Genomic DNA, 56700 nt, shown 5'->3' with positions numbered 1-56700 from the left:
TACGGCAGCAACGCCATCGGCGGCGCGGTGAGCTACTTCACCCTCGACCCGGACGACATCATCAAGCCTGGCAAGGATGTGGGCGCGCGCCTGAAGACCGGCTACAGCTCGGCCGATGACAGCTGGCTGACCTCGGCAACGGTGGCAGGCCGCACGGGTGAGTTCGACGGCCTGCTGCACCTGAGCCAGCGCAACGGGCACGAGACCGAATCCTACGGTAGCCACGGCGGCACCGGCCTGTCGCGCACCGAGGCCAACCCGGAAGACGTGCGCACCACCAACGTGCTGGCCAAGCTGGGCTGGAATTACGCCGACGATGCTCGCCTCGGTCTGACCTACGAGCGTTACAAGGATGACCGCGACCAGAACATCCTCAGCGCCGTCGGTGGCCCGTTCACCAACGGCACCGGCATGGGCATGTACCGCAGCCGCAGCGGCAACGACACCGTGACCCGCGAGCGCTTCGGCATCAACCATGAGTTCGGCCTGGATTCGTTGGTCGCCGACCACGTGAAATGGAGCCTGAACTACCAGATCGCCAAGACCGACCAGAGCACCGAGGAGGTCTACTTCCCGTTCAGCCGCACCGTGCTGCGCACCCGCGACACCACCTACAAGGACCGCCAGTGGGTGTTCGACGCCCAGCTGGACAAGGCCTTCAGCGTCGGCGCCACCGACCACCTGCTGACCTACGGCACCACCCTCAAGCACGAGAAAGTCACCGGTTCGCGCAGCGGCACCGGCACCTGCCTGGCAGTCGGTGGCACCTGCCGCGCCATCGGCCAGGTCAGCACCAGCGATGCCCAGGCGCTGGTCAGCGACTTCCCGGACCCGACCGTGAACACCTACAGCCTGTTCGTGCAGGATGAAATCCGCTGGAACAACTGGACCTTCATGCCCGGCGCGCGCTACGACTACACGCGCATGGAGCCGAAGTTCACCGAGGAGTTCCTGCGTGGCATCCAGGGCTCAGGCACCGCCCCGAGCAGCCTCGACGACTCGGACAAGAAATGGCACCGCGTCTCGCCCAAGTTCGGCCTGACCTACGCCTTCAACGACAACTACACCTGGTATGGCCAGTACGCCGAAGGCTTCCGCACCCCGACAGCCAAGTCGATGTACGGGCGCTTCGAAAACCCGACCTTGGGCTACAGCGTGCAGGGCAACCCCGGGCTCGAGCCGGAAAAGAGCAAGAGCTACGAAACAGGCCTGCGTGGCAACTTCGACGCCGGCAACTTCGACGTGGCGGTGTTCTACAACAAGTACCGCGACTTCATCGACGAAGATGCCGTGCAGTCGGCCAACCTGGAAACCACGTTCCAGGCCAACAACATCAAGCACGCCACCATCAAGGGCGCCGAGCTCAAGGGCCGCCTGAACCTCGACCACTTCGGTGCGCCGCAGGGCCTGTATACCCAGGCCTCGATCGCCTATGCCCGTGGCCGCAACGATGACAACGGTCAACCGCTGAACAGCGTCAACCCGCTGACCGGCGTGTTCGGTCTGGGCTACGAGCAGTCCAGCTATGGCGGCCTGCTGAGCTGGACCCTGGTCAAGCGCAAGACCCGCGTCGACGACACCACCTTCTTCGCGCCGGACGGTCAGAGCTCGCAGTTCCGTACCCCGGGCTACGGCGTGCTCGACCTGAGCGGCTTCTACAAAGTGACCGACGACGTTACCGTCAACGCCGGGCTCTACAACCTGACCGACAAGAAATACTGGCAATGGGATTCGGTGCGTGGCTACGACGGCCAGGGTGAAGCGGGCGTGACCCAGCCGGCCAACCTCGACCGCCTGACCATGCCGGGGCGCAATTTCGCCGTCAATGTGGTGTGGGATATCTGACTGTAGGAGCGGCCTTGCGTCGCGAAAGGGCCGCAAAGCGGCCCCAGGATATTGCAGCACTACTCAAATATCTGGGGCTGCTGCGCAGCCCTTTCGCGACACAAGGCCGCTCCTACAGAGCCAGCATCGCGAAACACCACAAAATCCCAGTTTTTTTACTGTACCCGCCCCGCTGTTTCGTCTTGTCACTAGACGCCCTCATTTACCAAGGACACACCCATGACCGACCGCCCAGCCCTGCGCTCGCAACGCCTGAACCAGGCCACTCACGCTCCGCACAGCGAGCTCGACGCCCTGGTCAAGTCCCACGCGCCATTCGACAGCCGCGAAAGCTTCGCCCGCTTCGTCGTCGCCCAATACCTGTTCCAGGCCGAACTGCAGGCCCTGTACAACGACCCAAAACTGAACGCCATCGTCCCCGATCTGGCCGAGCGCTGCCGCGCCGAACAGGCCCGCCTGGACCTCGCCGACCTGAACACCGATATCCCGGCCGCCCTGCCCGGCGCCCTGCACAATCCGACCCTGGGTGAAGCCATGGGCTGGATCTTCGTCTCGGAAGGCTCCAAACTTGGTGCTGCGTTTCTGATCAAGCGTGCCGCGGCCCTGCAACTGTCCGACAGTTTCGGCGCCCGTCACCTCGGCGAGCCGGCCGGTGGCCGTGCCGAAGGCTGGAAGCAGTTCACCCGCATCCTCGATGGCCTGGCGTTGTCGCCTGAGGAAGATGCCGCCGCCGAGCGCGCCGCAGTGGCCGCCTTCGAGCGCTTTACCGAACTGCTCAAGCATGCCTACGCCGCCGATGCCGCACTGGCCTGAGATGCATCTGCCGGCCACATCCCCGGTGGCCGGACGTTCATGCAGTGAGACCATGACCCGACCCGCCCGCTCTAAACTGTCGCGCCTGCTGTACGGCATCCTGGCTTACGTAAGCCTGGGGATAGGCCTGGTCGCCATCGTCATCCCCGGCCTGCCGACCACCGAGTTCATCCTGCTGGCTGCCTGGGCGGCGACGCGCAGCTCGCCGCGCCTGTCCGCCTGGCTGGAGAACCACCGCCTGTTCGGGCCGATCCTGTACAACTGGCGCAATGGCAAGGTGATCCAGCGCCGTGCCAAGGTCAGTGCTACCGTCAGCATGCTGCTGTGCGCAGGCCTTATGCTGGTCTTCCTCGATCACCACTGGCCAGTGTTTCTGGCAATTGCCGGCATGACCCTGGGCAACCTGTGGATCTGGTCGCGACCGGAGCAGCCCTGCCCCGCTGCTTCACAGGCTCAACAGCCCTGAATACAGCAGGTAGGCAGCCAGTGCCGCCCCCGCCAGCACTGCCGCAAAAATCAGCTTTTCCCAGGCGGTGAACAGCGCCTGCCCTTGCTCGCGCTTGGCCCGGGCAAACAGGATGACCCCTGGGGCGTAGAGCAGCGCCGACAGCAGCAAGTACTTGAGGCCGCCCGCATACAACAGCCACACCGCGTAGAGCAACGCCAGCGCTGCCACCAGCAGGTCCTTGCGCCGCAGCCCTGCCTGCCCTTCGTAGCTTTCCCCGCGCCAGGCCAGCAGCACCGCGTACGCCGCCGACCACAGGTAGGGCACCAGAATCATCGATGACGCCAGGTAGATCAGGCTCGTGTAAGTCCCCGCTGAAACCAGCGTGATCAGCAGGAAGCCCTGGATCATGCAGTTGGTCAGCCACAGGGCATTGGCCGGCACGTGGTTGGCGTTTTCCTTGGCCAGGAAGCGCGGCATGGTCTTGTCGCGTGCGGTGGCGTAGAGGATCTCGGCACACAACAGTGCCCACGAGAGCAACGCCCCCAGCAACGACACGGCCAGGCCAAGGCTGATCAACAGGCCGCCCCAAGGGCCGACGATATGCTCCAGCACCGAGGCCAACGACGGATTCTGCAACCCGGCCAGCTCCGGCTGGGTCATTACGCCCAGCGAAAGCACGTTGACCAGCACCAGCAGCGCCAGCACGCCGAGAAAGCCGATCACCGTGGCCTTGCCGACGTCGGAACGGCGCTGAGCCCGCCCGGAATACACACTGGCACCTTCGATACCGATGAACACGAACACCGTGACCAGCATCATGTTGCGCACCTGGTCCAGCACATTGCCGAACTGTGGGTTGCTCATGCCCCAGATATCACGGGTAAAGATGTCCGCGCGGAAAGCAAAGGCGGCGATGACCACGAAGATCAGCAGCGGCACCACCTTGGCCACGGTGGTCACCTGGTTGATGAACGCCGCTTCCTTGATGCCTCGCAGCACCAGGAAATGCACTGCCCACAACAACAACGAGGCGCAGCCGATGGCAATCGGCGTATTGCCTTCGCCAAACACCGGAAAGTAGAAGCCCAGGGTGCTGAACAGCAGCACGAAGTAGCCGACGTTGCCCAGCCAGGCGCTGATCCAGTAACCCCAGGCCGAGGAGAACCCCATGTACTCGCCGAACCCGGCCTTGGCGTAAGCGTAGACCCCCGAATCCAGTTCGGGCTTGCGGTTGGCCAGGGTCTGGAACACGAACGCCAGTGCCAGCATCCCCACCGCAGTGATTGCCCAGCCGATCAGCACGGCTCCGACGTCGGCGCGTGCTGCCATGTTCTGCGGCAGCGAGAAGATGCCGCCGCCAATCATCGAGCCGACCACCAGTGCGATCAGTGCACCCAGACGCAGCTTTTGTCCCGGTTCGCTCATGGGGCTCCCTTTTTTCCGAGCTGTCATGCGTTTGCAACAGACATGGGCGCCATATAAAAGCGATTACTTATATGGCTAAAACCCTTACACCTATAGCACTCATAACCACAATGTCTATAAACCTGCGCCCTTAAAAACTAGCACCTGCCCAGCAACTAGCAAAGCATCTGATAAAACTCGATATTCCTGTGAAAAATTTGCGAAAGCGCTAAAAGCGGCTAGCTTCAACACTCGCAGGCTAAACAGAGCGTTTGCTCTAGTCGTACATGGAGGTGCCAGCTCGCAAGGCCTGCAGCATGGCTATCGGCACTTCCAGGAGCCGCGCGAAGGAAATTTCCTACCCTCGCGTAGCCAAGAACTGACACAAGTCAGGTCGTGGCCCCGGCGTCAGATTTATTCTGTCGTCAACTTTCTCCTGGCAGGAGTTGTTAAATGTCTGATTCATCCGGAAAACTAAAGCTCGGCGCGTTAGTTGCACTTGTAGTCGGCTCGATGATTGGCGGCGGCATCTTCTCGCTGCCGCAAAACATGGCCGCCAGTGCTGGCGTGGGTGCAGTCCTGATCGGCTGGGCAATCACCGCAGTCGGCATGCTGACCCTTGCGTTCGTGTTCCAGACCCTGGCCAACCGCAAGCCTGACCTGGATGGCGGTGTGTACGCCTATGCCAAGGCCGGCTTCGGCGATTACATGGGCTTCTCTTCAGCCTGGGGCTACTGGATCAGTGCCTGGCTGGGCAACGTCGGTTACTTCGTGCTGCTGTTCAGCACCCTGGGCTACTTCTTCCCGATCTTCGGCGAAGGCAACACCCCGGCGGCGATCATCGGCGCCTCGGTGCTGCTCTGGGCCGTTCACTTCCTGGTACTGCGTGGCATCAAGGAAGCGGCGTTCATCAACCTGGTCACCACCGTGGCCAAGGTCGTGCCCCTGGTGCTGTTCGCCCTGATCTGCCTGTTCGCCTTCAAACTCGACATCTTCACCGCCGATATCTGGGCCGTGGGCACACCCGACCTGGGCGGCGTGATGAACCAGGTTCGCAACATGATGCTGGTCACCGTGTGGGTGTTCATCGGCATCGAGGGCGCAAGCATCTTCTCTTCCCGGGCGGAAAAACGCTCCGACGTGGGCAAGGCTACGGTCATCGGCTTCATCACCGTGTTGCTGTTCCTGGTGCTGGTCAACGTGCTGTCGCTGGGCATCATGACCCAACCGGAACTGGCCAAGCTGCAGAACCCGTCGATGGCCGCAGTGCTTGAACACGTGGTCGGCCACTGGGGCGCGGTGCTGATCAGCGTCGGCCTGATCATCTCGCTGCTCGGGGCCCTGCTCTCGTGGGTACTGCTGTGCGCCGAGATCATGTTCGCCGCTGCCAAGGACCACACCATGCCGGAGTTCCTGCGCCGCGAGAACGCCAACCATGTGCCGGCCAACGCCCTGTGGCTGACCAACGCCATGGTGCAGATTTTCCTGGTCATCACCCTGTTCTCCAACAGTACCTACCTGTCGCTGATCTACCTCGCCACCTCGATGATCCTGGTGCCGTACCTGTGGTCGGCGGCCTATGCCTTCCTGCTGGCACTGCGCAGCGAAACCTATGAGCAGGCCCTTGCCGAGCGGCAGAAGGATCTGATCATCGGCGGCATCGCGCTGCTATACGCCATCTGGCTGCTGTATGCGGGCGGCGTGAAATACCTGCTGCTCTCGGCCCTGCTCTATGCCCCTGGCGCGATCCTGTTCGCCAAGGCCAAGCGCGAGGTGGGCCAACCCATCTTCACCAACGTGGAAAAACTGATCTTCGCAGCCGTGGTCATCGGTGCCCTGGTGGCAGCCTTCGGCCTGTATGACGGCTTCCTGACCCTTTGACCCACGTCTTCGTTCAATTGGAGGAATGAAACCATGTCCGCTGAAAAACAGAAGTACGGTGTCCACTCCGAAGCCGGCAAGCTGCGCAAGGTAATGGTTTGCGCCCCCGGGCTGGCGCACAAGCGGCTGACGCCAAGCAACTGTGACGAGCTGCTGTTCGATGACGTGATCTGGGTCGATCAGGCCAAGCGTGACCATTTCGACTTCGTCACCAAGATGCGTGAACGCGGCGTCGATGTGTTGGAGATGCACAACCTGCTGACCGATATCGTCCAGCAACCCGAAGCCCTGAAATGGATCCTCGACCGCAAGATCACCGATGACACCGTTGGCGTGGGCCTGAACAACGAGGTGCGCAGCTGGCTCGAAGGCCAGGAGCCCCGCCACCTGGCCGAATTCCTGATCGGCGGCGTGGCCGGCCAGGACCTGCCACAGAGCGCAGGTGCCGACGTGGTCAAGATGTACAACGACTACCTGGGCCATTCCAGTTTCATCCTGCCTCCGCTGCCCAACACCCAGTTCACCCGTGATACCACCTGCTGGATCTACGGCGGGGTGACGCTCAACCCGATGTACTGGCCGGCGCGACGCCAGGAAACCCTGCTGACCACCGCCATCTACAAGTTCCACAAGGAATTCACCAACGCCGATTTCCAGGTGTGGTACGGCGATCCGGACAAGGACCACGGTCAATCCACCCTCGAAGGGGGGGACGTGATGCCGATCGGCAACGGCATCGTGCTGATCGGCATGGGCGAGCGCACCTCGCGCCAGGCCATTGGCCAACTGGCACGCAACCTGTTCGCCAAGGGCGCGGTGAAGGAAGTCATCGTCGCCGGCCTGCCGAAGTCGCGTGCCGCCATGCACCTGGACACCGTGTTCAGCTTCTGCGACCGCGACCTGGTCACGGTCTTCCCGGAAGTGGTGAAAGAGATCGTGCCGTTCATCATCCGCCCGGACGAAAGCAAGCCCTACGGCATGGACGTGCGGCGCATCGACAAGTCGTTCATCGAGGTGGTCGGCGAGCAACTTGGCGTCAAGCTGCGCGTGGTCGAGACCGGCGGCAACAGCTTCGCCGCGGAGCGCGAACAGTGGGATGACGGCAACAACGTGGTGGCCATCGAACCTGGCGTGGTTATCGGCTACGACCGCAACACCTACACCAACACCTTGCTGCGCAAGGCCGGCATTGAGGTCATCACCATCAGCGCCGGCGAACTGGGCCGGGGCCGTGGCGGCGGCCACTGCATGACCTGCCCGATCGTGCGCGACCCGATCGACTACTAACGCCCATTACCCCCGGCCGCCCTCACGAAGCGGCGGCCGGTGCGCTCACCAAACTCAAGGAGAAAAGTCATGGCGTTCAACATTCACAACCGCAACCTGCTCAGCCTCGAACACCACACCACCCGCGAGCTGAAGTACCTGCTGGACCTGTCCCGCGACCTCAAGCGCGCCAAATACACCGGCACCGAGCAGCAGCACCTGAAGGGCAACAACATCGCCCTGATCTTCGAGAAGACCTCCACCCGTACCCGCTGCGCCTTCGAAGTCGCCGCCTACGACCAGGGCGCCAACGTTACCTACATCGACCCCACCTCCTCGCAGATCGGCCACAAGGAAAGCATGAAGGACACCGCCCGCGTACTCGGGCGCATGTACGACGCCATCGAATACCGCGGCTTCAAGCAGGAAATCGTCGAAGAACTGGCCAAGTACGCTGGTGTGCCGGTGTTCAATGGCCTGACCGATGAATACCACCCGACCCAGATGATCGCCGACGTGCTGACCATGCGTGAGCACAGCGACAAGCCACTGCACGACATCAGCTACGCCTACCTGGGCGATGCCCGCAACAACATGGGTAACTCGCTGCTGTTGATCGGCGCCAAGCTTGGCATGGACGTGCGCATCGCCGCGCCCAAGGCGCTGTGGCCACATGAAGACCTGGTCGAGCGTTGCCACAAGTACGCCGAAGAGAGCGGCGCGCGCATTACCCTGACCGAAGATCCCAAGGCTGCGGTCAAGGGCGTCGACTTCATCCACACCGACGTCTGGGTGTCGATGGGCGAGCCGATCGAAGCCTGGGGCGAGCGCATCAAGCAGCTCAAGCCCTACCAGGTGAACAAGGAGCTGATGAAAGCCAGCGGCAACCCACGGACCAAGTTCATGCACTGCCTGCCGGCCTTCCACAACTCCGAGACCAAGGTCGGCAAGCAGATTGCCGAACAGTATCCGGATCTGGCCAACGGCATCGAAGTGACCGATGACGTGTTCGAGTCGCCGGCGTGCATTGCCTTCGAGCAAGCGGAAAACCGCATGCACACCATCAAGGCGATCCTGGTTTCGACCCTGGCTGACCTGTAAGGGCTGACTCGCCAGGCCGGGCAACCCGGATCCCTGTAGGAGCGGGTTCACCCGCGAAGGCGCCAGCCCAGACAGCACCGCTGGTGCTGCTGACGCCTTCGCGGGTAGACCCGCTCCCACAGGGGGCGGTGTTCGCCCGCCGAGTAGCGCTCATTTCTTTAGATAAAGGACATTCCCCATGCGTATCGTTGTTGCACTGGGCGGCAACGCCCTCCTGCGCCGTGGCGAACCCATGACCGCTGACAACCAGCGCGCCAATATCCGCACGGCCACCGAACAGATCGCCAAGATCCATCCTGGCAACGAACTGGTCATCGCCCACGGCAACGGCCCGCAGGTCGGCCTGCTGGCCCTGCAAGGCCTGTCGTACAAGCCCGACGAGGCCTACCCGCTGGACGTGCTCGGCGCCGAGACCGAAGGCATGATCGGCTACATGATCGAACAGGAGCTGGGCAACCTGCTGGACTTCGAAGTGCCGTTCGCCACCCTCCTGACCCAAGTGGAAGTGGATGCCAACGACCCGGCCTTCAAGGACCCGAGCAAGTTCATCGGCCCGGTCTACAGCAAGGAAGAGGCCGAGCGCCTGGCCAAGGAAAAAGGCTGGGTGGTCAAGGCCGACGGCGACAAGTACCGCCGCGTGGTCGCCAGCCCGAAACCCAAGCGCATCTTCGAAATCCGTCCGATCAAGTGGCTGCTGGAAAAGAGCAGCATCGTGATCTGCGCCGGCGGTGGCGGCATCCCCACCATGTACGACGAGAACAAGAAGCTCAAAGGCATCGAGGCGGTGATCGACAAGGACCTGTGTTCGGCGCTGCTGGCCGAACAGCTGGAAGCCGACCTTCTGGTAATCGCCACCGACGTCGATGGCGCCTACATTGACTGGGGCAAGCCGACGCAGAAAGCCATCGCCCAGGCCCACCCCGACGAACTCGAACGCCTTGGCTTCGCGGCCGGCTCCATGGGGCCTAAAGTGCAGGCTGCCTGCGATTTTGCCCGCCACACTGGCAAAGTGGCGGTGATCAGCTCGCTGGAAAACATCGAGGGCATCGTCAAAGGCACCGCCGGCACCCGCGTGAGCACCGAAAAGCCAGGTATCAGCTACCGTTGATTGCAGTGGGCGGGCTTACGGGGCCCGCCATTCACCTTCCGGAGGAGTTTGCCATGGCCCAGTTCCACCCCGGTCATGTACATATCGAGCGCACTGCGCTGACCAAGAACGACCACAGTTACGATCTCAACATCGAGTACGAAGCGTTTTCAGACCCCAAGGAAGGCAGAGGCATCCAGTTCCGCATGCATGGCAGCATCGAGGGCAAGACCGTCGATGAAAAGTTCTTCCTGGCCAAGGACCAGGTGCTACCAAGCTTTCTCATGGTCGCCTCGCGCAAGGCCCAGTCCTATCTCGCGCCGCACCAGAAGTTCGAAACGCTGGGTTCGCCTCACAAGCTGTACGACGCCATGTTCGAAGACATTCGCCAGAAGCTGGACGTAAAATCGGGCGACCCGATCAAGCCTGAACACCTCGAATGAATGCATGATCCTGGGGCCGCAAAGCGGCCCCGACGATGTTAAGGCATACTATCGCCTTCCCCGGCCACAACTCCCGCCCACCATGCGCATCCACGTCAGCTTCATCGACCGCGTCGGTATCACCCAGGAAGTCCTCGCCCTGCTCGGTGCCCGCAACCTCAACCTGGATGCCGTGGAAATGGTCCCGCCGAACGTCTACATCGACGCCCCGACCCTCAGCCCGGCAGTCCTCGAAGAACTCCACGACGCCCTGTTCGAAGTCCGTGGCGTGCAATCGGTGGACGTGGTCGACATCCTCCCCGGCCAGCGCCGCCACCTGCAGCTCGACGCTCTGCTGGCCGCCATGAGCGACCCGGTGCTGGCGGTCGATAGCGCAGGCACGGTGCTGCTGGCCAACCCGGCGCTGATCGCCCTGTGCGGTCGCGAATCCGCCGGGCGTTCTGTGAGTGAGCTGTTCAACGACCCAGGTCTGCTGCAGGCGCTGCTGGACAACAACTTCCACCTGCCGATGCGCGAGATGCAGCTCAACGGCCAGAGCCTGTTGCTGGACGCCTCGCCGATCACCAACGCCGGAGGCCTGCTGACCCTCTACCCGCCCAACCGCATGGGCGAACGCCTGTCGGCCCTGCACCACGACCATGCCGAAGGCTTCGATGCGCTGCTGGGCGAATCCCCGGCGATCCGCACCCTCAAGGCCCGCGCCCTGCGCGTGGCGGCCCTCGATGCGCCGCTGCTGGTGCACGGCGAAACCGGTACCGGCAAGGAACTGGTGGCCCGCGCCTGCCATGCCATCAGCAGCCGTCAGGCAGCGCCATTCCTCGCACTGAACTGCGCCGCGCTGCCCGAAAGCCTGGCCGAGAGCGAACTGTTCGGCTACGCCCCAGGCGCCTTCACCGGTGCCCAGCGCGGCGGCAAGCCGGGGCTGATGGAGCTGGCCAACCAGGGCACGGTGTTTCTCGATGAGATTGGCGAAATGTCGCCCTACCTGCAGGCCAAGCTGCTGCGCTTCCTCAGTGACGGCAGCTTCCGCCGGGTGGGCGGCGACCGCGAGGTGAAGGTGGATGTACGCATCATCAGCGCCACCCACCGCGACCTCGAACGCATGGTCGCCGAAGGCACTTTCCGTGAAGACCTGTTCTACCGGCTGAATGTACTCAACCTGCAGGTACCGCCGCTGCGTGATCGTGGCCAGGACATCCTCATGCTGGCGCACTATTTCATGCAGCAGGCCTGCACGCAGATCCAGCGCCCACCTTGCCGTCTCACCCCGGCCACCCATTCGGCGCTGCTGGCAAACCCTTGGCCCGGTAACGTGCGGCAACTGCAAAACGTGATTTTCCGCGCGGCGGCGATCTGCGAGAGCAATCTGGTGGATATCGGAGACCTGGACATCGCCGGCACTTCGGTGGCGCGTGGGCAGGATGGCGACGTGGCCAGCCTGGAGCAGGCGGTGGGCGATTTCGAGCGTGAACTGCTGCAGCGCTTGTATGCCAGCTACCCGTCCACCCGGCAGCTGGCCGGGCGGCTCCAGACTTCGCATACCGCGATTGCACAACGGTTGCGCAAGTACGGCATTGCAAGCAAGAGCTGAAATTTGGCTGACCGTATCGATTTCACTACATCGTAGCGTTTTCGATACAAGCTCTTCTAAGGGCGCGTTTACAAGGGCTTGATAGGCCAGCCGTTTTTGACCCAGCCTCATCTGTATCGTTTTCATTCCACGACAATGAAAACAGGCTTCAGATAAAATTGTAAGCTGTTGATTTATAAGGTTTTTTGCTGAGTGGCAACATTTTTGCTATGGGAATCCTGACCAAGAGCGCGGACCCACCGCGCCCAACGCCCTGCTTCCCGAGGATTCCCCATGAGCGAGTTGCGTTTCACCGAAGATCACGAATGGCTGCGTGTCGAAGCCGACGGTAGCGTCACCGTGGGCATCACTGCCTACGCCCAGAACGCCCTTGGCGATGTGGTCTATGTGCAACTGCCCGAGCTGCAGCAGTACGAAAAAGGTGCCGAAGCCTCCACCGTCGAGTCGGTTAAAGCCGCCAGCGGCGTGTACATGCCCCTGGCTGGTGAAGTGGTCGCCGTCAACGAAGACCTCAACGACAGCCCCGAACTGGTCAACGAAGACCCGCTGGGCGAAGGCTGGTTCTTCCGCTTCATCCCCGCAAACATGAGCGAAGTAACAGCCCTGCTGGACCAGGACGCCTACGACCGCCTGATCAAAGCCAACGACGACGCCTGAGGAATCCGATCATGACTATCAACCTCGGCACCGCCAACGAATTCATCGCCCGTCACATCGGCCCTCGCGCCGCTGACGAGCAAGCCATGCTCGCCACCCTGGGCTTCGACTCGCTGGACGCCATGAGCGCCGCAGTCATCCCCGACAGCATCAAGGGCACCAGCGTGCTTGGCTCGGAAGACGGCCAGAGCGAGGCCGATGCCCTCGCAGCGCTGAAAGCCATCGCCGGCAAGAATGAACTGTTCAAGAGCTACATCGGCCAGGGCTACTACAACACCCACACCCCGGCCCCGATCTTGCGCAACCTGCTGGAAAACCCAGCCTGGTACACCGCCTACACCCCGTACCAACCAGAAATTTCCCAAGGCCGCCTGGAAGCGCTGCTGAACTTCCAGACCCTGATCAGCGACCTCACCGGCCTGCCGATCGCCAACGCATCCTTGCTCGACGAAGCCACCGCCGCTGCCGAAGCCATGACCTTCTGCAAGCGCCTGTCGAAAAACAAGGCCAGCCACGCCTTCTTCGCCTCCGTGCACTGCCACCCGCAGACCCTCGACGTGCTGCGCACCCGTGCCGAGCCACTGGGCATCGAGATCGTGGTCGGCGACGAGCGTGAACTGGGCGATGTCAGTGCCTTCTTCGGCGCCCTGCTGCAATACCCGGCCAGCAACGGCGAAGTGTTCGACTACCGCGCAGTGGTCGAGCGTTTCCACGCCGCCAACGCCCTGGTCGCGGTTGCCGCCGACCTGCTGGCCCTGACCCTGCTGACCCCGCCGGGCGAATTCGACGCCGACGTGGCCATCGGCAGCGCCCAGCGCTTCGGCGTGCCACTGGGCTTCGGTGGCCCGCACGCGGCCTACTTCGCCACGCGTGATGCCTTCAAGCGCGACATGCCCGGCCGCCTGGTCGGTGTGTCGATCGACCGCTTCGGCAAGACCGCTCTGCGCCTGGCCATGCAAACCCGTGAACAGCACATCCGCCGCGAGAAGGCCACCAGCAACATCTGCACCGCCCAGGTGCTGCTGGCCAACATCGCCAGCATGTTCGCCGTGTACCACGGCCCGGCCGGCCTCAAGCGCATTGCCGAACGCACTCACGCGCTGACTTCGATTCTGGCTGCCGGCCTGAAAACCCTGGGCCAGGAAGTGGTGGGCGAAACCGCCTTCGATACCCTGACCCTGGCCACCGGCAGCGCCACTGCCAGCCTGCACGACAAGGCCCGCGCCCAGCGCATCAACCTGCGCCAGATCGACGCCGCTCACCTTGGCCTGTCACTCGACGAAACCAGCACCCAGGCCGACGTCGAGGCCCTCTGGCAACTGTTCGGCGCTGACCAGGCCCAGCCTGACTTCGCCGCCCTGGCCGCCAGCACCGGTTCGCGCCTGCCGGTCGCCCTGCTGCGCCAGTCGGCGATCCTCGAGCACCCAGTGTTCAACCGCTACCACAGCGAAACCGAGCTGATGCGCTACCTGCGCCGCCTGGCCGACAAGGACCTGGCGCTGGACCGCAGCATGATCCCGCTGGGCTCGTGCACCATGAAGCTCAACGCCGCCAGCGAAATGATCCCGGTGACCTGGGCCGAATTCGGCAACCTGCACCCGTTCGCCCCGGCCGCGCAGAGCCAGGGCTACCTGCAGATGACCAACGAGCTGGAAGCCATGCTCTGCGCCGCCACCGGCTACGACGCCGTGTCGCTGCAGCCCAACGCCGGCTCCCAGGGTGAGTACGCAGGCCTCTTGGCCATCCGTGCGTACCATCGCAGCCGTGGCGAAGGCCACCGCGACATCTGCCTGATCCCGTCTTCGGCCCACGGCACCAACCCGGCAACCGCGCACATGGCCGGCATGCGCGTGGTGGTCACCGCCTGTGATGCCCGTGGCAACGTCGATGTCGAGGACCTGCGGGCCAAGGCCATCGAACACCGCGAGCGCCTGGCCGCGATCATGATCACCTACCCTTCGACCCATGGCGTGTTCGAGGAAGCGATCGGCGAAATCTGCGCGATCATTCACGACAACGGCGGCCAGGTTTACATCGACGGCGCCAACATGAATGCCATGGTCGGCCTCTGCGCGCCAGGCAAGTTCGGCGGCGACGTGTCGCACCTGAACCTGCACAAGACCTTCTGCATCCCGCACGGCGGTGGCGGTCCGGGCGTCGGCCCGATCGGCGTCAAGTCGCACCTGGCGCCATTCCTGCCAGGCCACGCTGCGCTTGAAAACACCGAAGGCGCAGTGTGCGCAGCGCCGTTCGGCAGCGCCAGCATCCTGCCAATCACCTGGATGTACATTCGCATGATGGGCGGTGCTGGCCTCAAGCGTGCTTCGCAAATGGCGATCCTCAACGCCAACTACATCGCCCGCCGCCTGGAAGAGCACTATCCTGTCCTGTACACCGGTGGCAACGGCCTGGTCGCCCACGAATGCATCCTCGACCTGCGCCCGCTCAAGGACACCAGCGGCATCAGCGTCGATGACGTGGCCAAGCGCCTGATCGACTTCGGTTTCCATGCACCGACCATGTCGTTCCCGGTGGCCGGCACACTGATGATCGAACCGACCGAAAGCGAGTCCAAGCAAGAACTGGATCGCTTCTGCGATGCGATGATCCAGATTCGCGAAGAGATTCGTGCGGTGGAAAACGGCAGCCTGGACAAGGACGACAACCCGCTGAAGAACGCCCCGCACACCGCGGCCGAGCTGGTTGGCGAATGGGCCCACGGCTACAGCCGCGAGCAGGCGGTGTACCCACTGCCGAGCCTGGTGGAAGGCAAGTACTGGCCGCCGGTCGGCCGGGTCGACAACGTGTTCGGTGACCGCAACCTGGTCTGCGCCTGCCCGTCGATCGAGAGCTATCAGGACGCCTGAGGCGGCCTTTAGGAAGCTGGGGCCGCTTTGCGGCCCAATCGCGACGCAAGGCCGCTCCCACAGGGACCGCGCCGCTCTTTGTGGGAGCGGCCTTGTGTCGCGAAAGGGCTGCGTAGCAGCCCCAAAGATCTTCAGGAGGAACCACCATGTCACTGAGCGTCTTCGACCTGTTCAAGATCGGCATCGGCCCCTCCAGCTCCCACACGGTCGGCCCGATGCGCGCCGCTGCACGCTTTGCCGAAGGGCTGCGCCGCGATGACCTGCTGGCCAGCACCGTTTGCGTCAAGGCCGAGCTGTATGGCTCGCTCGGCGCCACCGGTAAAGGCCACGGCAGCGACAAGGCGGTATTGCTCGGCCTGGAAGGCGAGCACCCAGATACCGTCGACACTGAATCCATCCCCGCCCGCCTGCAGGCCATCCGCACCAGCGGCCAGCTCAGCCTGCTGGGTGAGCAGACCATCGCCTTCGTTGAGAAGCAGCACCTGGCGATGATCCGCAAACCCTTGGCCTATCACCCTAACGGCATGATCTTTCGTGCTTTCGATGCCGCCGGCCTGCAAATCCGCAGCCGCGAATACTACTCGGTGGGCGGCGGCTTCGTGGTTGACGAAGACGCCGCCGGCCAGGACCGCATCGTCGAAGACAGCACCGTGCTGGCCTTGCCGTTCAAAACCGCCAAGGAGCTGCTCGGCCACTGCACCGCGCAGCACCTGTCGATCAGCCAGGTGATGCTGGCCAACGAGGCCGCCTGGCGCCCGGAAGCCGAGACCCGCGCCGGGCTGCTGCGCATCTGGCAAGTCATGCAGGACTGCGTCGAGGCCGGCTGCCGCCATGAGGGCATCTTGCCCGGCGGGCTCAAGGTCAAGCGCCGCGCTCCGGCGTTGTACCGCCAGCTCAGCCGTCACCCGGAGGCCAGCCTGCGCGATGCCCTGTCGGTACTCGACTGGGTCAATCTCTACGCGCTGGCCGTCAACGAGGAAAACGCCTACGGCGGGCGCGTGGTCACCGCACCGACCAATGGTGCAGCGGGTATCGTCCCTGCAGTTCTGCACTACTACATGCGCTTCGTCCCTGGCGCCAGCGAGGACGGCGTGGTGCGTTTTCTACTCACCGCTGCCGCGATCGGCATCCTCTACAAGGAAAACGCCTCGATTTCCGGCGCCGAGGTCGGCTGCCAGGGCGAGGTCGGCGTGGCCTGTTCGATGGCCGCAGGCGCCCTGTGCGAAGTGATGGGCGGTACCCCGCAACAAGTGGAAAACGCCGCTGAGATCGGCATGGAGCACAACCTGGGCCTGACCTGCGACCCGATCGGCGGCCTGGTTCAGGTGCCCTGCATCGAGCGCAATGCCATGGGCTCGGTTAAAGCCATCAATGCCGTGCGCATGGCCCTGCGCGGCGACGGGCAGCACTACGTGTCGCTCGACAAGGTGATCCGCACCATGCGCCAGACCGGCGCCGACATGAAAAGCAAATACAAGGAGACCGCCCGCGGCGGTCTGGCCGTCAACATCATCGAATGTTGACCCGACAATAAACCAAGGAGTCATCGATGTCCGAAACACTGCAAAAGACCCCGCTGCACGCCCTGCACCTGGAACTGGGTGCCCGCATGGTGCCATTCGCCGGCTTCGACATGCCGGTGCAGTACCCACTGGGCGTGCTCAAGGAGCACCTGCATACCCGCGAACAGGCCGGCCTGTTCGACGTCTCGCACATGGGCCAGATCATCCTGCGTGGCGCCGACGCGGCCAAGGCGCTGGAGTCGCTGGTACCGGTGGACATCATCGACCTGCCTGCAGGGATGCAGCGCTATGCCATGTTCACCAACGAGCAAGGCGGCATCCTCGACGATCTGATGGTCGCCAACCTCGGTGACGACACCCTGTTCCTGGTAGTGAATGCCGCTTGCAAGGATCAGGACCTGGCGCACCTGCAGAAACACATCGGCGCACGATGCGACGTGCAACCGCTGTTCGAGGATCGCGCTCTGCTTGCCCTGCAGGGCCCGGCTGCGGTCAAGGTGCTGGAACGCCTGGCGCCGGAAGTGGCGGGCATGACCTTCATGCAGTTCCGCCCGGTGAAACTGCTGGGCGAAGACTGCTTCGTCAGCCGTTCGGGTTATACCGGCGAAGACGGCTACGAGATCTCGGTGCCGGTCGGCGCTGCCGAAGCCCTGGCGCGTCGCCTGCTGGCCGAACCCGAGGTACAGCCTATCGGCCTCGGTGCCCGCGACTCGTTGCGCCTGGAAGCCGGCCTGTGCCTTTATGGCCACGACATGAACACCGAGACCACCCCGGTTGAAGCCAGCCTGCTGTGGGCAATTTCCAAAGTACGCCGTGCCGATGGCGCACGTGCCGCCGGCTTCCCGGGTGCCGAGGCCATATTTGCCCAGCAGCGCGATGGCGTGGCGCGTAAACGTGCGGGCTTGTTGCCGCAGGAACGTACGCCAGTACGTGAAGGCGCGGATATTGTCGATGCAAACGATAAGCCCGTAGGCAAAGTATGCAGCGGCGGCTTTGGGCCGACACTCGGCGCCCCTGTAGCAATGGGTTATATCGATAGTGATCTGGCTGTAATCGACACCCCACTCTTTGCCGTGGTGCGCGGCAAGAAGGTTGCCTTGAAAGTCAGCAAAATGCCTTTCGTTGCACAGCGTTACTACCGTGGTTGAAGGTAGCGCCTGAGGTGTGCGGGCAGGTGCTACATATTCGATTTCGAACCTGCCCAATAACTTTTGAACATGGCGCCAGGCCAGGCGCCACGGCGTTTCCGACAAATTTGTCGGTTATCGGCAAAAGGCGAATTTTCTATACGACCAAGGGCTTGTTTTTTTCTTGGGAGTTGGCGTAGAGTCAGTGCACTGTGTTTGCATGGGTCGCAACAGTTCGTGACCTGGGCCAGTAGCCGAGATTTGCTACAACCCGTTCGACGTCTCTTACTTTCCTGCAACCCAGCCCAGTACTCTTTCACTCATATATAACGTGAAAGAAACTGTCATCAAAATTCAAGCTTCATAGGAAATAAGACAATGGCTGAGCGTCAGAACGGTACCGTCAAGTGGTTCAATGACGAGAAAGGTTACGGTTTCATCACCCCAGAAAGCGGTCCGGATCTGTTCGTGCACTTCCGTGCCATCGAAGGTAACGGCTTCAAGAGCCTGAAAGAAGGCCAGAAGGTCACCTTCGAAGCAGTCCAAGGCCAGAAAGGCATGCAAGCTGACAAGGTTCAGCCTCTGTAAGCACAAGCCCGACTCCTAAAAAGCCCCTGCCATGTGCAGGGGCTTTTTTTTGCCCGTAGAATAGCGGCTTCGCCATTCGGAGCTGTCCTGCATGCCCAAGCCTCTGCTCTCCCCCCAGGGTGATTTCCCACCGGTCGGCCTGGGCCGACGCCTGGCGGCGATGTTCTACGACTTCCTGCTGTGCACGGCGCTGCTGATCGTCACCGCCGGGGCTTACAAGTTGATCCAGATGGCGATCATCGGCGAAGCCCGCATGCGTGAACTGACCGAAGCCGGCGCACTGGATGGTGACCCACTGCTCTCGACCGTTCTGCTGTTCGCCCTGTTCGGCTTCTTTGCCAAGTTCTGGACCCATGGCGGCCAGACCTTGGGCATGCAGGTGTGGGGCGTGCGCGTGCAGAATGCCGATGGCAGCGCGATCAGCCTGTGGCAGGCACTGCTGCGCTTCGTGGTGTCGATTGCATCCTGGCTGTGCCTGGGGCTTGGGTTCTTCTGGTCGTTGATCGACAAGCGCAAACGCGGCTGGCACGACATCTACTCTGAAACCCAGCTGGTGCGGGTGCCGAAGCAGAAAAAGTAGACGCAAAAAAGCCGACCCTGAGGTCGGCTTTTCAGCTGTTGCAGACCGTCAACCGGCCCGACGCAACAACCACACGCCAGCCAGGGCACAGATGCCCGCCGGAATCACTACCGCCAGCAGCGGCGGGAAGCCGAACACCTGGCTCGACGGGCCCAGCAGGTCCTGGCCAATGCGGAAGGCGAAGCCCACCAGCACGCCGGTGAACACGCGTTGGCCGAGGGTGACCGAACGCAGCGGGCCGAAGATGAAGGAAATTGCCATCAATACCAGCGCTGCAGTCACCAGCGGCTGCATCACCTTGGTCCAGAACGCCAGCCAGTAACGGGCGTTGTTCAGGCCCTGGTCGGACAGGTAGTGGATGTAGTCCCACAACCCGGTAATCGACAACGACTCGGGGGCCATGATCACGGTATTGAGCAGTTGCGGCGTCAGCGAAACGTCCCAGCGCTCGGTCGGCGCCTTCACCACTTCGGTGTGGTCACCGCGGAAGAACGTGGTGCTGATGTCGCTGAGCGTCCAGTGATCATCGTTGTACTGGGCGCGACGGGCAAAACTCGACGTCTGGATCTTGCGCTCGTTGTCGAAGGTGTAGCGGGTCACGCCCAGCAGCAGGCCATTGGGCTGCACCGAGTTGATGTGCACGAACTCTTCGCCCTGGCGATGCCACATGCCATGCCTGGAGCTTTGCGCTTCACCACCGCCCTGGGCCAGGGAGCGGTCGGCCTGGGCCTTGTTCTCGGTGACCGGGGCAACGTATTCACCAACCAGCACGCCGACCAGCATCAGCACCAGCATGGGCTTCATCACCGCCCAGACGATGCGGCCGATGGAGACACCGGCAGCGCGCATGATGGTCAGCTCGCTGTTGCTGGCCAGGCTGCCGAGGCCGATCAGGCAGCCGATCAGTGCCGCCATCGGCAGCATTTCGTACAGCCGACGAGGTGCCGTAAGCAGGACGAAATTGCCCGCGTCGAGCAAGGTGTAGGTATCGCTCAGTTCACCCATCTCGTCGATGAAGGCGAACAGCGAGGCCAGGCCGAGGATGATCCCCAGCACGGCCAGAATGGCCAGCAGCACGCTCGTGCCGATGTAGCGGTCGAGTTTAGCCACGGGCCACCTCCGCGCGACGAGCAGCCATTTTCAGGCGCAGCGGTTCCCAATACATCAGGGACAGGCCGATCATCAGGAACAGGCCATGCACCCACCAGATACCCAGGCCAATCGGCAGTTTGCCCTTCTCCAGGGCGCCGCGTACGGAAATCAGCATTGTCAGGTAGGCCATGTACAGAAGAATCGCCGGCAGCAGCTTGAGGAAGCGGCCCTGGCGCGGGTTGACCTTGGCCAGCGGGACCGCCATCAGGGCCACGATGAACACCAGGATCGGCAGCGAAAGGCGCCATTGCAGCTCGGCACGCTCACGCAGGTCGCTCTTGCCGAACAGCTCAAGGGTCGGGATCGCTTCGCGATCGGTCACGTCTTCGGCAACTTCCGGCTTTGGCAGCAAGACACCATAGGTGTCGTACTTGATGGCACGGTAATCGGCCTGGCCCGGGTTACCGTCGTAGCGGTAGCCGTTCTCCAGCACCAGGTAGCGATTGCCATCGGCCTGGATTTCCTGATGGCCTTTTTCGGCGACCAGCACCGACGGCGCACGGTCCTTGGTCTTGTCCTGGTTGAAGCGCTTCTCGGAAATGAACACCCCGCCCAGCTTGACGCGGTCGTCCGACAGCTGCTCGGTGTAGGTAACCCGCGAACCGTCGCGCAAGGTCTGGAAGCGGCCCGGCACCAAGGTGTCGAACTCGGTCATGGCATCTTGCTGGGCAACGATCTTCTGCACCTGGGCCACGCCCAGTGGTGACAGGCTCAGGCTCAGCCAGGCAACCAGCAGGGCGACCAGTGCCGCCGGCGCCATGGTCAGGGCCAGCAAACGCTGCTGGCTCATGCCGGTCGCCGACAGCACGGTCATTTCGCTTTCCAGGTACAGCCGGCCGTAGGCCAGGAGAATGCCGAGGAACAAACCCAACGGCAAAATCAGCTGCAGGAAACCTGGCATGCGGAAGCCCATGATCAGGAACAGCACGCTTGGGTCGAGGATGCCCTGGGCCGCCTGGGCCAGGTACTTGATGAAGCGCCCGCTCATGATGATCACCAGCAGCACGGCGCTGACGGCGCTCAAGGTCACCAGGACCTCGCGGGACAGATAACGAAAGACGATCAAACCAGACACTCCTGGGTTGTCAGGGGCGGACTGCCAAACATTGGCCTGTGACAGCCAGGACCAAAGCCGGTTCGCCTAAGGCGAACCTCCATGTAAAGTGCGCGCATTATCCTGTGATTGGCCGCGCCTGTCACTTGGCTGCGCATGAAGGCCAACATCGGGGTTGTCAGCACGCTGGCGGGAGGCTCAAACTGGCAGCTTTTCCACTGGCCTGCGGCAACGCGGCCAGGCCCGTCCAGAGCGCGAAAACGCATAGCGCCAACTGCATAGATCATTCGGGGACCCTGACATGGAACTGGTTGTAAAAAGCGTAGCTGCTGCATCGGTAAAAACCGCCACTCTGGTCGTACCGGTGGGTGAAGGGCGCAAGCTCGGGGCCGTTGCCAAGGCCGTCGACCAAGCCAGCGAAGGCGCCATCAGCGCAGTACTCAAGCGTGGCGACCTGGCCGGCAAGCCTGGCCAGACCCTGTTGCTGCAGAGCGTGCCAGGCCTGAAGGCCGAGCGCGTGCTGCTGGTCGGCAGCGGCAAGGACGATGCCCTCGGCGACCGCGCATGGCGCAAGCTGGTCGCAAGTGTGGCCGGCGTGCTCAAGGGCCTCAACGGTGGCGATGCCGTGCTGGCCCTGGACGACATCGCGGTCAACAACCGTGACGCCTACTACGGCAAGTACCGCCTGCTGGCCGAGACCCTGCTCGACGGCGAATACGTGTTCGATCGTTTCAAGAGCCAGAAGGCCGAACCGCGCGCCCTGAAGAAAGTCACCCTGCTGGCCGACAAGGGCGGCCTGGCCGAGGTCGAGCGCGCCGTCAAGCACGCCAGCGCCATTGCCACCGGCATGGCCTTCACCCGCGACCTGGGCAACCTGCCGCCTAACCTGTGCCACCCCAGCTACCTGGCCGAGCAGGCCAAGGAACTGGGCAAGGCGCACAAGGGCCTGAAGGTCGAAGTGCTGGACGAGAAAAAGATCAAGGACCTGGGCATGGGCGCGTTCTATGCCGTGGGCCAGGGCAGCGACCAGCCACCACGCCTGATCGTGCTCAACTACCAGGGCGGCAAGAAGGCCGACAAGCCGTTCGTGCTGGTCGGCAAGGGCATCACCTTCGATACCGGCGGCATCAGCCTCAAGCCAGGCGCTGGCATGGATGAGATGAAATTCGACATGTGCGGCGCCGCCAGCGTGTTCGGCACCCTGCGCGCGGTCCTCGAACTGCAGTTGCCGATCAACCTGGTGTGCCTGCTGGCCTGCGCCGAGAACATGCCGAGCGGCGGTGCCACCCGTCCGGGCGACATCGTCACCACCATGAGTGGCCAGACCGTCGAAATCCTCAACACCGACGCCGAAGGCCGCCTGGTGCTGTGCGACACCCTCACCTACGCCGAGCGCTTCAAGCCACAGGCCGTGATCGACATCGCCACCCTGACCGGCGCCTGCATTGTCGCCCTGGGCAGCCACACTTCGGGTCTCATGGGCAACAACGACGACCTGGTCGGCCAGCTGCTCGACGCCGGCAAGCGTGCCGATGACCGTGCCTGGCAGCTGCCGCTGTTCGACGAGTACCAGGAGCAACTGGACAGCCCGTTCGCTGACATGGGCAACATCGGTGGGCCCAAGGCGGGCACCATCACCGCTGGCTGCTTCCTGTCGCGCTTCGCCAAGGCCTACAACTGGGCGCACCTGGACATCGCCGGCACGGCCTGGATCAGTGGCGGCAAGGACAAGGGCGCTACCGGTCGCCCGGTCCCGCTGCTGACCCAGTACCTGCTGGACCGCGCTGGCGCCTGATACCGTGAAGCCGGCGATGCCCGTGGCATCGCCGGCTGGCAGAGCACACCATGAGCAAAGTCGATTTCTATATCCTGCCCACCGACTCGCTGTCGGCACGGCTGGACTTCGCCTGCAAGCTGTGCGAAAAGGCCTGGCGCCTTGGCCACCGGGTCTACCTGCACTGCCAGGACGCCGAACAACGTACCGAACTGGATCAACGCCTGTGGCGCTTCAAAGGCGAAGCCTTCGTGCCCCACGACCTGGCCGAAGAACACACGGATGCCACGGTAGCCTTGGGCCTTGCCGACGATGCTGGCGAGCACCGTGACCTGCTGATCAACCTGGGTGCCGCTGTGCCGGGGTTCGTCGGCCAGTTCGAGCGGGTTGCCGAGATCGTGGTCGAGGAGCCCGGCATTCGCCAATCGGCCCGCGAGCGGTTCCGTTTCTACCGTGAACAGGGCTATGCTCTGCAAGACCACCGCTTACAGCGACTTTAACGACGATGGACAAGCCTTCCGCCCTACCCGATTCCGCTCATCTGCTGGATGATCTGGAATCGATTCGCCAGCTGCTCGGCGATGCCGACCTGCAGCCGCCGCTGCTGACCGAAACGGTCGAGCAGATTCCCCTGTTGCTCGACGTGCCTGCCGGTAACGCGGCGCCAGCGCCTGAAGCCGAGCCCGCAGCAGCCGAACCCGAGGATGATCCGCAGACCCGCCGCCAGGACACCCTGCTGCACCTGGAGAGCGAGTTGCGCGCCGCCGCGCAGATGATCATGCAGGACGTGATCAACGACTTCACCCCGCATATCGAGAACGAGATCAAGCGCCGGCTGGATGCGCGGATCGAACGTCTCATCAAGCGTTCCGAGTAAACCTGAAAATTTGCGGCGCCTGCTTCGCGGGCACGCCCGCTCCCCCAGGTAAAGCGCAACCGTCATATCTGCGCGGTACCTGTGGGAGCGGGCGTGCCCGCGAAGCAGGCGCCACTGTTCCGACAGTTATCAGCAGCTTGTCGCCTGCGGCCCCCAGCTTGGTTATACTTCCCGGCTTTCCCGAATAAATGCACAGGGTCCCGCCGCGCATGGATAAGACCTACCAGCCGCACGCCATCGAAACTTCCTGGTACAACACCTGGGAGTCCGAAAACTATTTCGCTCCACAAGGTGCAGGCGAGTCCTACACCATCATGATCCCGCCACCGAACGTGACGGGTAGCCTGCACATGGGCCACGGCTTCAACAACGCGATCATGGACGCGCTGATCCGTTTCCGCCGCATGCAAGGCCGCGACACCCTGTGGCAGCCAGGTACCGACCACGCCGGTATCGCCACGCAGATGCTGGTCGAACGCCAGCTCGAAGCCAAGGGCCAGAACCGTCACGACCTTGGCCGCGAGAAGTTCCTGGAGAAGGTCTGGGAATGGAAGGATCAGTCAGGTGGCAACATCAGCCGCCAGATCCGTCGCCTGGGTTCGTCGGTAGACTGGAGCCGCGAGCGCTTCACCATGGACGACGGCCTGTCCGAAGCAGTCAAGGAAGCCTTCGTGCGCCTGCATGAGGACGGCCTGATCTACCGCGGCAAGCGCCTGGTCAACTGGGACACCAAGCTGCACACGGCCATCTCCGACCTCGAGGTGGAAAACCACGACGAGAAGGGCCACCTGTGGAACTTGCGCTACCCGCTTGCCGATGGCGCCAAGACCGCTGAAGGCAAGGACTACCTGGTCGTCGCCACCACCCGCCCGGAGACTTTGCTGGGTGACGCCGCCGTTGCCGTCAACCCGAACGACGAGCGCTACCAGGCCCTGATCGGCAAGTTCGTCGAACTGCCGCTGGTTGGCCGCCGCATCCCGATTATCGCCGATGACTATTGCGACCCGGAGTTCGGCACCGGCTGCGTGAAGATCACCCCTGCCCACGACTTCAATGACTACGAAGTCGGCAAGCGCCACAACCTGCCGCTGCTGAACATTTTCGACAAGAACGCCCTGGTGCTGTCCGCCGCCCAGGCCTTCAACCTCGACGGCAGCGTCAACGAGCAGGTCGATACCAGCCTGCCGACCCAGTACGCCGGCCTTGATCGCTTCGTCGCACGCAAGCAGATCGTTGCCGACCTGGATGCCCAGGGCCTGCTGGTGAGCATCGACGATCACGCCCTAAAAGTGCCGAAAGGCGACCGTTCGGGTACCGTCATCGAGCCATGGCTGACCGACCAGTGGTACGTTTCCACCAAGCCGCTGGCAGAGCCGGCCATCGAAGCCGTGGAAGATGGCCGCATCCAGTTCGTGCCCAAGCAGTACGAGAACATGTACTTCTCCTGGATGCGCGACATCCAGGACTGGTGCATCAGCCGCCAGCTGTGGTGGGGCCACCGCATTCCGGCCTGGTACGACGAGGCCGGCCAGGTCTATGTCGGCCGCAATGAAGAAGAGGTCCGCGCCAAGCACAACCTCGGCAGCGAAGTGAAACTGCGCCAGGACGACGACGTGCTCGACACCTGGTTCAGCTCGGGCCTGTGGACCTTCTCGACCCTGGGCTGGCCGGAGCAGACCGAGTTCCTGAGGAAGTTCCACAGCACTGACGTGCTGGTCACCGGCTTCGACATCATCTTCTTCTGGGTTGCGCGCATGATCATGCTGACCATGCACCTGATCAAGAACGAGGACGGCACCCCGCAGGTTCCGTTCAAGACCGTGTACGTGCACGGCCTGGTGCGCGATGGCCAGGGCCAGAAGATGTCCAAGTCCAAGGGCAACGTGCTCGACCCGCTGGACATCGTCGACGGTATCACCCTCGATGCCCTGCTGGAGAAACGCACCAGCGGCATGATGCAGCCCAAGCTGGCCGAAAAGATCGCCAAGCAGACCAAGGCCGAGTTCCCGGAGGGCATCGCCAGCTACGGCACCGACGCCCTGCGCTTCACCTTCTGCTCGCTGGCCTCGACTGGCCGCGACATCAAGTTCGACATGGGCCGCGTCGAAGGCTACCGCAACTTCTGCAACAAGATCTGGAACGCAGCCCGCTACGTGCTGGACAAGGGCGAGGACTGCGGCCAGAACGGCGAAGCCTGCGAGCTGTCGCTGGCTGACCGCTGGATCATCTCGCAATTGCAGCGCACCGAAGCCGAAGTGACCCGCCAGCTCGAGCAGTTCCGCTTCGACCTGGCCAGCCAGGCGCTATACGAGTTCATCTGGAACCAGTATTGCGACTGGTACCTGGAGCTGTCCAAGCCGGTACTGTGGGACGAAAACGCTCCGGTCGAACGCGCCCGTGGCACCCGTCGCACCCTGGTACGCGTGCTGGAAGTGGCACTGCGCCTGGCGCATCCGTTCATGCCGTTCATCACCGAAGAAATCTGGCAGCGCATCGCGCCGCTGGCCGGTATCGAAGGCAAGACCATCATGCTGCAACCATGGCCGGTGGCCAATGAAAGCCGCATCGATGCTGCCGCCGAAGGTGATATCGAATGGCTCAAGGAGCTGATGGTCGGCCTGCGCAACATCCGCGCGGAGATGAACATTGGCCCGGGCAAGCCACTGCCGCTGTTCCTGAAGAACGCCAACGCCGATGACCAGCGTCGCCTGCAGGAAAACGAAGCCCTGCTGAAGAAGCTGGCCAAGGTCGAATCGTTCACCGTGCTCGGCGATGCCGACGAAGCACCGCTGTCGGCCACCGCACTGGTTGGTGACTTGCAGGTGCTGGTGCCGATGGCCGGCCTGATCGACAAGGACGCCGAGCTTGCTCGCCTGAGCAAGGAAATCCAGCGTCTGCAGGGTGAAGTCCAGCGCGTGGGTGGCAAGCTGTCGAACGCCGCCTTCGTCGACAAGGCACCGCCTGCGGTGATCGAGAAGGAACGCGCCAAGCTGGCCGAGTCCGAACAGGCCCTGGCCAACTTCACCGAGCAGCATGCGCGGATTGCAGCGCTGTAATCACTAGAGAGACCGTTGGGGCCGCTGCGCGGCCCTTTCGCGACACAAGGCCGCTCCCACAGGACGGCGCCAAACCTGAAGGCGCCGCTATCCTGTGGGAGCGGCCTTGTGTCGCGAAAGGGGCGCGAAGCGGCCCCGGGCTCCTCAAGCCACCGCTCGTATAGGGCTGGACACTGACATGACTCCGAACAAACCCACCCTGCACCCGCGCAACCGCCACCAGGGCCGCTACGACTTCCCCAGCCTGATCAAGGCCCACCCTGACCTGGCCCGCTTCACCATCACCAACCCCCACGGCAAACCCAGCATCGACTTCGCCAACCCGGAAGCCGTGCGCGTGTTCAACCGTGCCCTGCTCAAGGCGCAATACGGCATCCAGCACTGGGACATCCCGGCCGACTACCTGTGCCCGCCAATCCCCGGCCGCGCCGACTACATCCATGTGGCCGCCGACCTGCTGGCCGAGGACAATGCCGGCGAGGTCCCCGGAGGCGCCCAGGTTCGCGTGCTGGATATCGGCGTGGGCGCCAATTGCATCTACCCGCTGCTCGGCCATAGCGATTACCGTTGGCGCTTCATTGGCTCGGACATCGACCCGGTAGCGCTGGCCTCGGCCAAGGCCATCGTCCAGGCCAACGGCTTGAGCAAAGGTATCAGCCTGCGCCAGCAAGCCAACCGCAAGCACATCCTCAGCGGCCTGCTGCAAGCGGATGAACGCTTCGACCTGACCCTGTGCAACCCGCCCTTCCACGCCTCGCGTGAAGAAGCCACCCGTGGTAGCCAGCGCAAGTGGAGGAACCTTGGCAAGCAGGACCCCAAGCGCAAGTTACCGGTGCTCAACTTCGGCGGGCAGAACAACGAACTGTGGTGTGAGGGCGGCGAGATTCGCTTCGTCACCCAGCTGGTCGACGAAAGCGCGCAGTACGCACGACAGGTACTGTGGTTCACCAGCCTGGTGTCCAAAGCCAGTAACCTGCCTGGCATCGAGGCAGCGCTGAAGAAGGTCGGCGCCAAGGTCGTGCGCATCGCCGAGATGGGCCAGGGCCAGAAGCAAAGCCGCATGGTCGCCTGGAGCTTCCACGACGACAGCGCACGCCACGCCTGGCACGCCAGGCGCAAATCGCAGGCATGAAAAAACCGCGCCCGGGCAAGCCGGGCGCGGTTTCGTCAATGCGTCAAAAGATCACTTGTTGACGGCGTCGGTCAGGCCTTTGGCCGGAACGAACTTGACGACTTTCTTGGCAGCGATTTCGATGGCAGCGCCAGTCGAAGGGTTGCGACCGGTACGGGCAGGACGCTCGGAGACTTTCAGCTTGCCGATGCCTGGCAGGGTGATTTCGGCGCCGTTTTCCAGTTGGTCGGCAACGATCTGGCCCAGCTGCTCCAGCGCGTTACGAGCGGTGGTTTTTGGCGCGTCGATGGCTTCAGCGATATCGGCAATCAGTTGGTCTTTGGTCAATGCCATGGTGGTGTTCCTTCCCTATCATTCAGTAGTTATGCGGCGTGCTACGACGTTATCGGGCCAGCCCCTGTGTTCTGGAGGGCCGCGCCAATCGCGAATGTAGATACGTAAATCGGCGTTTGGTTCGACACGGCATGAGCACGCTGCCAGCAATGCGCCACATGAGGGGCGCAAGACGGCGCAAAGCTACCACAGGAATGGATAAATATCCGCTACCCGCTTCGATTTAGTGCAGGTTTTTCGGGGGTTTAAGCCGAAAACCCGTGAATTTGGACAAAAAACGAACAACCGGCATTTCCGCCAACATCCGGCCACTGCAGCGCCTGTTCTCTGGGGTAAACTGGACAACTTTTGCAGCGCGGCCTGTGGCCGCCCCAGACTCACCGAGAATTCCATGCCAATCCGTCATTGCATCGTTCACCTGATCGACAAGAAGCCCGATGGCAGCCCCGCCGTGCTCCATGCACGGGATACCGAGCTGGGCGCATCGGACGCCATCGAAAACCTCCTGGCCGACCTCAACGAAAGCTACAACGCCAAGCAAGGCAAGGCCTGGGGCTTCTTCCACGGCGAGTCCGGCGCCTACCCACTGAGCGGCTGGTTGAAACAGTACCTGGAAGACGAAAAGGACTTCACCGCGTTCAGCCGGACGGCGGTCGAGCACCTGCAGAAACTGATGGAAGAGTCCAACCTCTCCACGGGCGGCCACATCCTGTTCGCCCACTACCAGCAAGGCATGACCGACTACCTGGCCATCGCCCTGCTGCACCACAGCGAGGGCGTGGCGGTCAACGCCGAGCTGGACGTGACGCCGTCGCGCCATCTCGACCTCGGCCAGCTGCACCTGGCAGCACGCATCAACCTGTCCGAGTGGAAGAACAACCAGAACTCCAAGCAATACATCTCGTTCATCAAGGGCAAGAACGGCAAGAAGGTGTCGGATTACTTCCGCGACTTCATCGGCTGCCAGGAAGGCGTCGACGGCCCGGGCGAAACGCGCACCCTGCTCAAGGCCTTCAGCGACTTCGTAGAAAGCGAGGACCTGCCGGAAGAAGCCGCCCGCGAGAAGACCCAGACCCTGGTCGAATACGCCACCACCCAGACCAAGCTGGGCGAACCGGTGACTCTGGAAGAGCTGTCGAGCCTTATCGATGAAGACCGCCCGAAGGCGTTCTACGACCACATCCGCAACAAGGACTACGGCCTGTCGCCGGAAATCCCCGCTGACAAGCGCACCCTCAACCAGTTCCGCCGCTTCACCGGGCGTGCCGAAGGCCTGTCGATCAGCTTCGAAGCGCACCTGCTGGGTGACAAGGTGGAGTATGACGAGGCCGCCGGCACCCTGATCATCAAAGGCCTGCCGACCACGCTGGTGGACCAGCTCAAGCGCCGCAAGGACTGATCAGCCGGCCACATAGGAGGCCACCAGCGCCTCCTTGGCCGACTTGCGCAACTTCTTCACCAGACGTTCCTGGCGCAGCGCCTCGCCTTTGTCCGGCCACTGCTCGACATAGACCAGCGCCTGCGCCGGGCTGGTCTTGAAATAGCGGGCACCCTGGCCCTTCTGGTGGGCAGCGAAACGCCGTTGCGGGTTATCGCTGATACCGCAGTACAGCGAGCCATTGGCCGCCCGCACCAGGTACACGTACCACGGTTTGCTCTGCGGGTTTTCGGCGACTTCGTTGACGATGCTCATGGCCGACAGCTTAACCGCTCATCTTGCTTGCTGGAACGCTCGCAGGCCGTTGAAAGCCTGCTGGCGCACCTTGTTCTGCAGCATCGGCGACCAACCCAGCAACACCCCTGGCGCTCCTAGCGCCTGACGCGACCAGCGCCACAGGTCGAAGCTGTCGTCGTGCTGGCAGATCAGCCCATCGCGAATGACGAAGCGCGCCTGGATATCATTGACCACGGTACGGCCAGTCTGGCTGAACAAGTAAGTGGCCACCCAGTGCGCACAGCCGCTGCGCTCATCGGCACGGACTTGGTCGAAGGTCAGCGAGAAATCCTTGGCACGGGTGGTCAGCATGCGCCACATGTCACCCGCATCACGGCCGCGCAGGGTGCCGAACACCGGGTCGCTGAAGACGATGTCGTCGCTGTAGCAGGCCACCATCGCCTCGGCGTCCAGGCGCTGGAAGGCCTGATAGAAACGAGTAATCAGGTGGCGGTTGGCGTCAGTCATGGAAGCAGGTCCGTCCTGGGAATGGAAGCTGCACGATAATCTGCACTGCTTTCTTTCGCCAGTACCGGCCTCTTCGCGGGCACGCCCGCCCACAGGCCAGGCGCAAGTCTTGAAGCCTGTGATGACCCTGCGGGCGTGCCCGCGAAGAGGCCTGCGAGGCCACCCTTCATGTCAAACTTTTTCGCTGGTCACCCGCACATGCAAGGCCCGCCCGGCCCCCAAGCCAAACACGATGGCCCCCACACCCAACACCGCAAAGATCCAGCCCACCGCCGCCCATCCTCCGGTCAGGTCATGCACCAGGCCGACCGCAAACGGGCCCATGGATGCCAGCGTATAACCCACGCCCTGAGCCATGCTCGACAGGTTCGCCGCCACATGGGCATCCTTCGAGCGCAGCACGATCAACGTCAGGGCCAAGGCGAAAGTACCGCCCTGCCCCAGCCCCAGCAGCACCGCCCAACCCCACAGCCCGTCGATGGGGGCATACAGGCAACCGAACAGCCCCGCCAAGGTGACCAGCATGACCATCACGATGGCCAGCCGCTGGTCCTTGCCGCGGGTCGCCAACCAGGGGGCGCCCAGCGAGCTGACCAGCTGCACGATGACCGAGCCGGACAGTACCAGGCCCGCTTCGGTCGGGCTCAGGCCACGACCAATGAGGATCGACGGCAACCAGCCAAATACAATGTACGCCAGCGACGACTGCAGCCCCATGTACAGAGTTACCTGCCACGCCAGCGGGTCACGCCACAGCCCGCTTACCCGGTAGGCGACCTTGTGCAGGCCGTGCCCCTGGCGGGCTTGCGGTGACCAGACGAGCATGGCCAGCAGCGCCGGTAGCATCCAGAAGCCCAGGCCAAGGGCCCAGCTGCCACCGAAGTGTTGCGTCAGCGGCACGGTAGCCCCTGCCGCCATAGCCGCGCCCAGGCACAGGGCCATGGTATACACCCCGGTCAAGGTGCCCGCGTGCTGCGGGAAATCGCGCTTGACGATACCGGGCAACAGCACACCGATGATACCGATGCTGGCCCCGGCCAGAATGCTGCCGACGAATACGCCGACCGCCCCCAGGGCACTGCGCACCACGATCCCCAGCGCCAGGGTCAACAGGATGCCGAGGATCACCCGCTCGCTGCCGAAGCGGCGCGCGAGGACGGGTGCCAGCGGTGCAAACAGCCCGAGGCAGAGCACCGGCAAGGTGGTCAGCAGGCCGGCCTCGGAGGCATTCAGGCCCAGCCCTGCAGAGACCTGCCCGAGCACCGGCGCCATGCTCGACAATGCCGGGCGCAGGTTCAATGCCACCAGCACCAGGCCCAGCAGCAACAGCCACGGGCGCTTGAGCCTCGGCGGTTGCTGTTGCACCAGGGCATCGTCGGCCTCGGCGTCGATCAGTAGTTCTTCCAGTTCACGCTCGCGGGCAGGCGCGTCTCGGGTCAATCGTTCAGCCATGGCCTTCTCGTCTTCAAGATTCAATAAGCGTCCGGCTCAGGGCCTTGGCCCGCTCCGGGTCGCGTTGTTCGATGGCGTCGAGGATCTGCCCGTGCAGGTCGAAGGTCGCCTGGCTGCGTGGCACGGTCGCCATGTTGTGTTGCAGCGCTGCGGCCACCACACCGGAAAAGTAGCGATACAGTTCGCTCAGTGCCGGGTTGTGCGCGGCGTCGATCAGGCGTTGGTGAAACACCAGGTCGCAGCTGACATAGGCATCGACATCCCCGTGAAAATGCCCGGCACTGCCCGCCAGTGCCGCGCGCAGGCCCTGCAGGTCCTCGTCGGTACGGCGCAACGCCGCCAGGCCGATAGCCTCGGATTCGAGGATGTGCCGGGTTTCGCGGGCCTGCTCCAGCGTGCAGCGCGACATGGCCAGCACGGCCTGTAGCGGGTCTTGGCAGGTGCGCAGGTAGCTGCCGTCACCTTGGCGGATTTCCACCAGGCCGCTGAATGCCAGCACGCGCATGGCTTCACGCACGGTATTGCGGCTGATACCCAGCTGCAGTGCCAGTTCCGGCTCGGTCGGCAGACGCTGGCCGACTTGCCAGTGGCCTTGCAGGATGCGCTCACGCATGCGCTCTACCGCCAGTTCGACCAAGGAGCGCTTGGTCAATTCGCTGCTCATTTCAATTCAACCAATCATCCGATGAATTCGCAGAGCTTAATGGAACGCGTTCCAGACATCAATTCAACTGGCATTTCTACCAGTTGCCAGCCGAGGGCCTGATTGCAACGCTTGGCTGACTTCCATCAAGGCACTGTTCATGTCCATCGTCAAAGTACTGCGCCTGTCTGCGCTGATTACCGCCGGTCTGCTACTCGGCCTGCTGTTCAAAGGCTGCGACGCCAGCCAAGCGCCATTGCAACCCAAGACGCTCATCATCGGGATGGACGGTGTACAGCTGCAGCGCTACGAAGAACTGGGCGACGAAACCAACCTGCAGCGCCTGTTCTACGGCAAAGCCTATGCCGGAGGTGTCACCGGCCGCGCCAGCGAACAAGCGACTGACAGTGGGCCCGGCTGGATAACCCTGCTCACCGGCGTATGGGCCAACAAGCATGGAGTGACCTCAAATGCCGAATCCTTGCGGGTCAACCCGCAGTTCCCAAGCCTGTTCAAACGGCTGCGTCATGCCCTGCCAAATGCCTACCTCGCCAGTGTCGTCAACTGGTCGCCGATCAACACGGCCTTCCTGCTGGAGGACGCGCAAGGCAACAATGTACGCGAAAGCGGCCTGAGCGATGAGCAAGTCACCGCCCGGACCCTGGACATCCTCGAACACACACCAGCCGACTTCACCTTCATTCAACTCGACGAGCCAGTTGAAGCTGGCCACACCAGTGGTTTCGGCTCGGCCTACCTGTTCGCACTGCGTGAAGCCGACGACAGACTGGGGCGGCTTTTGGACAAGGTCGAGGCGCGGGCGTACAAGAATCCGCAGGAGGACTGGCTGGTGATCGTCTGCAGCAGCGACGGCAGTGATTATCAGGATTCAAGCCACGGCGAAGTGACAGAACAGGAGAAGACGGCGCTCATTGCCAGCAACAAGCCCTGGAACGAGGAATGGATCCGTCCCGGCAGTGCAGATGACACCCCGCGTCATGGCTCTGCCGCGCTGACGTCGGTCGCCCCGACTGTGCTCAGGCACATGGGGCTAGACCTGCTGCCGCAATGGGAGCTCGATGGCACGCCACTCCCAGTCGTTAGCGGTGCACGCAACGCACGGGCTACTGGAGGCGATGCCAAGGCACGGTGATCACAGAGAAAAATCACCGCGTGTCGAGAAAGTGCTGCCCCACCAGCAGGAGCGGCGCACCCGCTCCTGCTGCTCACCGCAATCAGTCCAGCGCGTCGACCAACGCCTGGTTCATCTCTGGCGTGCCGATGGTGATACGCAGGAACTGGGCAATCCGCTCCTGCTTGAAGTGACGCACGATCACCCCTTGTTCACGCAGGCGCGCCGCCAACTGCGCGGCATCCTGCTGCGGGTGGCGGGCAAAGATGAAGTTGGCCGCCGATGGCAGCACCTCGAAGCCCTTTGCAACCAGCTGCTCGACCAATGTCTCACGGCTGTCAATCACCTTGCGGCGGGTTTCCTCGAAGTAGGCCTGATCTTCGAACGCCGCCGCTGCCCCGACGATGGCCATGCGGTCGAGCGGATAGGAGTTGAAGCTGTTCTTGATCCGCTCCAGCGCCTCGATCAGGTCCGGATGGCCGACGGCCAGGCCCACTCGGAGTCCAGCCAGCGAACGCGACTTGGACAAGGTCTGGGTGACCAGCAGGTTGTCGTAGCGATCGACCAGGCTGATGGCAGTCTCGCCGCCAAAGTCAATGTAAGCCTCATCCACCACCACCACCGAATCACGGTTGGCTTGCAGCAGCTGTTCGATCGCTTGCAGCGGCAGCAGGCAACCGGTGGGTGCGTTAGGGTTGGGGAAGATGATCCCGGCATTGGGCTTGGCGTAATCGGCGACGCGGATCTGGAACTGCTCATCCAGCGCCACCTGCTCGAAGGCAATGCCGTAAAGGCCGCAATAGACCGGATAGAAGCTGTAGCTGACATCCGGGAACAGCAGTGGACCGCGATCGTGCTGGAACAGACCGTGGAAGATGTGGGCCAGCACCTCGTCCGAGCCGTTGCCGACGAAAACCTGGGCCGGGGTGACGCCGTAGTACTCGGCCACGGCCTGCTTGAGCCGGTCGCTGTTCGGGTCCGGATACAGACGCAGGTTATCGTTCAGCTCGCCGCGCATGGCCTCTAGCGCCCTGGGCGAGGGGCCATAAGGGTTCTCGTTGGTGTTCAGCTTGACCAGGCGGGCCAGCTTTGGCTGTTCGCCCGGCACGTAAGGCACCAGCGCCTTGACGAAGGGACTCCAGAATCGACTCATGTTCAGTTCCCCTTGTCTTGGGTCAGGATACGGTATTCAGCGCTGCGGGCGTGGGCGGTCAGCGACTCGCCACGGGCCAGCACCGAGGCGGTGTGGCCAAGCTCGGATGCGCCCTGTTCGGAACAGAAGATGATCGACGAACGCTTCTGGAAGTCATACACCCCGAGCGGCGACGAGAAGCGTGCGGTGCCGGAAGTCGGCAACACGTGGTTGGGGCCGGCGCAGTAATCGCCCAGTGCTTCGCTGGTGTGGCGACCCATGAAGATCGCGCCCGCGTGGCGAATCTGAGGCAGCCAGGCCTGCGGGTCGGCAACCGACAGCTCCAGATGCTCGGGAGCGATGCGGTTGGCCACTTCGATGGCCTGCTGCATGTCGCGCACCTGGATCAGCGCCCCACGGCCGTTGACCGACTTTTCGATGATCTCGGCCCGTTCCATGGTCGGCAGCAGCTTGTCGATGCTGGCGGCCACGCGGTCGAGGAAAGCGGCATCCGGGCTGACCAGGATGGCCTGGGCGTCTTCGTCGTGCTCGGCCTGAGAGAACAGGTCCATGGCGATCCAGTCCGGGTCGGTCTGGCCGTCGCACACCACGAGGATTTCCGACGGGCCGGCGATCATGTCGATACCGACCTGGCCGAACACGTGGCGCTTGGCGGTAGCCACATAGATGTTGCCAGGGCCGACGATCTTGTCTACCTGCGGCACGCTTTCGGTGCCATAGGCCAGTGCGGCAACGGCCTGCGCTCCACCGACGGTGAACACGCGGTCGACGCCGGCGATGCAGGCAGCGGCCAGCACCAGTTCATTGACCTCGCCACGCGGGGTCGGCACCACCATCACCACTTCGGTGACGCCAGCGACCTTGGCCGGAATCGCGTTCATCAGCACCGACGAGGGGTACGACGCCTTGCCGCCGGGCACGTACAGGCCGGCACGGTCCAGCGGGGTGACCTTCTGGCCGAGCACGGTGCCGTCGGCTTCGGTGTACTGCCAGGAGTCCTGCTTCTGCCGTTCGTGGTACATGCGTACGCGATTGGCGGCCTTCTCCAGGGCTTCACGCTGGCTGTCGGTGATGCGGGTCAGGGCCAGTTCCAGGCGCTCGCGGCCAAGGATCAGGTCATCGATGCTTTTGGCGTCAACACCGTCGAAGCGCTGGGTGAATTCCACCAGCGCGGCGTCACCGCGCTCACGCACCGCCTTGATGATGTCGAGCACGCGCTGGTTGACCGCGTCATCGGACACACTTTCCCAGCTCAGCAGATGATCCAGATGTCGGGCGAAATCCGGATCAGCGGCGTTGAGACGGGCAATTGCAGTGGACACGGTCATGGCGAGGGCCTCGATTATTAGCGAATGCTCAGGCGCCCTAGGCTACCAGTCCATCCGCGCGGGCACCCGAGAAAAATGGCTATGACGCGGATAGACGGGCGCGACAGCCGAAGCCGCGCGCAGTAGGTAGAGAATTAGCCGCGGTGTCGCGATTCGACCGCTCCGCGCAGCGTGTCGATCAGGCTCTGGATGCGGGCGTGCTGCATCTTCATGGAAGCTTTGTTGACCACCAGGCGCGAGCTGATCGTGGCGATCAGTTCCTGAGGCTCCAGGCCGTTGGCGCGCAAGGTGTTGCCAGTGTCGACCACGTCGATGATCTTGTCGGCAAGATTGATCAGCGGTGCCAGCTCCATCGAACCATACAGCTTGATGATGTCGACCTGGCGGCCCTGCTCGGCGTAATAACGCTTGGCGACATTGACGAACTTGGTGGCGACGCGCAGGCGGCCCTTCGGCTCGGGCGCACCGACCGCACCGGCGGTCATCAGCTTGCACTTGGCGATCTGCAGGTCCAGCGGCTCATACAGGCCCTGGCCGCCGTACTCCATCAGCACGTCCTTGCCAGCCACACCGAGGTCGGCGGCACCGTGCTCGACATAGGTCGGCACGTCGGTGGCACGCACGATCAGCAGGCGCACGTCGTCCTGCGTGGTGGGGATGATCAGCTTGCGGCTCTTGTCCGGATTCTCGGTCGGCACGATACCGGCCTCGGCCAGCAACGGCAGGGTATCGTCGAGAATACGGCCTTTGGAAAGCGCGATGGTCAACATTGGAACGTCGGTCCTTAAGCGGCTACTGCCGGCCGGGCTGCGACAGCCCGACCGCATTCAATTCGTTGTGGGAGCGGGCTTGCCCGCGAACACCGGTAAAGCCGTTGCCATGCAACGCGGCGGCTTCTTCGCGGGACAAGCCCGCTCCCACATGCAGACTATCAGCCCGGTACGCGGCGGATCTTAGCGCCGAGCATCTGCAGTTTTTCTTCGATGCACTCGTAACCACGGTCGATGTGGTAGATGCGGTCGATCAGGGTATCGCCTTCGGCGACCAGCGCCGACAGTACCAGGCTGGCGGATGCCCGCAGGTCGGTGGCCATGACCGGAGCACCCTTGAGTGCCGGCACGCCGGTGACGATCGCGGTATTGCCTTCAACCTGGATCTGCGCGCCCATGCGGTGCATTTCGTACACGTGCATGAAGCGGTTTTCGAAGATCGTCTCGATGACCGCGCCGGTGCCTTCGGCGATGGCGTTCAGCGAGATGAACTGCGCCTGCATGTCGGTCGGGAAAGCCGGGTACGGCGCGGTACGCAGGTTGACGGCCTTCGGCCGCTTGCCGTGCATGTCCAGCTCGATCCAGTCTTCACCGGTGGTGAGGTCGGCGCCCGCTTCCTTCAGCTTCTCCAGCACGGCTTCGAGGATGGTCGGGTCGGTGTCCTTGACCTTGACGCGACCGCCGGTCACGGCAGCGGCGACCAGGTAGGTGCCAGTCTCGATACGGTCAGGCATGACGCGGTAATGTGCCGACGCCAGGCGCTCGACGCCATCGATGGTGATGGTGTCGGTACCGGCGCCCTGGACCTTGCCGCCCATGGCGTTGATGAAGTTGGCCAGGTCGACCACTTCAGGCTCACGCGCGGCGTTTTGCAGCACGCTGCGGCCTTTGGCCAGGGCAGCAGCCATCATGATGTTCTCGGTACCGGTCACGCTGACGGTGTCGAAGAAGAAGTGCGCGCCGCGCAGGCCGCCTTCAGGCGCCTTGGCCTTGATGTAGCCGCCTTCGACTTCGATCTTCGCGCCCATGGCCTCGAGCCCGCGGATGTGCAGGTCGACCGGGCGCGAACCGATGGCACAGCCACCTGGCAGGGCCACTTCGGCTTCACCGAAACGCGCCACCATGGGGCCGAGCACCAGGATCGAGGCGCGCATGGTCTTGACCAGCTCGTAAGGGGCTACCAGGGTCTTGATGGTACGCGGGTCGATTTCCACCGCCAGCTTTTCGTCGATCACAGGCTCGATGCCCATGCGCCCGAACAGCTCGATCATGGTGGTGATGTCGTGCAGGTGAGGCAGGTTGCCCACGGTGACCGGGCCATCGGCAAGCAGGGTCGCTGCCAGGATCGGCAGGGCCGCGTTCTTCGCGCCGGAAATGCGGATCTCGCCGTCGAGACGAGCGCCGCCAGTAATAATCAGTTTGTCCATTGGTGTCTCGCCGCCACGTTGGCTCAGGTGCGCTCAGCCCAGGCTGCGCTGCTGAAAAATTTCATGGTTACCGCATGGATGCTGCCATTGGCGATCCACGGATTCAGGTGAGCATAGATCGCCTGCTGACGTTTGACCGGGCTCAGGCCAGCCAACTCGTCGCTGATCACGTTCAACTGGAAGTTGCAGCCTTCGCCTTCAACTTCGACCCGGGATCCCGGCAATTTCTCTTCAAGGAAGCTCTTAACTTCTACGGCCTGCATGCTCAACCTCAATCGGCGCCCGATGCGCACGGGTCGGCCATCATACAAAAAAGCCCCTCGCCTGCGAAGCCCAACGAAAGGGCGCGCGACCGAGGGGCCTCTCATCACTGCCAAGCCATCAGCTTGCCAGCACCTCATCGAGGTCATAGACCCCGGCGATTTCCCGCATGTCGTCAGGCATGCCACGCACCTCGACGGCCTTGCCGGCGGCCTGGGCGTCACGAATGAACGCCAGCAGCAGCGACAGGCCAACGCTGGTGGAGCGCACCACGGCCGAGCAGTCCAGCAGCAGACGCGCTTCACGGCAGGCGCCGATCAGCGCCTTACCCTGCTTGCGCAGGGCTGGCCCGCTGCGGTAATCCAGTTCACCGGCCAGGCACAGCACGCCAGGCTCGGCCATGGTTACAGCGGCCTCGCTCATTTGACGGTCTTCTCTGGCGAGTTGTCGGCAGCTTCCTTGGCCTTGGCCACTTCGCCGGCCCAGCCGTCGATGGTCTTGTCCAGATCGTTGCCATTACGCTGCATGGCATCGGCGAACTGGTCGCGGAACAGCTTGCCGATGTTGATGCCGTTGACGATGACGTTGCGTACCTTCCACTCGCCGCCAAGGTTCTCCAGGGTGTACTGCACCGGATAGACCGCCCCGTTGTTGCCGGTCACCTTCATGCCCACACTGGCGCGCTTGCCGTCATCAGCCTTGGCCGGGTCGACGCTGATGCCCTGGTTGTTGTACTCCAGCAGCGCGTTGCCATAGAACTGGAACAGGCTGCGCTTGAAGTTCTCCTGGAAGCGCTGAATCTGCGCAGGAGTGGCCTTGCGCGAGTACTTGACGGTCATGATGCTTTTCGAGATGCCTTCAGCATCCACTACCGGACCGAGAATGCGGTTGAGCGCATCGTAGAAGGCATTCGGGTTGGTCTTGTACTGCTCTTTGTTGGCCTTGAGGTCGCTGAGCAGCTCAGTGGTAGTGCTCTGGACCACCTCGTGCGGCGACTGCGCGGCCAGGGCCATCAGGGGGAAGGCCGCCAGCAGCACCAGCAGGCCACGTCGCAGGATCGAAATCATGGAAACTCCTTAATTAGCCGGTTGCGCTTCTTTTGGTTCCTTGCCAACGGAGTTGAGCAGGAACTTGCCAATCAGATCTTCCAGCACCAGCGCCGACTGTGTGTCATGGATGGTCGAGCCATCCTTGAGCACGTCTTCTTCACCGCCCACGCTGATACCGATGTACTTCTCGCCAAGCAAGCCGGCGGTCAGGATCGAAGCAGTGGAGTCGGTCGGCAGGTTGTTGACCGCCTTGTCCAGCTGCAGCGTCACACGACCGGTGTAGGAATCACGGTCCAGATCGATGGCGGTGACCTTGCCGATGGTGACACCGGCCATGGTCACTTTAGCTCTGACCGTCAAACCCGCGATATTGTCGAAGTACGCATAAACTTTATAGGTATCGCTGCTCGGGCTGGCCGACAGCCCGCTGACACGCAGGGCCAGCAGCAGCAGCGCCAGGATCCCGGCCAGGAGGAACAGGCCGACACCGATTTCCAGGGTGCGGTTTTGCATCAGAAATCTCCAAACATCAAGGCGGTCAAAATGAAGTCCAGACCCAGTACTGCCAATGAGGCATAGACCACGGTCTTGGTGGTGGCGCGGCTGATCCCCTCTGAGGTGGGTTCGCAGTCGTACCCCTGGAATACGGCAATCCAGGTCGTGACGAAGGCAAACACCAGGCTCTTGATCAGCCCGTTGAGCACGTCGTCGGTAAAGGAAACACTATTCTGCATGTTGCCCCAGAACGAGCCTTCGTAGACGCCCAGCCAGTCGACCGCGACCCACGAACCGCCCCAGATGCCGACCACGCTGAAGATCAGCGCCAGCAGCGGCAGCGAGATGAAACCGGCCCACAGGCGTGGCGCAACGATGTACTTGAGCGGGTCGACGCCGATCATTTCCAGGCTCGACAACTGCTCGGTGGACTTCATGTTGCCGATTTCGGCGGTCAGCGCGGAACCGGCGCGGCCAGCGAACAGCAGCGCAGTGACCACCGGGCCGAGCTCACGCAGCAGGGTCAGGGCGACCATCTGCCCGACCGCCTGCTCGGAACCGTACTTGGTCAGGATGCTGTAGCCCTGCAGGGCAAGCACCATGCCGATGAACACGCCGGAAACGACAATGATCGCCAGCGACAGCACACCCACCGAGTAGAGCTGCTTGGTCAGCAACTGGAAACCGCCACCAATGCCGCCACGGCCGATCAGTGCATGGAACAGGAACAGGCACGAGCGCCCGAGCACGGCCAACACGTCGATCGCCGAGCGCCCGAGCAGGCGGATACGTTCGAGTAAGGATTTTCTGCGCATCACCGCGCCCCCAGCAAATCGGCGCGGTAGTCAGGCGCGGGAAAGTGGAATGGCACCGGGCCGTCCGGATCGCCTTTCATGAACTGGCGAATGCGTGGGTTGTCCGAGCCCATCAGCTCGTCGGGCGTCCCCTGGCCCAGCACCTGGCCATCACCGACCACATATATGTAGTCGGCGATACTGGCGGTTTCGGCCAGATCGTGGGAGACCACGATACTGGTAATACCCAAGGCATCATTGAGCAGACGGATCAAGCGCACGAGCACACCCATGGCGATCGGGTCCTGGCCGACGAAGGGTTCGTCGTACATGAGGATCTGCGGGTCCAGGGCAATCGCCCGGGCCAGCGCCACCCGACGCTTCATGCCACCGGACAATTCGTCCGGCATCAGGTCGATGGCACCGCGCAGGCCAACCGCCTGCAGCTTCATCAACACGATGTCACGGATCATTTCGTCCGAAAGCTGGGTATGCACGCGCAAAGGAAAGGCGACGTTCTCGAACACATCGAGATCGGTGAACAACGCACCGCTCTGGAACAGTACGCCCATCTGCTTGCGGGCGTCGAACAGGTCGCTGCGCGAGAGGCTCGGCAGGTTCTGCCCGGCCACCCACACTTCTCCGCTCGACGGCCGTAGCTGCGCGCCCATCAGGCGCAGCAGCGTGGTCTTGCCGCAACCCGACGGCCCCATGATCCCGGTGACCTTGCCACGCGGGATACGGATGTCGACATTGCTGAAAATGCTGCGCGAACCGCGCTTGAAGGTGACTCCCTTCAACTCGACCGCGTAGGCGCTATCCACACTCATCTAGACTCCTTGCTGATGCAGCCTCGCACTTATTGACGCTGGCCCTCATCGTGAAGGCACAGCGCCCTTGGCAGGCCGAATAGCGGCGAACTATAGCACTGCTGACCTCACGCCCCCAAGGGCATGGAACAGGTCGTTCAGGCCAGCGACAGGCATTGATGGCATTTGAGAAAGCAATCGAAAGGATGAGGCTTTTTTGTATTGCGGCTATAATCGCCGCCTTTTAATCAGGCATTGCTTTTCGACATGAGCCAATCCAGCGAGCTGATCCACTCCGCCCAGCGCACCCTGCGCCTGGAACTCGAGGCCGTTCAAGGCCTGGTGGCCCGCATCGACGCCAATTTCGTCAAGGCCTGCGAGCTGATCCTGGCGAGCAAGGGCCGGGTCGTGGTGGTCGGCATGGGCAAATCGGGGCATATCGGCAACAAGATCGCCGCCACCCTGGCCAGCACCGGCACACCAGCATTCTTCGTGCATCCGGCCGAAGCCAGCCATGGCGACATGGGCATGATCACCCGCGACGACGTCATCCTGGCCCTGTCCAACTCTGGCAGCACTGCCGAGATCGTGACCCTGCTGCCGCTGATCAAGCGCCTTGGGATCCAGCTGATCAGCATGACCGGCAACCCGGACTCGCCCCTGGCCCAGGCCGCCGAGGTCAATCTCGACGCCAGCGTCACTCAGGAAGCCTGCCCGCTGAACCTCGCCCCGACCTCCTCTACCACTGCCGCACTGGTACTGGGTGATGCGCTGGCCATCGCCCTGCTCGAAGCGCGCGGCTTCACCGCCGAGGACTTCGCCTTTTCGCACCCTGGCGGCGCCCTGGGTCGCCGCCTGCTGCTCAAGGTCGAGAATGTCATGCACGCCGGTGAGGAATTGCCCCAGGTACAGTGCGGCACGCTGCTCAAGGACGCACTCCTTGAAATGTCCCGCAAAGGTTTGGGCATGACCGTGATCGTTGGCAGCGATGGCAAGCTGGCCGGGATCTTCACCGATGGCGACCTGCGCCGCAGCCTGGACCGCAACATTGATGTGCACACCACACTGATCGATCAGGTAATGACCGTGCATGGCAAGACGGCTCGCGCCGAGATGCTGGCGGCAGAAGCCCTGAAGATCATGGAGGACCACAAGATCAGCGCCCTGGTGGTCGTGGACAAGGACGAGCGCCCGACCGGCGCCCTGAACATGCACGACCTGCTGCGCGCCGGCGTGATGTAAAGGAGAACGAACCGATGACTGAAGATCTCATGCAACGCGGCAAGGCGATCAAACTGGCCGTTTTCGACGTCGACGGCGTACTGACCGATGGCCGCCTGTACTTTCTTGAAGATGGCAGCGAATTCAAGACCTTCAATACCCTGGATGGCCAAGGCATCAAGATGCTCATGGCCTCGGGCGTAACCACGGCGATCATCAGCGGACGCAAGACTCCGGTCGTCGAGCGCCGGGCGAAAAACCTCGGTATCCCTCATCTTTACCAGGGCCGTGAAGACAAATTGGTCGTACTCGACGGCCTGCTCGCCGAACTGGGCCTAAGCTATGAACAAGTCGCCTATCTGGGTGACGACCTGCCCGACCTGCCGGTAATCCGCCGGGTAGGCCTGGGGATGGCCGTAGCCAACGCCGCACCGTTCGTTCGCCAGCACGCCCACGGCGTAACCCTGGCACGCGGTGGCGAAGGTGCCGCACGCGAGTTCTGTGAACTGATCATGCACGCCCAGGGCACCCTGGACGCTGCCAACGCCAACTACCTTTAAGGCTGCCCATGTTCAGCAAGAAAGCCCGCAATATCGCGCTGCTCGCGGTTGTTGCCGCCCTGCTCGCGGCAATCGGCTACTGGAATGTCAGCCCTGAAAGCTTCCTCGACAAGCCAGTCGCCCAGGTCGACGAAAGTGCCATCGATTATTACGCGATCAACGCGCATAGCGTGCAGTTCATGCCTGATGGCAAGCTGCAATACGAGATGACCGCCGACAAGGTCGAGCACCTGAGGGCCAGTGAAGTCACCCTGCTGACCACCCCCGACCTGCACATGTACCGCGGCACCGAATACCCTTGGCATGTGCAGAGCGAACGCGCAGAGGTCAACCCGGATGGTACCGAGGTCGAGCTGATCGAGAAGGTCCGCGTGCAACGCATCGACGAAAAGCAGCGTGAATTGATCGTTACCAGCTCGCGCATGACCGTATTCCCGCAGAAGCAATATGCGCAGACCGAGCAAGCCGTTAGAATCGACGGCGCCGGTGGCACGACTACGGGTAAAGGAATGAAAGCGTATTTGAAAGAAGGCAAGATGGACTTGCTCTCTAACGTAAGAGGACAGTATGAGGCTCGTTAAAACCCTCCCCCTTTTGCTCAGCCTGAGCGCAGCACTGGGAAGCGCGAGCGCCTTCGCCCTGCCGACCGACCGTGACCAGCCTATCCGCATCCAGGCCGACAACGCGCACCTGGACGACAAGCAGGGCGTGGCCACCTATACCGGCGATGTGATCATCACCCAGGGCTCGATGATGATCAAAGGCAATACCGTGACCATGACCCGTGCCGCCAATGGCGACATCGATGTGGTGACGTCGGTGGGCAACCTGGCCTACTTCGAGCAACAGCAGAGCACGGCCAAGCCCGACAAGATGAAAGGCTGGGCGGTGACCATCCAGTACCAGGCGCAGAAAGACACGGTGATCCTCACCGACCGCGCCAAGGTCGAGAACGAAGGCAACACCACCGAAGGCGAGAAGATCGTCTACAACACCAAGACCCAGGTTGCGACCGCTGGTCGTGGCGGCAACGTGACTCAACCACGTCAGCGCATCGACATGGTGATCCAGCCGAAGAAGAAGGCCGAGTAAATGGCAACCCTCAAAGCCCAGCACCTGGCCAAGAGCTACAAGGGGCGGCAAGTCGTGCGTGATGTCAGCCTGTCGATCGACAGCGGGCAGATCGTCGGCCTGCTCGGCCCCAACGGCGCCGGCAAGACCACTTGCTTCTACATGATCGTTGGGCTGGTCCAGGCCGATCAGGGGCGCGTACTGATCGACAGCCTCGATGTCAGTCACCAGCCCATGCACGGCCGCGCCCGCGCCGGTATCGGCTACCTGCCGCAGGAAGCCTCGATCTTCCGCAAGCTATCGGTAGCCGACAACATCATGGCCATTCTCGAGACCCGCAAGGACATCGACCGCGAAGGCCGGCGCAAAGAGCTGGAAAGCCTGCTGCAGGAGTTCCACATCAGCCATATCCGCGACAACCTCGGCATGAGCCTTTCCGGTGGTGAACGCCGCCGCGTCGAAATTGCCCGCGCCCTGGCGACCGCACCGAAGTTCATCCTGCTGGACGAACCGTTTGCCGGCGTCGACCCGATTTCCGTGGGCGACATCAAGCAGATCATCCATCACCTCAAGGCCAAGGGGATCGGTGTACTGATTACCGACCACAACGTCCGTGAAACCCTGGACATCTGCGAGACCGCCTACATCGTCAACGATGGCCGACTGATCGCTGAAGGGGACGCCGAGACCATCCTGGCCAACGACCTGGTCAAGGAAGTCTACCTGGGCCACGAGTTCCGGCTCTGACCCTCGGGACGTGCCTGGAGCACTGGCATTAATGCCCTGCAGGGGCTTAAGTTGTTACAGTGCTCTAGGCAAACGCTACAATTTGAGGCATAAATCTTGCTTGAATTTGGCGCTTTGGCGCCCTCGTGTAGTGGATGGCGCATGCGCGCCGGCGAACAAGGTATTAAGCCCCTGCCATGAAACCATCGCTCGTCCTAAAAATGGGCCAGCAACTGACGATGACCCCGCAGTTGCAACAGGCCATCCGCCTCCTTCAGCTTTCCACCCTGGACCTCCAGCAGGAAATCCAGGAAGCGCTGGAGTCCAACCCGATGCTCGAACGTCAGGAAGACGGCGACGACTTCGACAACAGCGATCCGATGGCGGACAACGTCGAGAACAAGCCGGCCGCCGAAGTCCCGGACAACAGCTTCCAGGAAAGCACCGCCAGTGCCGAAACCCTGGAAGACGGTGAGTGGAACGAGCGAATCCCCAACGAGCTTCCGGTCGATACCGCCTGGGAAGACATCTACCAGACCAGCGCCAGCAGCCTGCCCAGCAATGATGACGACGAGTGGGACTTCACCACCCGCACATCGGCCGGCGAAAGCCTGCAGAGCCACCTGCTGTGGCAGTTGAACCTGGCACCGATGTCCGATACCGACCGCCTGATCGCCGTCACCCTTATCGACAGCATCAACGGCCAGGGCTACCTCGAAGATACCCTGGAAGAAATCTGCGCAGGCTTCGACCCGGAGCTGGATATCGAGCTTGACGAGGTCGAGGCGGTGCTGCACCGCATCCAGCAGTTCGAGCCAGCCGGCGTCGGCGCCCGCAGCCTGGGCGAGTGCCTGTTGCTGCAATTGCGCCAGTTGCCCGCCAGCACGCCCTGGATGAGCGAGGCCCAGCGCCTGGTCACCGACTTCATCGACCTGCTCGGCAGCCGCGACTACAGCCAGCTGATGCGCCGCATGAAGCTCAAGGAAGACGAACTGCGCCAGGTGATCGAGCTGGTGCAGAGCCTCAACCCGCGGCCCGGTTCACAGATCGAGTCGAGCGAACCGGAATACGTGGTTCCCGACGTGATCGTGCGCAAGGACAGCGACCGCTGGCTGGTCGAGCTGAACCAGGAAGCGATCCCGCGCCTGAGGGTCAACCCGCAGTATGCCGGCTTCGTTCGCCGCGCCGATACCAGCGCCGACAACACCTTCATGCGCAACCAGTTGCAAGAGGCGCGCTGGTTCATCAAGAGCCTGCAAAGCCGCAACGAAACGCTGATGAAGGTCGCCACGCAGATCGTCGAACACCAGCGCGGCTTCCTCGACCACGGCGACGAAGCAATGAAGCCGCTGGTCCTGCATGACATCGCCGAAGCGGTGGGTATGCATGAGTCGACCATTTCGCGGGTGACCACGCAGAAATACATGCACACCCCGCGTGGCATCTACGAACTGAAATACTTTTTCTCCAGCCACGTCAGCACCGCCGAAGGCGGAGAATGCTCGTCTACGGCGATCCGCGCGATCATCAAGAAACTGGTTGCTGCGGAAAATCAGAAAAAGCCATTGAGTGACAGCAAGATCGCTGGTTTACTGGAGGCACAAGGCATCCAGGTAGCCCGTCGCACCGTCGCCAAGTACCGCGAGTCCCTCGGCATCGCACCGTCGAGCGAGCGCAAGCGACTGATGTAGCCCCCGGATGTGCCACAGCGTTTGTGGGGCAGGTGCAATACCTGCCTCTTTATGCACGGGCAACAAAGGAGAAGCTGTATGCAAGTCAATATCAGTGGACAGCATGTAGAAGTCACCCAGCCACTGCGCGATTACGTGCTTGAAAAGCTCGCTCGGGTGGAAAGTCACTTCGACAAGATCACCAACGTGCAGGTCATCATGAAGGTCGAGAAGCTGCAGCAGAAGGTCGAGGCGACCCTGCAGATTCCCGGCGGTGAAGTGGTTGCCAACGCGGAACACGAAGACATGTATGCAGCGATCGACGCCTTGGCCGACAAGCTCGACCGCCAACTGAAAAAACACAAGGAAAAACAGCAAAGCCTGCTGCAAGGTGCAGCTGCGCGCTGATCCCTCTCATCCATGATCCGACTTGAAACCATCCTGACCCCCGGCCGTTCCCTGGTGAACGTGCCGGGCGGCAGTAAGAAGCGCGCCCTGGAAAAGGTCGCCAACCTGATTGCCGAGCAAGTACCTGAGCTTGCGATGCAAGACGTCTTTGAAAAGCTCATCGCTCGCGAAAAACTGGGCTCGACCGGCTTTGGCAATGGCATTGCCATCCCCCACTGCCGGCTTGAAGGCTGCGCTTCCCCGGTGAGTGCCCTGCTGCACCTGGATGCGCCGATCGACTATGACGCCATCGATGGTGCTCCGGTGGATCTGCTGTTCGTCCTGCTGGTACCAGAGGCGGCCACCGATGCCCATCTTGAACTGCTGCGCCAGATCGCCAGCATGCTCGATCGCAAGGAGGTCCGCGATAGACTGCGTGCCGCCGGTGGCAGCGAGGCACTGTACCAGGTTGTCCTGGACGCACAGAACGAGCACTGAACATGCGCCTGATCATCGTCAGCGGCCGGTCTGGCTCCGGCAAAAGCACCGCCCTCGATGTCCTGGAAGACAACGGCTTTTACGTCATCGACAACCTCCCGGCCGGGCTTCTGCCACAGCTGGCCGAGAACGCGTTGATCAATACTGAACTGCTGCAACCTAAAGTGGCGGTTTCGATCGATGCACGCAACCTGCCCAGCCACCTGTCGCGCTTCCCCGAGCTGTTGGAGGAGGCCCGTGGGCGCCACATTCAGTGCGATGTGCTGTTTCTCGATGCCGACGAAGACACGCTGCTCAAGCGCTTCTCGGAAACCCGCCGTCGCCATCCGCTGACCAACGCCGACCGTTCGCTGGCCGAAGCCATCCGCGTCGAAAGCGAACTGTTGGGGCCGATTGCCGACCTTGCCGACCTGAAAATCGATACCACCAGCCTCAACCTTTACCAGCTGCGCGATTCAATCAAGCTGCGCCTGCTCAACCAGCCTGAGCCTGGCACCGCCTTTCTGGTCGAGTCGTTCGGCTTCAAGCGCGGGATGCCGGTCGATGCCGACCTGGTGTTCGACGTACGCTGCCTGCCCAACCCCTACTGGAAACCGGAGCTGCGCGAACATTCCGGCCTGGAGCAGCCAGTCATCGACTACCTTGCTGCACAGCCGGAGGTCGAAGAGATGTTTAACGACATCTCCAGCTACCTGCTCAAATGGCTGCCACGCTTTGCCGCAAGCAACCGCGCCTATGTCACCATCGCCATTGGCTGCACTGGAGGCCATCATCGCTCGGTCTACATCACCGAGCGCCTCGGCCAGCTGTTGCAGCAATCCCTGAAAAACGTCCAGGTCCGCCACCGCGACCTCTAGCCCACAGGATCCACCGCACGATGCCCGCCCGCGAAATCACCATCATCAACAAGCTGGGCCTGCATGCCCGGGCGGCAGCCAAGTTCGTCGGCGTGGCCGGCAAATACCCCTGCCAGGTCCGCATCGGCCGCGCGCCCGACAAGCTGATCGACGGCAAGAGCATCATGGCGGTGATGATGCTGGCGGCAGGCAAGGGCACCCAGGTGCACCTGATGACCGAGGGCGAGCAGGATGACGAAGCCCTGGAAGCGCTGGTGGCGCTGATCAACAACTACTTCGACGAAGGTGAATGAAGGCCGCTGGGGCCCGGCCAGGCCGGAGGCGGCACCAATCAGCAATGCCTTGAACCGTGCCGCCCTGCCAGCACCAGCGGTATCACCAGTCCAGCCAGGCGATACCGCGGGCCAGCAGCAACGCCGTGCCGGCGATTAACAGCAAGCCGCCCAGCGCCAGCCGGAGGGCGTGTTCCCACAAGTCCAGGCCCAATGGCGATCAAATGCCACCAGCGGTGAGTTTTTCCGGGTCCAGCAGTGCTTCGAGCTGATCACGCGACAGGTCGGTATGTTCCAGTGCTACATCGATGATCGGGCGGCCCTGCTGGTAAGCGGTCTTGGCGATTTCGGCGGCCTTGAGGTAGCCGATGATCGGGTTCAGCGCGGTGACGAGGATCGGGTTGCGCGCCAAGGCTTCCTTGAGCTTGCCCTCGTTTACCTTGAAGCTGGCAATCGCCTTGTCGGCCAGCAGGCGGCTGGCGTTGGCCATCAGCTCGATGCTCTCCAGTAAGTTGCGGGCGATCACCGGCAGCATCACGTTCAACTCGAAGTTGCCCGATTGCCCGGCCACAGCGATGGTGGCGTCATTACCAATGACCTGGGCGGCGACCATGGCAGTGGCTTCCGGGATGACCGGGTTGACCTTGCCCGGCATGATCGACGAACCCGGCTGCAGGCCCTGCAGCTCGATTTCGCCCAGGCCAGCCAAGGGGCCTGAGTTCATCCAGCGCAGGTCGTTGGCAATCTTCATCAGCGCCACGGCGGTGGTCTTGAGCTGGCCAGACAGCGCCACGGCGGTGTCCTGGGAGCCGATCAGCGCGAACAGGTTATGGCCAGGGGTGAACTCAACGTTGGTAAGCCCGCTCAGTTGGCGCGCAAAGCCGGCGGCGAACTGTGGGTGGGCGTTGATCCCGGTACCCACTGCGGTGCCACCCTGGGCCAATGCCTGCAGGCTCGGCAGGGTCGCTTCGAGATGTGCTCTGGCGCCATTGACCTGCGCAGCCCAGCCATCGAGCACCTGGCTCATGCGCACTGGCATGGCGTCCATCAGATGGGTGCGGCCGGTCTTTACATACTGATGCACCTGGCGTGACTTGGCCTCGATCACCTGAACGAGGTGGCTCAACGCCGGCAGCAGTTGCTCATGCAGCGCCAGCGCGGCGCTGACATGAATGGTGGTGGGGATGATGTCGTTGCTGCTCTGGCCACAGTTGACGTGGTCATTGGCATTGACCGGCTCACCGAGCACCCGGCTGGCCAAGGTGGCGATCACCTCGTTCGCGTTCATGTTCGAGCTGGTCCCCGAGCCGGTCTGGAACACATCCACCGGAAAGTGCTGGATGAAATCTGCGCCCAGCAATTGCTCGACCGCCTCGACGATGGCCTGGCCCTGCCCTGGCGACAGCTGCTCCAGCTCGATGTTGGCCCGGGCCGCAGCGGCCTTGGCCAGCAACAAGGCGCGGATGAACTGGGCGGGCATGCGCTGGCCGCTGATCGGAAAGTTATCTACCGCGCGCTGGGTCTGCGCGCCATACAGGGCCCTGGCCGGCACCTGCAGCTCGCCCATGCTGTCACGCTCGATACGGGTATCACTCATGTTCAAATCCTTGCATCAGTTCATCGGGAGAAATCGACGGCAGCAGCCGGCAGTTGGCCAGCTGCAAGGCATAAGGCTGCCAGCGCAGGTTCCCCTCGTGGCGATCGAGGTTGCGCAGGTCCAGCAACGGTCGCCAGGCCTGGTCCAGGCACAGGCAGCGCCAATGCCACGGCAACATGCGGTCGCAGGCGGTATCCAGCAGCAGGCGGAAGGAGGTCAGCGCCACGGTCCATGGCGAAGTTTCGGTGCAGCACACCAGGTAACGGCCTTCGGCCAGGTAGTGCTCGATCAGGCGCGGCTCATCAGGTTCGAGGGCGCAGCGGATCCGCCGGCTGAGCCAGCGCCAGTTTTCCAGGTAAGGCAGTTCGCGCAGGACGGGTTTCATGAACATCATCGCCAAGTTGCAAGATAATGATATTCATTATTGATTGATAAACAGAATCAATTCAAGCATCAGCCCAGCAAAGAAAAACCCGGCACGATGGCCGGGCTTAATTGACGCTGGGCATTCCTGCCCCGATGTCAGCTACCAGCGACCGTCATTCGCTCGATCAGGACCGACCCCGTGTGAATATTGCTACGGGTTTCGAGATCACAGCCAACTGCAACAATTTGCTGGAACATGTCTTTCATATTGCCGGCGATCGTCACTTCCTGTACGGCATGTTGAATCTCGCCGTTCTCGATCCAGAAGCCCGCCGCACCCCGCGAGTAGTCGCCAGTCACCATGTTCAGCCCATGGCCCATCAGCTCGGTCACCAGCAGGCCACGGCCCATGCGCCGGATCAGCGCCGCCTGGTCTTCGACGCCGTGAGTGACATACAGGTTGTGCACGCCCCCGGCGTTGGCAGTGCTTGGCAAGCCGAGCTTACGTCCGGAGTAGGTACCCAGCAGGTACGACACCAGCTCGCCTTTATCGACGAACGGCTTCGCGTAGGTCGCCAGGCCGTCACCGTCGAATGCGGCGCTGCCCAGCGCGCGAGGAATGTGGGGGCGCTCGTCGAGTGTCAGCCAGGACGGGAACAGGCGCTGTCCGATAGCGCCATCGAGGAACGACGACTTGCGGTACAGGTTGCCGCCCGAGATGGCCGACAGGAAACTGCCGAACAGGCCACCCGCCAGCTCGGCGGAAAACAGCACGGGCACTTCACAGGTCGGCACCGGCCGCGCACCAAGTCGGCTGGCTGCGCGCTGCGCGGCGCGCACGCCGATGCTGCGCGGGTCGGCCAGCATGTGGCCCTGGCGGTTCACGTCATACCAGTAGTCACGCTGCATCTGGCCTTCGCCTTCAGCGATCATCACGCAGCTCAGGCTGTGCCGGGTCGAGGCGTAGCCACCGATGAAGCCGTGGCTGTTGCCGTACACGCGGCAACCCTGGTGAGTGTTCAGGGTGGTGCCATCGGCATTGAGGATCCGCGTGTCAGCGTCGAATGCCGCCGCCTCGCAGGCCTGCGCCATCTCGATGGCCTTCTCCGGCTCGATGTCCCAGTCGTGATAGAGGTCGAGGTCGGGGATTTCGCGGGCCATCAGCGCGGCATCAGCCAGCCCTGAGCACTCGTCCTCGGAGGTGTGTTTGGCAATCGCCAGAGCAGCGGCCACGGTTTCCCGGATGGCATCCGGGCCACTGGCCGAAGTGCTGGCCGAGCCCTTGCGCTGGCCTACATAGAGGGTGATGCCGAAGCCCTGGTCGCGGTTGAATTCGACCGTCTCGACCTCGCGCTGACGCACCGTGGTGGACAGGCCCTGCTCCAGCGACACCGCCACTTCGCAGGCACTGGCGCCTTGCTTGCGTGCTTCTGCAATGATCGCCTCGACCTGCTCTTGCAACGCTGGCAGGTCCTTGGGGCCTACGCTCTGGACTGCACTCATGGTTTTCTCCACTCAAATTCTGCGTTCGGCGAGGGTCATTCTACGACCGGGCACGGACAAGCGGCCCCCGACTGGTTATCATGGCGGCGATTTCTAGCGGACTGCCACCATGGTTGATTCATACGACGACGCCTTCGACGGCGAAAAAAGCAAAACCCAGATCAAGCGCGAACTGCATGCGCTGGTCGAACTCGGCGAACGCCTGACCACGGTCAAGGCCGACACCCTGGCGCGCCTGCCGCTCACCGACGAGCTGCGCAAGGCCCTGGCCGACGCCAGCAAGCACACCGCCCACGGCGCACGCAAACGCCACATGTCGTTCGTCGGCAAGCTGATGCGCGACCAGGACCTGGACGCCATCCACGCCGTGCTCGAGCAGATCGACAGCTCCAGCCGCCAGTACAACGAGCGCTTCCACAACCTGGAACGCTGGCGCGACCGCCTGATCGACGGTAACGATGAAGACCTCGAGCGTTTCGTCAACGAATACCCCGAGACCGATCGCCAGCAACTGCGCTCGCTGATTCGTCATGCCCAGCACGAAAAGGCGCGGAACAAACCGCCTGCCGCTGCGCGCAAGGTGTTCAAATACATCCGCGATCTCGACGAGATGCAGCGCGGGCTGCGCTGACTGCCGACAGCGGGCTCCTGTAGGAGCGGCCTTGCGTCGCGAAAGGGTTGCGGAGCAGCCCCAGCCATTTCTGCTGTATCGCTGAAATCCCGGGGCCGCTCTGCGGCCCTTTCGCGACACGAGACCGCTCCTGCAGGCAGCCCGCATCCTCAAGCGCCAGTACCGCCCACGGTAATCGCATCGAGCTTCAAGGTCGGCTGCCCGACGCCTACCGGCACCGATTGGCCGTCTTTGCCACACGTCCCCACCCCACTGTCCAGCGCCAGGTCGTTACCGACCATCGACACCCGGCTCATGGCCTCCGGCCCGTTGCCGATCAGGGTCGCGCCTTTCACCGGGGCGGTGATCTTGCCGTCTTCGATCAGGTAGGCTTCGCTGGTCGAGAATACGAACTTGCCACTGGTGATATCGACCTGGCCACCACCGAGGTTGGCGCAGTAGATACCCTTCTTCACCGAAGCAATGATTTCTTGTGGATCGCTCTTGCCGGCCCGCATGTAGGTGTTGGTCATGCGCGGCATCGGCAGGTGCGCATAAGACTCGCGGCGACCGTTGCCGGTAACCGCCATGCCCATCAGGCGTGCATTGAGCTTGTCCTGCATGTAGCCCTTGAGGATGCCGTTCTCGATCAACGTGGTGCATTCGGTCGGCGTGCCTTCGTCATCGACACTCAATGAGCCGCGGCGCCCCTCGAGGGTGCCGTCGTCGACGATGGTGCACAGGGGCGAAGCCACCTTCTCGCCGATCCGCCCACTGAATGCCGAGCTGCCTTTGCGGTTGAAGTCGCCTTCCAGGCCATGGCCGACCGCTTCATGCAGCAGCACGCCCGACCAGCCGGACCCCAGTACCACTGGCAAGGTACCGGCCGGGGCCGGGATGGCTTCGAGGTTCACCAGTGCCTGGCGCAGCGCTTCGCGGGCATAGCCCATGACGCGGTCTTCAGTGAAGAAGCGGTAGTCGGTACGCCCACCGCCCCCCTGCCCGCCACGCTCGCGGCGGCCATTCTGCTCGACGATGACGCTGACGTTGAAACGCACCAGCGGGCGCACATCAGCGGCCAGGCTACCGTCGGCGGCGGCAATCAGGATGCGCTCCCAGACGCCGGCCATGCTTACGCTGACCTGCTGGATTCGCGGATCGAGGGCACGGGTGGCCGCATCCACACGCTTGAGCAGCTCGACCTTCTCGGCACGGCTGAGCACATCCAGCGGATTGTCCGGCGCATACAGCGCCGTCACGTCCTGGCTGCGGAACGCCTGGACCGTGCCGTTCTGGCCGGCGCGGGAAATCGAGCGGGCCGCACGGGCCGCCGAGGTCAGCGCTTCGAGGTTGATGGCATTGCTGTAGGCGAAGCCGGTCTTCTCACCGGACTGGGCACGCACACCGACACCCTGGTCCAGATTGAAGCTGCCTTCTTTGACGATGCCGTCCTCCAGTGCCCAGGTTTCCGAGATCTGCCCCTGGAAATACAGGTCCGCCGCATCGATGCCGGGGCCTGCCAGCTCGCCCAGCACGCTCTGCAGGCTGTCGAGGGTGAGTCCGCCCGGGGCCAGGAGTTGCTCGCTGACGGTGGATAACATCTGGCTCATAGTCACTCCGAGGTGTGCGCAGGCCGCAAGGCGTCCTGCGAGAAAAAGCGCCGGTGCGTGGTTACCGGCATGCGCGCCCGAATGGACGCCTGTTCATCAATGTCACGCTCGGCGAGCAAAACCGCTTCGCCTTGCGCCTGTTCTGCGACGATCCGCCCCCAAGGGTCGACGATCGCGGCGTGGCCGTGGGTTTCCCGCGGGCCTGGATGGGTACCGCCTTGAGCTGCCGCCAAAACATAGCACTGGGTTTCAATGGCCCGGGCGCGGATCAGAACTTCCCAATGCGCTGCGCCTGTGACCGCAGTAAAGGCAGCCGGTGCCGTGATCAACTCCGCGCCTGCGCTGCGCAAGGCGCTGTACAGCTCGGGGAAGCGCAGGTCGTAACACACGCTGAGCCCCAATCGGCCTAGCGGCGTATCGGCCACCACCACCTGCGCACCATGGGCATAGTCATCCGACTCGCGGTAGCGACCACGGTTGTCAGCCACATCCACGTCGAACAGATGCAGCTTGTCATAGCGCGCCACCACTTCGCCGTGTTCGTCGATGAGCAGCGAACAGGCATGGGCCTTGGCTTCAGGCTGGCCTTGTGGTGGCAGCGGCAAGGTACCGGCAACAATCCATAATCTGAGGTCACGTGCGGTACGTTTCAACCACGGCAGGATCGGGCCTTCGCCCATGGCTTCGGCGCGGCCGATGGCGGCGGCATCCTTGCGGCCCATTGCCGCGAAGTTTTCCGGCAGCACCGCCAACCGAGCGCCGCCCAGGGCTGCCTGTTCGAGCAAGGCGCCTGCACGTTGCAGGTTGGCCAGCACATCGTCCTGGCTGACCATCTGGATGACCGCTGCCTTCATGGGCACTCCTGCAATTATTTATCGAACGGTTTCACAAACGTGATTTTAGGCTCTTTCACCGGCCCTTCGACGCGATAGTGCACACTGGCAAAACGCGACACACGGTCGCCGATCAGCCGGTCGACCAGGAACAGCGCGCCCCCGACCGCAGGCGCACCGACAATCAACGCGGCCAGTGGCAGGTTGTTGGTCACCGGCAGGGTCACCTGCAGGTTGGCAGCGACCCGATCGCGCACCAGGTCGAGGGTGCCATCGAGCTCAAAGTTGCTCGACGGCCCGGTCACGCTGATTGGCTCGCGGGTCACGTAGACGCCGCTACTGGCCACCAGCAGGCCCTTGACCCGGTCATAGGCCAGGCCCTTGTCGAACAGGTCGGAGAAGTCCAGGCGCAGGCGCCGGCCAATCGAGTTGAAGTTAAGCAGGCCGAACACGCGCAGGGCCTGTGCGCCACCCTCCACCTCGACGAACTGACCGCTGCGCAAGGCCGCATCCATGCTGCCAGAGAAGCGCTTGAGGCCGACCCAGGCGGGCGAACCCGGCCAACGGCCATCCACATCCAGGCGGAAATCGCGACTGGTCACGGTCGGGGCGAACCCCCAGGCCTTGAGCACATCGGCGAGGTTCTTGCCATCGAGCCGGCCTTTGTACCAGCTGCTGGTAGCCCCCGTTTCACCTTCCCAACCGCCACTGCCATCGACATGCAAGCCTTTGAAGTCAAGGTCGATGTCTTGCGCAGCCACGCCCCGAGCGGTGGGGCGCAACTTCAGCGCGACATTGCCGAACAGGTCGTCGCCGCGGTACAGC

The 56700-nt window shown here is 62.8% G+C and carries 56 protein-coding genes and 1 pseudogene (1 of these 57 only partly in view); 33 read left to right on the top strand and 24 right to left on the bottom strand.

Annotated elements, in window-relative coordinates; all coding sequences use genetic code 11:
• The 3 genes from APH33_RS15525 to APH33_RS15515 all read left to right on the top strand — a co-directional run.
• Positions 1-1845, top strand: partial view of a TonB-dependent receptor gene (locus APH33_RS15525; protein ID WP_054885989.1) — the 3' portion only. The gene continues 741 nt to the left of window position 1, outside the view; 1845 of the gene's 2586 nt are visible here — the last part of the coding sequence; the start codon falls outside the window, past its left edge; the stop codon is at positions 1843-1845.
• Positions 1846-2064: 219 nt separating this feature from the next.
• Positions 2065-2658, top strand: coding sequence for a biliverdin-producing heme oxygenase (locus APH33_RS15520; RefSeq protein ID WP_054885988.1), 594 nt, complete (start codon positions 2065-2067; stop codon positions 2656-2658).
• Positions 2659-2710: 52 nt separating this feature from the next.
• Positions 2711-3124, top strand: a complete 414-nt coding sequence (locus tag APH33_RS15515; RefSeq protein WP_054885987.1) for a YbaN family protein — start codon at positions 2711-2713, stop codon at positions 3122-3124.
• Here APH33_RS15515 and arcD (APH33_RS15510) read toward each other — a convergent pair.
• On the bottom strand, positions 3104-4531 hold the full coding sequence (gene arcD, locus APH33_RS15510; RefSeq protein ID WP_054885986.1) for an arginine-ornithine antiporter: 1428 nt from the start codon (positions 4529-4531) through the stop codon (positions 3104-3106). The two genes, APH33_RS15515 and arcD (APH33_RS15510), sit on opposite strands and share 21 nt — an antisense overlap.
• A gap of 432 nt (positions 4532-4963) precedes the next feature.
• Here arcD (APH33_RS15510) and arcD (APH33_RS15505) point away from each other — a divergent pair, with 432 nt between their 5' ends.
• From arcD (APH33_RS15505) to APH33_RS15450, 12 genes are all read left to right on the top strand, one after another.
• The gene (arcD, locus tag APH33_RS15505; protein WP_054885985.1) at positions 4964-6391 is read left to right on the top strand and encodes an arginine-ornithine antiporter; all 1428 of its coding nucleotides are present in this window, start codon (positions 4964-4966) and stop codon (positions 6389-6391) included.
• Between the two features lie 33 nt (positions 6392-6424).
• On the top strand, positions 6425-7678 hold the full coding sequence (arcA, locus tag APH33_RS15500) for an arginine deiminase (RefSeq protein ID WP_054885984.1): 1254 nt from the start codon (positions 6425-6427) through the stop codon (positions 7676-7678).
• Positions 7679-7747: 69 nt separating this feature from the next.
• Positions 7748-8758 (top strand): ornithine carbamoyltransferase, encoded by a 1011-nt coding sequence (locus APH33_RS15495; protein WP_054885983.1) that lies wholly within the window; start codon positions 7748-7750, stop codon positions 8756-8758.
• 178 nt (positions 8759-8936) lie between these two features.
• The gene (gene arcC, locus APH33_RS15490) at positions 8937-9866 is read left to right on the top strand and encodes a carbamate kinase (RefSeq protein ID WP_054885982.1); all 930 of its coding nucleotides are present in this window, start codon (positions 8937-8939) and stop codon (positions 9864-9866) included.
• A 53-nt stretch (positions 9867-9919) separates the two neighbouring features.
• Complete coding sequence (locus tag APH33_RS15485; protein ID WP_054885981.1) at positions 9920-10288, top strand: DUF5064 family protein; 369 nt, start codon at positions 9920-9922, stop codon at positions 10286-10288.
• 82 nt (positions 10289-10370) lie between these two features.
• Positions 10371-11879 (top strand): sigma-54-dependent transcriptional regulator, encoded by a 1509-nt coding sequence (locus APH33_RS15480; RefSeq protein WP_054886001.1) that lies wholly within the window; start codon positions 10371-10373, stop codon positions 11877-11879.
• A 273-nt stretch (positions 11880-12152) separates the two neighbouring features.
• Positions 12153-12536 carry a glycine cleavage system protein GcvH gene (gene gcvH / locus APH33_RS15475; RefSeq protein ID WP_054885980.1) on the top strand — a complete coding sequence of 128 codons (384 nt, stop codon included), beginning with the start codon at positions 12153-12155 and terminating at the stop codon, positions 12534-12536.
• 11 nt (positions 12537-12547) lie between these two features.
• Positions 12548-15403: an aminomethyl-transferring glycine dehydrogenase gene (gene gcvP, locus APH33_RS15470; RefSeq protein ID WP_054885979.1), complete on the top strand. Its 2856-nt coding sequence runs from the start codon at positions 12548-12550 to the stop codon at positions 15401-15403.
• 146 nt (positions 15404-15549) lie between these two features.
• Positions 15550-16926, top strand: a complete 1377-nt coding sequence (locus APH33_RS15465; protein WP_054885978.1) for an L-serine ammonia-lyase — start codon at positions 15550-15552, stop codon at positions 16924-16926.
• 26 nt (positions 16927-16952) lie between these two features.
• Positions 16953-18074: a glycine cleavage system aminomethyltransferase GcvT gene (gcvT, locus tag APH33_RS15460; protein ID WP_054885977.1), complete on the top strand. Its 1122-nt coding sequence runs from the start codon at positions 16953-16955 to the stop codon at positions 18072-18074.
• Between the two features lie 357 nt (positions 18075-18431).
• Entirely contained in the window at positions 18432-18641 is a 210-nt protein-coding gene (locus tag APH33_RS15455; RefSeq protein WP_054885976.1) for a cold-shock protein, read from the top strand.
• A gap of 91 nt (positions 18642-18732) precedes the next feature.
• A complete protein-coding gene (locus tag APH33_RS15450; protein ID WP_054885975.1) occupies positions 18733-19221 on the top strand; it encodes an RDD family protein in 489 nt (162 codons plus the stop codon).
• Positions 19222-19269: 48 nt separating this feature from the next.
• Here the strand turns inward: APH33_RS15450 and lptG are convergent, their stop codons facing one another.
• Both lptG and lptF read right to left on the bottom strand, forming a co-directional pair.
• Entirely contained in the window at positions 19270-20331 is a 1062-nt protein-coding gene (gene lptG / locus APH33_RS15445; protein ID WP_054885974.1) for an LPS export ABC transporter permease LptG, read from the bottom strand.
• Positions 20324-21439 (bottom strand): LPS export ABC transporter permease LptF, encoded by a 1116-nt coding sequence (gene lptF, locus APH33_RS15440; protein WP_054885973.1) that lies wholly within the window; start codon positions 21437-21439, stop codon positions 20324-20326. The genes lptG and lptF overlap by 8 nt, the downstream gene beginning before the upstream one ends.
• Before the next feature lie 289 nt (positions 21440-21728).
• Between lptF and APH33_RS15435 the strand changes: the two genes are divergently transcribed.
• The 5 genes from APH33_RS15435 (at position 21729) to rlmF (ending at position 28266) form a co-directional block, all read left to right on the top strand.
• A complete protein-coding gene (locus APH33_RS15435) occupies positions 21729-23222 on the top strand; it encodes a leucyl aminopeptidase (protein ID WP_054885972.1) in 1494 nt (497 codons plus the stop codon).
• A 50-nt stretch (positions 23223-23272) separates the two neighbouring features.
• Complete coding sequence (locus tag APH33_RS15430) at positions 23273-23701, top strand: DNA polymerase III subunit chi (protein ID WP_054885971.1); 429 nt, start codon at positions 23273-23275, stop codon at positions 23699-23701.
• A gap of 5 nt (positions 23702-23706) precedes the next feature.
• Entirely contained in the window at positions 23707-24078 is a 372-nt protein-coding gene (locus tag APH33_RS15425; RefSeq protein WP_054885970.1) for a hypothetical protein, read from the top strand.
• Positions 24079-24287: 209 nt separating this feature from the next.
• Positions 24288-27134: a valine--tRNA ligase gene (locus tag APH33_RS15420; RefSeq protein ID WP_054885969.1), complete on the top strand. Its 2847-nt coding sequence runs from the start codon at positions 24288-24290 to the stop codon at positions 27132-27134.
• A gap of 178 nt (positions 27135-27312) precedes the next feature.
• Entirely contained in the window at positions 27313-28266 is a 954-nt protein-coding gene (gene rlmF / locus APH33_RS15415) for a 23S rRNA (adenine(1618)-N(6))-methyltransferase RlmF (RefSeq protein WP_054885968.1), read from the top strand.
• Between the two features lie 51 nt (positions 28267-28317).
• On the opposite strand, the gene APH33_RS15410 is transcribed toward rlmF, so the two are convergent.
• Complete coding sequence (locus tag APH33_RS15410; protein WP_027920195.1) at positions 28318-28599, bottom strand: HU family DNA-binding protein; 282 nt, start codon at positions 28597-28599, stop codon at positions 28318-28320.
• Positions 28600-28990: 391 nt separating this feature from the next.
• Here APH33_RS15410 and yejK point away from each other — a divergent pair, with 391 nt between their 5' ends.
• Entirely contained in the window at positions 28991-29998 is a 1008-nt protein-coding gene (gene yejK, locus APH33_RS15405) for a nucleoid-associated protein YejK (RefSeq protein ID WP_054885967.1), read from the top strand.
• On the opposite strand, the gene APH33_RS15400 is transcribed toward yejK, so the two are convergent.
• The 4 genes from APH33_RS15400 to APH33_RS15385 form a co-directional block, all read right to left on the bottom strand.
• Positions 29999-30292 carry a GIY-YIG nuclease family protein gene (locus tag APH33_RS15400; RefSeq protein ID WP_054885966.1) on the bottom strand — a complete coding sequence of 98 codons (294 nt, stop codon included), beginning with the start codon at positions 30290-30292 and terminating at the stop codon, positions 29999-30001.
• 18 nt (positions 30293-30310) lie between these two features.
• Complete coding sequence (locus APH33_RS15395; protein WP_054885965.1) at positions 30311-30781, bottom strand: nuclear transport factor 2 family protein; 471 nt, start codon at positions 30779-30781, stop codon at positions 30311-30313.
• A gap of 171 nt (positions 30782-30952) precedes the next feature.
• On the bottom strand, positions 30953-32233 hold the full coding sequence (locus APH33_RS15390; protein ID WP_054885964.1) for an MFS transporter: 1281 nt from the start codon (positions 32231-32233) through the stop codon (positions 30953-30955).
• A 13-nt stretch (positions 32234-32246) separates the two neighbouring features.
• The gene (locus APH33_RS15385; protein WP_054885963.1) at positions 32247-32897 is read right to left on the bottom strand and encodes a FadR/GntR family transcriptional regulator; all 651 of its coding nucleotides are present in this window, start codon (positions 32895-32897) and stop codon (positions 32247-32249) included.
• A gap of 157 nt (positions 32898-33054) precedes the next feature.
• Here APH33_RS15385 and APH33_RS15380 point away from each other — a divergent pair.
• Positions 33055-34026 (top strand): annotated as a pseudogene (locus tag APH33_RS15380) (alkaline phosphatase family protein); the annotation flags it as partial.
• Between the two features lie 85 nt (positions 34027-34111).
• Here APH33_RS15380 and hisC read toward each other — a convergent pair.
• The 10 genes from hisC to APH33_RS15330 all read right to left on the bottom strand — a co-directional run bounded on the left by hisC (position 34112) and on the right by APH33_RS15330 (position 42115).
• Positions 34112-35161 (bottom strand): histidinol-phosphate transaminase, encoded by a 1050-nt coding sequence (gene hisC, locus APH33_RS15375; RefSeq protein ID WP_054885962.1) that lies wholly within the window; start codon positions 35159-35161, stop codon positions 34112-34114.
• Positions 35162-35163: 2 nt separating this feature from the next.
• Positions 35164-36489, bottom strand: coding sequence for a histidinol dehydrogenase (hisD, locus tag APH33_RS15370; RefSeq protein WP_054885961.1), 1326 nt, complete (start codon positions 36487-36489; stop codon positions 35164-35166).
• A gap of 134 nt (positions 36490-36623) precedes the next feature.
• Positions 36624-37259, bottom strand: coding sequence for an ATP phosphoribosyltransferase (gene hisG / locus APH33_RS15365; protein WP_054885960.1), 636 nt, complete (start codon positions 37257-37259; stop codon positions 36624-36626).
• Between the two features lie 161 nt (positions 37260-37420).
• Positions 37421-38686, bottom strand: a complete 1266-nt coding sequence (gene murA, locus APH33_RS15360; protein ID WP_054885959.1) for a UDP-N-acetylglucosamine 1-carboxyvinyltransferase — start codon at positions 38684-38686, stop codon at positions 37421-37423.
• Between the two features lie 23 nt (positions 38687-38709).
• Positions 38710-38949, bottom strand: coding sequence for a BolA family protein (locus APH33_RS15355; RefSeq protein WP_003255121.1), 240 nt, complete (start codon positions 38947-38949; stop codon positions 38710-38712).
• A gap of 118 nt (positions 38950-39067) precedes the next feature.
• Positions 39068-39370, bottom strand: coding sequence for a lipid asymmetry maintenance protein MlaB (locus APH33_RS15350; protein ID WP_054885958.1), 303 nt, complete (start codon positions 39368-39370; stop codon positions 39068-39070).
• Positions 39367-40014, bottom strand: coding sequence for a phospholipid-binding protein MlaC (locus APH33_RS15345; RefSeq protein ID WP_054885957.1), 648 nt, complete (start codon positions 40012-40014; stop codon positions 39367-39369). Before APH33_RS15345 ends, APH33_RS15350 begins: the two co-directional genes overlap by 4 nt.
• Before the next feature lie 9 nt (positions 40015-40023).
• Entirely contained in the window at positions 40024-40509 is a 486-nt protein-coding gene (mlaD, locus tag APH33_RS15340; protein WP_054885956.1) for an outer membrane lipid asymmetry maintenance protein MlaD, read from the bottom strand.
• Complete coding sequence (mlaE, locus tag APH33_RS15335; RefSeq protein WP_054885955.1) at positions 40509-41306, bottom strand: lipid asymmetry maintenance ABC transporter permease subunit MlaE; 798 nt, start codon at positions 41304-41306, stop codon at positions 40509-40511. The genes mlaD and mlaE overlap by 1 nt, the downstream gene beginning before the upstream one ends.
• On the bottom strand, positions 41306-42115 hold the full coding sequence (locus APH33_RS15330; protein WP_043213285.1) for an ATP-binding cassette domain-containing protein: 810 nt from the start codon (positions 42113-42115) through the stop codon (positions 41306-41308). Before APH33_RS15330 ends, mlaE begins: the two co-directional genes overlap by 1 nt.
• A gap of 246 nt (positions 42116-42361) precedes the next feature.
• Between APH33_RS15330 and APH33_RS15325 the strand changes: the two genes are divergently transcribed.
• The 10 genes from APH33_RS15325 (at position 42362) to APH33_RS15280 (ending at position 49377) form a co-directional block, all read left to right on the top strand.
• Positions 42362-43336, top strand: coding sequence for an SIS domain-containing protein (locus APH33_RS15325; RefSeq protein WP_054885954.1), 975 nt, complete (start codon positions 42362-42364; stop codon positions 43334-43336).
• 14 nt (positions 43337-43350) lie between these two features.
• Positions 43351-43875 (top strand): HAD family hydrolase, encoded by a 525-nt coding sequence (locus APH33_RS15320; RefSeq protein ID WP_054885953.1) that lies wholly within the window; start codon positions 43351-43353, stop codon positions 43873-43875.
• Positions 43876-43883: 8 nt separating this feature from the next.
• Positions 43884-44456 (top strand): LPS export ABC transporter periplasmic protein LptC, encoded by a 573-nt coding sequence (gene lptC, locus APH33_RS15315; RefSeq protein ID WP_054885952.1) that lies wholly within the window; start codon positions 43884-43886, stop codon positions 44454-44456.
• Positions 44443-44967, top strand: coding sequence for a lipopolysaccharide transport periplasmic protein LptA (lptA, locus tag APH33_RS15310; RefSeq protein WP_027595608.1), 525 nt, complete (start codon positions 44443-44445; stop codon positions 44965-44967). Before lptC ends, lptA begins: the two co-directional genes overlap by 14 nt.
• Complete coding sequence (gene lptB, locus APH33_RS15305) at positions 44968-45693, top strand: LPS export ABC transporter ATP-binding protein (RefSeq protein WP_054885951.1); 726 nt, start codon at positions 44968-44970, stop codon at positions 45691-45693. It abuts the gene before it with no gap.
• A gap of 176 nt (positions 45694-45869) precedes the next feature.
• Positions 45870-47363 (top strand): RNA polymerase factor sigma-54, encoded by a 1494-nt coding sequence (locus tag APH33_RS15300; RefSeq protein WP_054885950.1) that lies wholly within the window; start codon positions 45870-45872, stop codon positions 47361-47363.
• Positions 47364-47441: 78 nt separating this feature from the next.
• On the top strand, positions 47442-47750 hold the full coding sequence (gene hpf, locus APH33_RS15295; protein ID WP_003255135.1) for a ribosome hibernation-promoting factor, HPF/YfiA family: 309 nt from the start codon (positions 47442-47444) through the stop codon (positions 47748-47750).
• Between the two features lie 12 nt (positions 47751-47762).
• Positions 47763-48227, top strand: coding sequence for a PTS IIA-like nitrogen regulatory protein PtsN (gene ptsN / locus APH33_RS15290; protein ID WP_054885949.1), 465 nt, complete (start codon positions 47763-47765; stop codon positions 48225-48227).
• A gap of 2 nt (positions 48228-48229) precedes the next feature.
• Positions 48230-49084, top strand: coding sequence for an RNase adapter RapZ (gene rapZ / locus APH33_RS15285; RefSeq protein ID WP_054885948.1), 855 nt, complete (start codon positions 48230-48232; stop codon positions 49082-49084).
• Between the two features lie 20 nt (positions 49085-49104).
• Entirely contained in the window at positions 49105-49377 is a 273-nt protein-coding gene (locus APH33_RS15280) for an HPr family phosphocarrier protein (protein WP_054885947.1), read from the top strand.
• A 199-nt stretch (positions 49378-49576) separates the two neighbouring features.
• Here the strand turns inward: APH33_RS15280 and APH33_RS15275 are convergent, their stop codons facing one another.
• From APH33_RS15275 to pmbA, 3 genes are all read right to left on the bottom strand, one after another.
• The gene (locus APH33_RS15275; protein ID WP_054885946.1) at positions 49577-50953 is read right to left on the bottom strand and encodes a lyase family protein; all 1377 of its coding nucleotides are present in this window, start codon (positions 50951-50953) and stop codon (positions 49577-49579) included.
• Positions 50946-51347 (bottom strand): FagA protein, encoded by a 402-nt coding sequence (locus APH33_RS15270; protein WP_082433612.1) that lies wholly within the window; start codon positions 51345-51347, stop codon positions 50946-50948. Before APH33_RS15270 ends, APH33_RS15275 begins: the two co-directional genes overlap by 8 nt.
• A gap of 128 nt (positions 51348-51475) precedes the next feature.
• Positions 51476-52822, bottom strand: a complete 1347-nt coding sequence (pmbA, locus tag APH33_RS15265; RefSeq protein ID WP_054885945.1) for a metalloprotease PmbA — start codon at positions 52820-52822, stop codon at positions 51476-51478.
• 109 nt (positions 52823-52931) lie between these two features.
• On the opposite strand from pmbA, the gene yjgA reads away from it, so the two are divergent.
• Positions 52932-53453, top strand: a complete 522-nt coding sequence (yjgA, locus tag APH33_RS15260; RefSeq protein ID WP_027920225.1) for a ribosome biogenesis factor YjgA — start codon at positions 52932-52934, stop codon at positions 53451-53453.
• 149 nt (positions 53454-53602) lie between these two features.
• Here yjgA and tldD read toward each other — a convergent pair whose 3' ends face one another.
• The 3 genes from tldD to APH33_RS15245 form a co-directional block, all read right to left on the bottom strand.
• The gene (gene tldD, locus APH33_RS15255; protein ID WP_054885944.1) at positions 53603-55042 is read right to left on the bottom strand and encodes a metalloprotease TldD; all 1440 of its coding nucleotides are present in this window, start codon (positions 55040-55042) and stop codon (positions 53603-53605) included.
• A 2-nt stretch (positions 55043-55044) separates the two neighbouring features.
• Positions 55045-55896 (bottom strand): carbon-nitrogen hydrolase family protein, encoded by an 852-nt coding sequence (locus tag APH33_RS15250; protein ID WP_054885943.1) that lies wholly within the window; start codon positions 55894-55896, stop codon positions 55045-55047.
• A 14-nt stretch (positions 55897-55910) separates the two neighbouring features.
• Positions 55911-56700: AsmA-like C-terminal region-containing protein (locus tag APH33_RS15245; RefSeq protein WP_305728936.1), on the bottom strand; the 790-nt coding region annotated here is incomplete at its 5' end.

Source organism: Pseudomonas sp. NBRC 111130 (assembly GCF_001320485.1).
Lineage (GTDB): Bacteria > Pseudomonadota > Gammaproteobacteria > Pseudomonadales > Pseudomonadaceae > Aquipseudomonas > Aquipseudomonas vlassakiae.
Note: the sequence above shows the minus strand (reverse complement) of the source record. Positions and strands in the feature narration are given on the sequence as shown.

Bases quoted from the DNA above. Each gene is read 5' to 3' on its own strand.
- APH33_RS15520 (WP_054885988.1), top strand. From the start codon at position 2,065: ATGACCGACCGCCCAGCCCTGCGCTCGCAACGCCTGAACCAGGCCACT.
- APH33_RS15515 (WP_054885987.1), top strand. From the start codon at position 2,711: ATGACCCGACCCGCCCGCTCTAAACTGTCGCGCCTGCTGTACGGCATC.
- arcD (WP_054885986.1), bottom strand. From the start codon at position 4,531: ATGAGCGAACCGGGACAAAAGCTGCGTCTGGGTGCACTGATCGCACTG.
- arcD (WP_054885985.1), top strand. From the start codon at position 4,964: ATGTCTGATTCATCCGGAAAACTAAAGCTCGGCGCGTTAGTTGCACTT.
- arcA (WP_054885984.1), top strand. From the start codon at position 6,425: ATGTCCGCTGAAAAACAGAAGTACGGTGTCCACTCCGAAGCCGGCAAG.
- APH33_RS15495 (WP_054885983.1), top strand. From the start codon at position 7,748: ATGGCGTTCAACATTCACAACCGCAACCTGCTCAGCCTCGAACACCAC.
- arcC (WP_054885982.1), top strand. From the start codon at position 8,937: ATGCGTATCGTTGTTGCACTGGGCGGCAACGCCCTCCTGCGCCGTGGC.
- APH33_RS15485 (WP_054885981.1), top strand. From the start codon at position 9,920: ATGGCCCAGTTCCACCCCGGTCATGTACATATCGAGCGCACTGCGCTG.
- APH33_RS15480 (WP_054886001.1), top strand. From the start codon at position 10,371: ATGCGCATCCACGTCAGCTTCATCGACCGCGTCGGTATCACCCAGGAA.
- gcvH (WP_054885980.1), top strand. From the start codon at position 12,153: ATGAGCGAGTTGCGTTTCACCGAAGATCACGAATGGCTGCGTGTCGAA.
- gcvP (WP_054885979.1), top strand. From the start codon at position 12,548: ATGACTATCAACCTCGGCACCGCCAACGAATTCATCGCCCGTCACATC.
- APH33_RS15465 (WP_054885978.1), top strand. From the start codon at position 15,550: ATGTCACTGAGCGTCTTCGACCTGTTCAAGATCGGCATCGGCCCCTCC.
- gcvT (WP_054885977.1), top strand. From the start codon at position 16,953: ATGTCCGAAACACTGCAAAAGACCCCGCTGCACGCCCTGCACCTGGAA.
- APH33_RS15455 (WP_054885976.1), top strand. From the start codon at position 18,432: ATGGCTGAGCGTCAGAACGGTACCGTCAAGTGGTTCAATGACGAGAAA.
- APH33_RS15450 (WP_054885975.1), top strand. From the start codon at position 18,733: ATGCCCAAGCCTCTGCTCTCCCCCCAGGGTGATTTCCCACCGGTCGGC.
- APH33_RS15435 (WP_054885972.1), top strand. From the start codon at position 21,729: ATGGAACTGGTTGTAAAAAGCGTAGCTGCTGCATCGGTAAAAACCGCC.
- APH33_RS15430 (WP_054885971.1), top strand. From the start codon at position 23,273: ATGAGCAAAGTCGATTTCTATATCCTGCCCACCGACTCGCTGTCGGCA.
- APH33_RS15425 (WP_054885970.1), top strand. From the start codon at position 23,707: ATGGACAAGCCTTCCGCCCTACCCGATTCCGCTCATCTGCTGGATGAT.
- APH33_RS15420 (WP_054885969.1), top strand. From the start codon at position 24,288: ATGGATAAGACCTACCAGCCGCACGCCATCGAAACTTCCTGGTACAAC.
- rlmF (WP_054885968.1), top strand. From the start codon at position 27,313: ATGACTCCGAACAAACCCACCCTGCACCCGCGCAACCGCCACCAGGGC.
- APH33_RS15410 (WP_027920195.1), bottom strand. From the start codon at position 28,599: ATGGCATTGACCAAAGACCAACTGATTGCCGATATCGCTGAAGCCATC.
- yejK (WP_054885967.1), top strand. From the start codon at position 28,991: ATGCCAATCCGTCATTGCATCGTTCACCTGATCGACAAGAAGCCCGAT.
- APH33_RS15400 (WP_054885966.1), bottom strand. From the start codon at position 30,292: ATGAGCATCGTCAACGAAGTCGCCGAAAACCCGCAGAGCAAACCGTGG.
- APH33_RS15395 (WP_054885965.1), bottom strand. From the start codon at position 30,781: ATGACTGACGCCAACCGCCACCTGATTACTCGTTTCTATCAGGCCTTC.
- APH33_RS15390 (WP_054885964.1), bottom strand. From the start codon at position 32,233: ATGGCTGAACGATTGACCCGAGACGCGCCTGCCCGCGAGCGTGAACTG.
- APH33_RS15385 (WP_054885963.1), bottom strand. From the start codon at position 32,897: ATGAGCAGCGAATTGACCAAGCGCTCCTTGGTCGAACTGGCGGTAGAG.
- hisC (WP_054885962.1), bottom strand. From the start codon at position 35,161: ATGAGTCGATTCTGGAGTCCCTTCGTCAAGGCGCTGGTGCCTTACGTG.
- hisD (WP_054885961.1), bottom strand. From the start codon at position 36,489: ATGACCGTGTCCACTGCAATTGCCCGTCTCAACGCCGCTGATCCGGAT.
- hisG (WP_054885960.1), bottom strand. From the start codon at position 37,259: ATGTTGACCATCGCGCTTTCCAAAGGCCGTATTCTCGACGATACCCTG.
- murA (WP_054885959.1), bottom strand. From the start codon at position 38,686: ATGGACAAACTGATTATTACTGGCGGCGCTCGTCTCGACGGCGAGATC.
- APH33_RS15355 (WP_003255121.1), bottom strand. From the start codon at position 38,949: ATGCAGGCCGTAGAAGTTAAGAGCTTCCTTGAAGAGAAATTGCCGGGA.
- APH33_RS15350 (WP_054885958.1), bottom strand. From the start codon at position 39,370: ATGAGCGAGGCCGCTGTAACCATGGCCGAGCCTGGCGTGCTGTGCCTG.
- APH33_RS15345 (WP_054885957.1), bottom strand. From the start codon at position 40,014: ATGATTTCGATCCTGCGACGTGGCCTGCTGGTGCTGCTGGCGGCCTTC.
- mlaD (WP_054885956.1), bottom strand. From the start codon at position 40,509: ATGCAAAACCGCACCCTGGAAATCGGTGTCGGCCTGTTCCTCCTGGCC.
- mlaE (WP_054885955.1), bottom strand. From the start codon at position 41,306: ATGCGCAGAAAATCCTTACTCGAACGTATCCGCCTGCTCGGGCGCTCG.
- APH33_RS15330 (WP_043213285.1), bottom strand. From the start codon at position 42,115: ATGAGTGTGGATAGCGCCTACGCGGTCGAGTTGAAGGGAGTCACCTTC.
- APH33_RS15325 (WP_054885954.1), top strand. From the start codon at position 42,362: ATGAGCCAATCCAGCGAGCTGATCCACTCCGCCCAGCGCACCCTGCGC.
- APH33_RS15320 (WP_054885953.1), top strand. From the start codon at position 43,351: ATGACTGAAGATCTCATGCAACGCGGCAAGGCGATCAAACTGGCCGTT.
- lptC (WP_054885952.1), top strand. From the start codon at position 43,884: ATGTTCAGCAAGAAAGCCCGCAATATCGCGCTGCTCGCGGTTGTTGCC.
- lptA (WP_027595608.1), top strand. From the start codon at position 44,443: ATGAGGCTCGTTAAAACCCTCCCCCTTTTGCTCAGCCTGAGCGCAGCA.
- lptB (WP_054885951.1), top strand. From the start codon at position 44,968: ATGGCAACCCTCAAAGCCCAGCACCTGGCCAAGAGCTACAAGGGGCGG.
- APH33_RS15300 (WP_054885950.1), top strand. From the start codon at position 45,870: ATGAAACCATCGCTCGTCCTAAAAATGGGCCAGCAACTGACGATGACC.
- hpf (WP_003255135.1), top strand. From the start codon at position 47,442: ATGCAAGTCAATATCAGTGGACAGCATGTAGAAGTCACCCAGCCACTG.
- ptsN (WP_054885949.1), top strand. From the start codon at position 47,763: ATGATCCGACTTGAAACCATCCTGACCCCCGGCCGTTCCCTGGTGAAC.
- rapZ (WP_054885948.1), top strand. From the start codon at position 48,230: ATGCGCCTGATCATCGTCAGCGGCCGGTCTGGCTCCGGCAAAAGCACC.
- APH33_RS15280 (WP_054885947.1), top strand. From the start codon at position 49,105: ATGCCCGCCCGCGAAATCACCATCATCAACAAGCTGGGCCTGCATGCC.
- APH33_RS15275 (WP_054885946.1), bottom strand. From the start codon at position 50,953: ATGAGTGATACCCGTATCGAGCGTGACAGCATGGGCGAGCTGCAGGTG.
- APH33_RS15270 (WP_082433612.1), bottom strand. From the start codon at position 51,347: ATGATGTTCATGAAACCCGTCCTGCGCGAACTGCCTTACCTGGAAAAC.
- pmbA (WP_054885945.1), bottom strand. From the start codon at position 52,822: ATGAGTGCAGTCCAGAGCGTAGGCCCCAAGGACCTGCCAGCGTTGCAA.
- yjgA (WP_027920225.1), top strand. From the start codon at position 52,932: ATGGTTGATTCATACGACGACGCCTTCGACGGCGAAAAAAGCAAAACC.
- tldD (WP_054885944.1), bottom strand. From the start codon at position 55,042: ATGAGCCAGATGTTATCCACCGTCAGCGAGCAACTCCTGGCCCCGGGC.
- APH33_RS15250 (WP_054885943.1), bottom strand. From the start codon at position 55,896: ATGAAGGCAGCGGTCATCCAGATGGTCAGCCAGGACGATGTGCTGGCC.